Annotated in this window: 44 protein-coding genes, 4 pseudogenes and 1 other annotated feature (2 of these 49 running past the window's edge); of the genes and pseudogenes, 37 read left to right on the forward strand and 11 right to left on the reverse strand. The window is 41.8% G+C overall.

Annotated elements, in window-relative coordinates:
• The 3 genes in view from P253_RS14115 to P253_RS14125 are tightly spaced (at most 47 nt apart) and all read left to right on the forward strand, a layout consistent with a single transcriptional unit that may run on beyond the window.
• Positions 1 to 884 carry the 3' portion of a PDR/VanB family oxidoreductase gene (locus P253_RS14115; protein WP_016658799.1) on the forward strand. Its footprint begins 61 nt before the window's first position, so the window shows 884 of its 945 coding nt (coding positions 62-945); the start codon falls outside the window, past its left edge; it ends in the stop codon at positions 882 to 884.
• A 16-nt stretch (positions 885 to 900) separates the two neighbouring features.
• Entirely contained in the window at positions 901 to 1,920 is a 1,020-nt protein-coding gene (locus tag P253_RS14120; RefSeq protein WP_016658798.1) for a heme-dependent oxidative N-demethylase family protein, read from the forward strand.
• Between the two features lie 47 nt (positions 1,921 to 1,967).
• Complete coding sequence (locus P253_RS14125) at positions 1,968 to 3,098, forward strand: aminomethyl transferase family protein (RefSeq protein ID WP_016658797.1); 1,131 nt, start codon at positions 1,968 to 1,970, stop codon at positions 3,096 to 3,098.
• A 106-nt stretch (positions 3,099 to 3,204) separates the two neighbouring features.
• Here the strand turns inward: P253_RS14125 and P253_RS14130 are convergent, their stop codons facing one another.
• Both P253_RS14130 and purU (P253_RS14135) read right to left on the reverse strand, forming a co-directional pair.
• A complete protein-coding gene (locus P253_RS14130) occupies positions 3,205 to 3,543 on the reverse strand; it encodes a P-II family nitrogen regulator (protein WP_016658796.1) in 339 nt (112 codons plus the stop codon).
• Positions 3,544 to 3,673: 130 nt separating this feature from the next.
• On the reverse strand, positions 3,674 to 4,540 hold the full coding sequence (gene purU / locus P253_RS14135; protein ID WP_016658795.1) for a formyltetrahydrofolate deformylase: 867 nt from the start codon (positions 4,538 to 4,540) through the stop codon (positions 3,674 to 3,676).
• 206 nt (positions 4,541 to 4,746) lie between these two features.
• Between purU (P253_RS14135) and P253_RS14140 the strand changes: the two genes are divergently transcribed.
• The 10 genes from P253_RS14140 to P253_RS14185 all read left to right on the forward strand — a co-directional run bounded on the left by P253_RS14140 (position 4,747) and on the right by P253_RS14185 (position 17,248).
• Complete coding sequence (locus P253_RS14140) at positions 4,747 to 5,064, forward strand: DMT family transporter (protein ID WP_016658794.1); 318 nt, start codon at positions 4,747 to 4,749, stop codon at positions 5,062 to 5,064.
• 150 nt (positions 5,065 to 5,214) lie between these two features.
• Positions 5,215 to 5,448, forward strand: coding sequence for a hypothetical protein (locus P253_RS15930; protein ID WP_016658793.1), 234 nt, complete (start codon positions 5,215 to 5,217; stop codon positions 5,446 to 5,448).
• A 206-nt stretch (positions 5,449 to 5,654) separates the two neighbouring features.
• Positions 5,655 to 6,521, forward strand: coding sequence for a formyltetrahydrofolate deformylase (gene purU, locus P253_RS14150; RefSeq protein ID WP_016658792.1), 867 nt, complete (start codon positions 5,655 to 5,657; stop codon positions 6,519 to 6,521).
• On the forward strand, positions 6,518 to 7,411 hold the full coding sequence (locus tag P253_RS14155) for a bifunctional 5,10-methylenetetrahydrofolate dehydrogenase/5,10-methenyltetrahydrofolate cyclohydrolase (protein ID WP_016658791.1): 894 nt from the start codon (positions 6,518 to 6,520) through the stop codon (positions 7,409 to 7,411). Before purU (P253_RS14150) ends, P253_RS14155 begins: the two co-directional genes overlap by 4 nt.
• A gap of 39 nt (positions 7,412 to 7,450) precedes the next feature.
• Positions 7,451 to 8,689 carry an FAD-dependent oxidoreductase gene (locus P253_RS14160; protein WP_016658790.1) on the forward strand — a complete coding sequence of 413 codons (1,239 nt, stop codon included), beginning with the start codon at positions 7,451 to 7,453 and terminating at the stop codon, positions 8,687 to 8,689.
• An 11-nt stretch (positions 8,690 to 8,700) separates the two neighbouring features.
• On the forward strand, positions 8,701 to 9,027 hold the full coding sequence (locus tag P253_RS14165; protein WP_016658789.1) for a sarcosine oxidase subunit delta: 327 nt from the start codon (positions 8,701 to 8,703) through the stop codon (positions 9,025 to 9,027).
• Complete coding sequence (locus P253_RS14170) at positions 9,024 to 11,933, forward strand: glycine cleavage T C-terminal barrel domain-containing protein (protein WP_016658788.1); 2,910 nt, start codon at positions 9,024 to 9,026, stop codon at positions 11,931 to 11,933. Before P253_RS14165 ends, P253_RS14170 begins: the two co-directional genes overlap by 4 nt.
• Before the next feature lie 3 nt (positions 11,934 to 11,936).
• Entirely contained in the window at positions 11,937 to 12,596 is a 660-nt protein-coding gene (locus P253_RS14175; protein ID WP_016658787.1) for a sarcosine oxidase subunit gamma, read from the forward strand.
• A 1,213-nt stretch (positions 12,597 to 13,809) separates the two neighbouring features.
• Positions 13,810 to 15,465 (forward strand): HNH endonuclease signature motif containing protein, encoded by a 1,656-nt coding sequence (locus P253_RS14180; protein ID WP_016658786.1) that lies wholly within the window; start codon positions 13,810 to 13,812, stop codon positions 15,463 to 15,465.
• A gap of 550 nt (positions 15,466 to 16,015) precedes the next feature.
• The gene (locus P253_RS14185; protein ID WP_001255534.1) at positions 16,016 to 17,248 is read left to right on the forward strand and encodes an ATP-binding protein; all 1,233 of its coding nucleotides are present in this window, start codon (positions 16,016 to 16,018) and stop codon (positions 17,246 to 17,248) included.
• Between the two features lie 271 nt (positions 17,249 to 17,519).
• On the opposite strand, the gene P253_RS14190 is transcribed toward P253_RS14185, so the two are convergent.
• Positions 17,520 to 17,849: a DUF4236 domain-containing protein gene (locus tag P253_RS14190; RefSeq protein ID WP_016658785.1), complete on the reverse strand. Its 330-nt coding sequence runs from the start codon at positions 17,847 to 17,849 to the stop codon at positions 17,520 to 17,522.
• A gap of 208 nt (positions 17,850 to 18,057) precedes the next feature.
• Here P253_RS14190 and P253_RS14195 point away from each other — a divergent pair, with 208 nt between their 5' ends.
• Genes P253_RS14195 through brxL form a run of 7 tightly spaced genes read left to right on the forward strand, consistent with a single transcriptional unit; the run spans position 18,058 to position 32,111 of the window.
• Positions 18,058 to 18,924 (forward strand): BrxR family helix-turn-helix transcriptional regulator, encoded by an 867-nt coding sequence (locus tag P253_RS14195; RefSeq protein WP_004781048.1) that lies wholly within the window; start codon positions 18,058 to 18,060, stop codon positions 18,922 to 18,924.
• Positions 18,925 to 18,934: 10 nt separating this feature from the next.
• Positions 18,935 to 19,546, forward strand: a complete 612-nt coding sequence (locus P253_RS14200; RefSeq protein ID WP_016658784.1) for a DUF1819 family protein — start codon at positions 18,935 to 18,937, stop codon at positions 19,544 to 19,546.
• A gap of 16 nt (positions 19,547 to 19,562) precedes the next feature.
• On the forward strand, positions 19,563 to 20,138 hold the full coding sequence (locus P253_RS14205) for a DUF1788 domain-containing protein (RefSeq protein WP_002010699.1): 576 nt from the start codon (positions 19,563 to 19,565) through the stop codon (positions 20,136 to 20,138).
• Positions 20,139 to 20,179: 41 nt separating this feature from the next.
• Positions 20,180 to 23,860, forward strand: coding sequence for a BREX system P-loop protein BrxC (gene brxC / locus P253_RS14210; protein WP_016658783.1), 3,681 nt, complete (start codon positions 20,180 to 20,182; stop codon positions 23,858 to 23,860).
• A 46-nt stretch (positions 23,861 to 23,906) separates the two neighbouring features.
• On the forward strand, positions 23,907 to 27,374 hold the full coding sequence (gene pglX / locus P253_RS14215) for a BREX-1 system adenine-specific DNA-methyltransferase PglX (RefSeq protein ID WP_016658782.1): 3,468 nt from the start codon (positions 23,907 to 23,909) through the stop codon (positions 27,372 to 27,374).
• Positions 27,375 to 27,417: 43 nt separating this feature from the next.
• Positions 27,418 to 30,042, forward strand: a complete 2,625-nt coding sequence (gene pglZ / locus P253_RS14220) for a BREX-1 system phosphatase PglZ type A (RefSeq protein ID WP_016658781.1) — start codon at positions 27,418 to 27,420, stop codon at positions 30,040 to 30,042.
• Between the two features lie 29 nt (positions 30,043 to 30,071).
• A complete protein-coding gene (brxL, locus tag P253_RS14225) occupies positions 30,072 to 32,111 on the forward strand; it encodes a protease Lon-related BREX system protein BrxL (RefSeq protein ID WP_016658780.1) in 2,040 nt (679 codons plus the stop codon).
• Positions 32,112 to 32,234: 123 nt separating this feature from the next.
• On the opposite strand, the pseudogene P253_RS14230 reads toward brxL, so the two are convergent.
• Positions 32,235 to 32,471, reverse strand: a pseudogene (locus tag P253_RS14230) (hypothetical protein); the annotation flags it as partial.
• Between the two features lie 295 nt (positions 32,472 to 32,766).
• On the opposite strand from P253_RS14230, the gene P253_RS14235 reads away from it, so the two are divergent.
• From P253_RS14235 to P253_RS14260, 6 genes are all read left to right on the forward strand, one after another.
• Positions 32,767 to 33,186 (forward strand): cation efflux protein, CzcI-like, encoded by a 420-nt coding sequence (locus P253_RS14235; RefSeq protein ID WP_212749373.1) that lies wholly within the window; start codon positions 32,767 to 32,769, stop codon positions 33,184 to 33,186.
• Positions 33,187 to 33,234: 48 nt separating this feature from the next.
• Complete coding sequence (locus P253_RS14240) at positions 33,235 to 34,560, forward strand: TolC family protein (protein WP_016658778.1); 1,326 nt, start codon at positions 33,235 to 33,237, stop codon at positions 34,558 to 34,560.
• Position 34,561: 1 nt separating this feature from the next.
• Entirely contained in the window at positions 34,562 to 35,791 is a 1,230-nt protein-coding gene (locus P253_RS14245) for an efflux RND transporter periplasmic adaptor subunit (protein ID WP_016658777.1), read from the forward strand.
• On the forward strand, positions 35,781 to 38,921 hold the full coding sequence (locus P253_RS14250; protein ID WP_016658776.1) for an efflux RND transporter permease subunit: 3,141 nt from the start codon (positions 35,781 to 35,783) through the stop codon (positions 38,919 to 38,921). The genes P253_RS14245 and P253_RS14250 overlap by 11 nt, the downstream gene beginning before the upstream one ends.
• Positions 38,922 to 39,007: 86 nt before the next feature.
• The gene (locus P253_RS14255) at positions 39,008 to 39,907 is read left to right on the forward strand and encodes a cation diffusion facilitator family transporter (protein ID WP_023274435.1); all 900 of its coding nucleotides are present in this window, start codon (positions 39,008 to 39,010) and stop codon (positions 39,905 to 39,907) included.
• A gap of 186 nt (positions 39,908 to 40,093) precedes the next feature.
• Positions 40,094 to 40,660, forward strand: a complete 567-nt coding sequence (locus tag P253_RS14260) for a recombinase family protein (protein ID WP_004897285.1) — start codon at positions 40,094 to 40,096, stop codon at positions 40,658 to 40,660.
• 39 nt (positions 40,661 to 40,699) lie between these two features.
• Here P253_RS14260 and P253_RS15685 read toward each other — a convergent pair.
• Positions 40,700 to 41,933: pseudogene (locus P253_RS15685) on the reverse strand (IS3 family transposase).
• Positions 41,528 to 41,644, reverse strand: a sequence feature (AL1L pseudoknot). Its footprint overlaps the pseudogene before it by 117 nt.
• Before the next feature lie 132 nt (positions 41,934 to 42,065).
• Here P253_RS15685 and P253_RS14280 point away from each other — a divergent pair.
• Positions 42,066 to 42,767 (forward strand): IS1 family transposase, encoded by a 702-nt coding sequence (locus tag P253_RS14280; RefSeq protein ID WP_004282341.1) that lies wholly within the window; start codon positions 42,066 to 42,068, stop codon positions 42,765 to 42,767.
• 410 nt (positions 42,768 to 43,177) lie between these two features.
• Complete coding sequence (locus tag P253_RS14285) at positions 43,178 to 44,341, forward strand: zinc-dependent alcohol dehydrogenase (protein WP_004897278.1); 1,164 nt, start codon at positions 43,178 to 43,180, stop codon at positions 44,339 to 44,341.
• A gap of 133 nt (positions 44,342 to 44,474) precedes the next feature.
• Here P253_RS14285 and P253_RS14290 read toward each other — a convergent pair whose 3' ends face one another.
• From P253_RS14290 to P253_RS14310, 4 genes and pseudogenes are all read right to left on the reverse strand, one after another.
• Positions 44,475 to 45,407, reverse strand: coding sequence for an IS5 family transposase (locus P253_RS14290; protein ID WP_079284451.1), 933 nt, complete (start codon positions 45,405 to 45,407; stop codon positions 44,475 to 44,477).
• Positions 45,408 to 45,574: 167 nt separating this feature from the next.
• Positions 45,575 to 48,241, reverse strand: a complete 2,667-nt coding sequence (locus P253_RS14295) for an excinuclease ABC subunit UvrA (protein ID WP_004979617.1) — start codon at positions 48,239 to 48,241, stop codon at positions 45,575 to 45,577.
• Positions 48,242 to 48,283: 42 nt separating this feature from the next.
• Positions 48,284 to 49,506, reverse strand: a pseudogene (locus P253_RS14300) (IS256 family transposase).
• Between the two features lie 93 nt (positions 49,507 to 49,599).
• Positions 49,600 to 50,082 (reverse strand): annotated as a pseudogene (locus P253_RS14310) (zinc-binding dehydrogenase); the annotation flags it as partial.
• Positions 50,083 to 50,144: 62 nt separating this feature from the next.
• Between P253_RS14310 and P253_RS14315 the strand changes: the two are divergent.
• The 5 genes from P253_RS14315 (at position 50,145) to P253_RS14335 (ending at position 54,532) form a co-directional block, all read left to right on the forward strand.
• Positions 50,145 to 50,849 carry an IS6-like element IS1008 family transposase gene (locus P253_RS14315; RefSeq protein ID WP_001067783.1) on the forward strand — a complete coding sequence of 235 codons (705 nt, stop codon included), beginning with the start codon at positions 50,145 to 50,147 and terminating at the stop codon, positions 50,847 to 50,849.
• 578 nt (positions 50,850 to 51,427) lie between these two features.
• Entirely contained in the window at positions 51,428 to 51,703 is a 276-nt protein-coding gene (locus P253_RS14320) for a metal/formaldehyde-sensitive transcriptional repressor (protein WP_001133624.1), read from the forward strand.
• A gap of 21 nt (positions 51,704 to 51,724) precedes the next feature.
• Positions 51,725 to 52,837, forward strand: a complete 1,113-nt coding sequence (locus P253_RS14325) for an S-(hydroxymethyl)glutathione dehydrogenase/class III alcohol dehydrogenase (protein ID WP_004897268.1) — start codon at positions 51,725 to 51,727, stop codon at positions 52,835 to 52,837.
• Positions 52,838 to 53,065: 228 nt separating this feature from the next.
• Positions 53,066 to 53,896, forward strand: a complete 831-nt coding sequence (gene fghA / locus P253_RS14330; protein ID WP_004897267.1) for an S-formylglutathione hydrolase — start codon at positions 53,066 to 53,068, stop codon at positions 53,894 to 53,896.
• Between the two features lie 333 nt (positions 53,897 to 54,229).
• Entirely contained in the window at positions 54,230 to 54,532 is a 303-nt protein-coding gene (locus P253_RS14335) for a putative quinol monooxygenase (RefSeq protein WP_004897265.1), read from the forward strand.
• A 90-nt stretch (positions 54,533 to 54,622) separates the two neighbouring features.
• On the opposite strand, the gene P253_RS14340 is transcribed toward P253_RS14335, so the two are convergent.
• A complete protein-coding gene (locus tag P253_RS14340; RefSeq protein ID WP_001067783.1) occupies positions 54,623 to 55,327 on the reverse strand; it encodes an IS6-like element IS1008 family transposase in 705 nt (234 codons plus the stop codon).
• Between the two features lie 68 nt (positions 55,328 to 55,395).
• Between P253_RS14340 and P253_RS14345 the strand changes: the two genes are divergently transcribed.
• From P253_RS14345 to P253_RS14360, 4 genes are all read left to right on the forward strand, one after another.
• Entirely contained in the window at positions 55,396 to 55,962 is a 567-nt protein-coding gene (locus P253_RS14345; RefSeq protein ID WP_035363657.1) for a recombinase family protein, read from the forward strand.
• A gap of 219 nt (positions 55,963 to 56,181) precedes the next feature.
• On the forward strand, positions 56,182 to 56,517 hold the full coding sequence (locus P253_RS14350) for a hypothetical protein (protein ID WP_035363642.1): 336 nt from the start codon (positions 56,182 to 56,184) through the stop codon (positions 56,515 to 56,517).
• Positions 56,518 to 56,566: 49 nt separating this feature from the next.
• Complete coding sequence (locus P253_RS14355; protein ID WP_016658770.1) at positions 56,567 to 56,746, forward strand: hypothetical protein; 180 nt, start codon at positions 56,567 to 56,569, stop codon at positions 56,744 to 56,746.
• Entirely contained in the window at positions 56,743 to 57,129 is a 387-nt protein-coding gene (locus tag P253_RS14360) for a type II toxin-antitoxin system death-on-curing family toxin (RefSeq protein ID WP_004769969.1), read from the forward strand. Before P253_RS14355 ends, P253_RS14360 begins: the two co-directional genes overlap by 4 nt.
• 1 nt (position 57,130) lies before the next feature.
• On the opposite strand, the gene P253_RS14365 is transcribed toward P253_RS14360, so the two are convergent.
• On the reverse strand, positions 57,131 to 57,671 hold the 3' portion of the coding sequence (locus P253_RS14365; protein ID WP_016658769.1) for a macro domain-containing protein. 11 nt of this gene lie beyond the right edge of the window; the window shows 541 of its 552 coding nt (coding positions 12-552); the start codon falls outside the window, past its right edge; it ends in the stop codon at positions 57,131 to 57,133.

The raw sequence follows: 57,671 nt of genomic DNA on the forward strand, positions 1-57,671 counted from the left end.
AATTCAGTTTTGAATCAACTGAGCAGGAATTGCTGCCTTTCTCTTCCGGTAGCCATATTGTCGTCCAGTTGCCTTTGGCAGATCGGGTGCTGCGTAACGCCTATTCCCTGATGAATGATCCTTATGATCAATATGAATACAAAATTGCAGTACGTTTGCAGGAACAGTCTCGTGGCGGTTCCAAATATTTGCATGAACGAGTTAAGGTTGGAGACCAGCTCAAGATTTCTGCTCCTCTGAATTTATTCTCATTACATTCTCAGGCCCAGCATCATGTCTTTATTGCTGGTGGTATTGGAATAACTCCATTTATGTCACACATGCGCTATATGCTACATGCTAGAGACAGTTTTGAACTGCATTATGCTTGCCGCGATGGGATCAGTAATGCCTATGAAGAGGACCTGAGATATCTATTTCAGGACCAGGTTCATATTTATTCAGAAAAAACCCAGCAACGCCTGGATATTGAACAACTGCTGAGTCAACAGAATCTGAATAGCCATGTCTATATCTGCGGGCCAGAGCGGTTGATCCAGGCAGTGATCACCACAGCCAAAAAATTAGGCTGGTCACCGAACCGAGTGCATTGGGAAGCCTTTAATTCTCCTACACCAGGACAGGCATTCGAGATTTACTTAAGTAAATCCAACAAAAAGATTCATGTGCCAAGTGATTTCAGCATGCTGGAAGCACTAGAAGCATGTGATATCCAGATTCCAAACCTATGTCGTGGCGGTGTTTGTGGACAGTGTGTCACAGGCTATAGCCAAGGAGAGGTAGAGCATCTCGATCATTATCTGAGTGTACAAGAACAACAACATTCACTCATGCCATGTGTATCTCGTGCCCAAGCTGGGCAGTGTATCCATCTGGATCTATAGAAAAGGGGAAAATGCGATGACCATACAATTTAATCCGAATGAAGACATGCATGAACAGTTTCGCTATTACAACAGTCAGCAGGCAATTCAACGTTTTCCATTTCCTTTTCCTGAAGATTCTTACATGTATTCGGTGAATATCGAGCCAGCAATCTCGAAGCCGGGGACTATTTTCGAGCATTGGTTTGATATAGATGAACATTATGTTACGGAAATGAATGAACGCGGATTAACCCTGGAACAGGATCCGAAACGCTGCATCGTTATGCCGCATATGTTGCAGGCCAGCTGGGATTTCCTGGCGATGGTTATGGAGCATTACTCAAAAGACTATCCTGAATACTTCCAATTAGATAAACAGGGTAATCATTGGCATTGGACCAATCTGCCATTGAATATTGATCAGCAGTTTATTTTTGGTGACACAGCAACCTTGCCAATGCATCCATTTGAATTCATCAGTCGCCAATTTCAGGGAGATGTGGCGATTTTGGATCAACGTGATGGCGACCTGTTTATGGATGCTGGCATGATCACGGGACCTGCAGATTGGTCACTGAATTTCGATGCCGGCATGAGCTTTAAGCAGTGGCATGCCCCAGTGCCGCAGCTCGCACATAATCTAGGGGTTTTTGACCGTGCGCTAAAATTTTTGCTGAATATTCAGGTCGGGCAGCCCTATCGCCGTCTGAACTGGACCATGACGGTCAACCCACGTATGGATACCTCATCTGAAACCTATCATCTTTGGGGACATGAACGTGGTCTGGTTACAGCTGAAAATGCCGGTCATATGCTACATCTGCGTGTCGAATTACAGATGATGCCACGCTTGGCACCGAGCAATGCACTGCTATTTAGTATTCGGACCTATCTGATCAGCCTGAATGATCTGTGTACCAATCCAGCTTGGGCTCAGCGACTGCACCGTGTAATCCGTGATTTGCCAGAGCCGATTGCTGACTATAAAGGCATTAGTGAATACCGAGAGCCTCTCGTGCAATGGCTGAGTCAATTTGATTCAGACAAAAATTAACTTTCATCAACTCAAAAAGAAATCATTTATTTAAGGAATCTAATCGAATGGCAAACTCTTGGCGTATTTCTGCTCTTGCAACACATCACCGTCAGCTGGGTTCCAAACTAGAAGATTGGAATGGGATGGGTACAGCCTGGACTTATGACAGTGATATTACTGATCATTATATGGCGATCCGTACTAAAGCGGGCCTGATGGATGTATCTGGTCTGAAAAAAGTTCACTATGTCGGTCCGCATGCAGAAAGCTTGCTGGAATATGCAACTACACGAGATATATCAAAACTGTATCCAGGTAAATCAGTCTATGCCACCATGCTGAATGAGCAGGGCAAGTTTGTCGATGACTGCGTGATTTATCGCACTGGACCAAATGCATTTATGGTCGTGCATGGGACGGGAATTGGCCATGAAATGCTGGTACGCTCAGCGCTTGGACGTCAGGTCGCAGTACTGTTTGATGATGATTTACATGATCTTTCTCTGCAAGGACCTCTTGCCGTCGATTTTCTGGCTGAGTATATGCCGGGAATTCGTGATCTGCCATATTTCCATCATATTCAGACCAAACTGTTTGGTGCTCCGGTCATGATTTCCCGTACGGGTTATACCGGTGAACGCGGTTATGAGATTTTCTGCAAGGCGGCTGATGCCCCGATGATTTGGGAAACTATTCTGGAGAAAGGCGCTTCGTATGGCATTATTCCTTGTTCATTTACCACATTAGACTGGTTGCGAACCGAAAGTTACTTACTATTCTTCCCATATGATAACTCCGAATATTTCCCATTTGAAAATGACAATTGTGGCGATACACTCTGGGAGCTCGGGCTAGACTTTACGGTTTCTCCTACTAAAGGGGAATTCCGTGGCTGCTATGAACATCGTCGTCTACAGGGCAAAGAACGCTTTAAAATCTTTGGTGTATTGCTAGAAGGTCATCAGGCTTCCCAGATGGGAGATACACTTTGGGATGGGGACAAAAGAATTGGGGTGATTACCTGCGGCATGTATTCACCACTTTCAGGAAAATCGGTTGCGATTGCCCGTGTCGATGTTGATTATGCTGTACAAGGAAAAACGATCCAGGTCAAAGGAAGTTTGGAAGTGGATGCCATCACCCACACCTTACCATTTGATGATCCGCAAAAGCTAAAACGTACAGCAAAAGGCTAGAGATAGAAGTTGATTAAAAAAACCTGCTATTAAGCAGGTTTTTTTTGATCGCTCAAAATAATGTAATAAAAAAGCTGTCCGTCGACAGCTTTACATGACCTAGAAATTAGATCGCTTCATTTCCAGTTTCACCTGTACGGATACGTATAACTTGTTCGAGCGTAGTGATAAAGATTTTTCCATCTCCGATTTTTCCAGTGCTCGCTGCTTTACTGATGGTTTCAATGGCCACATCTAACTGATCTTCTAGCACAGCAATTTCAATTTTCACTTTCGGTAGAAACTCGATGTTATATTCTGCACCACGATACATTTCTGTATGACCTTTTTGTCGACCAGCACCTTTGACCTCGCTGACAGTCATCCCCTGAATTCCAAGCGCAGAGAGTTCATTACGTACATCATCTAGCTTGAAAGGTTTAATGATTGCTGTAATTAATTTCATATTCATCCCCTTAATCACATAATATTGTGTAAAAGTTAAGCAATATTAATGCCTATTTATGTTTTTCTAATCAGGTAAGTATATTAAATAAAAGACATTTTTAAGAAAAAACTAGGTTTATTCGATCAAGTTATTTAAACACCACCGTACGGTCATCATTTAGAAAAACACGATGTTCAACAAAATATTTAACTGCTTTGGACAGCGCGACAGTTTCGGTGTCCCGACCGACTGCCACTAAATCATCCGGTAAGTAGGCATGATCAACACGCTGGACTTCCTGCTCGATGATCGGACCTTCATCCAAGTCAGCCGTCACGAAGTGAGCTGTAGCCCCAATCAGTTTTACGCCTCGTTCAAAAGCTTGGTGGTAAGGTTTAGCCCCTTTAAATCCTGGTAGGAAAGAGTGATGGATATTGATGGCACGGCCAGCAAGCTGCTTGCAGAGGTTGTCGGAAAGGATCTGCATATAACGGGCAAGAATCACCAGTTCGGTCTGGGTTTCATCGACAATTTTGAGCAGTTCTGCTTCCTGCTGTTCTTTCGTATCTTTGGTGACTGGCAGGTAGATAAAGCGAATGCCTTCACGTTCTGCGATTGGGCGCAGATCTAGATGGTTTGACACAATGGCTGTGATTTCAAAATCCAGCTCGCCTTTATGATGACGGTAAAGCAGATTCAATAGACAGTGATCAAACTTGCTGACCATGATGATGACTTTCATCGGCTTGGCACAGTCGTAAAAATTTGCCTGCATATTGAATTGGGCTTTGACTGCTTCGAAACCTTGTTTTAAGTCTTCAATATCTCCATTCCCTTGGTTAAAGCGAAACACAATTCGAGTAAAAAACTGACCTGTGGTTTCATCATCGTATTGTGCCATTTCACTGATATAACACTGTTTTGCTGCCAGATACCCACTAATTGCTGCCACAATGCCGGAAGTAGCAGGGCAGCGGATCTTTAAAACATACTGTTTGGCAGTGTCTTTAGACATGGTGTTTCTCCTCAAGAAAATCTGCGGAAAATAAGAAAACTTTTTTAACTTACAGATTTCACTATAGAAGCTGATTGATAATTGTCGATATCGCTTAGGGATAAGCTGTCCTGATTTTTTGAGGTATGTCTTAAGAGGTATAGGCTTTTTGTTCTGCTGTTTTCAATATAAGACTGAATTATATCGAGTAGAACAGGTGAATCATAATGGCATGGATTGTGTTGCTGTTTGCGGGAATATTGGAAATTGTCTGGGCTTATTCCATGAAACTTTCTGAAGGCTTCACCAAAATTATTCCAACAGTTCTTACCTTATTTTTTGTCATGCTAAGTTTTGCCTTATTGAGCTATTCCATGCGTTCATTGCCTTTGGGCACAGCCTATACCATCTGGGCAGGCATTGGGGTTGTAGGCTCTTTTCTTGTGGGCATCATCATTTTGGGAGAGTCAGCACATCCAGTCCGTATTTTAGCAGCCATCCTGATTTTAAGTGGTTTAATTCTAATGAAGATCACAACAGAATGATCTTGTTTATCTATGGTGCAACTTTTAAAAAGAATGAACCTTTATTAGGCATATTTTATTCCTAAGAGTAAAAAAAGGAGGGCAAATAGCACATTTAAGTTTGGCGCATATATTGCTTATAGAACCATGTATAACCAAGGAGAACACAATATGAGTTATCCAGAACATTTCACAATAAAGAATATCCGTATGGTGAATGAAAATACCTGTGAAATCTACATGCTGAATGATCACAAGAAAACCATGAAGGCATGGACGGTGCAATGTACACAGGGGGTTGTTCATCTATTCCATGAACGTTTGAATCAGTTATTACAGTCGACACAACCATTCCAGAGCTTGTTGCAATTAAAGCAATATTACAAAGTTGATGTTTTATGTTGAATCGTTCTTGAGTGCGGCATGAGGATGCCGCACTCAGCTTCTTAATTTTAAAAAATATTCATAACAAGAAAAAAATATTCATAAAACTATAGACAGCTTAAAAAAAATCCAATATAAATTCCCTTAAAGAAATTTATTTTCCTTTTAGGAAAGTAAGGCTAGACCATTCAGATGACATGATTGAAAAAGTTTTAAGGGAAGTTTCCATGTTAAACACAGATTCAGCGCAATATATTTTAAAAATTACCTGTCCCGCTACTTCCGGCATTGTGGCAGCAATTAGTGGGTATCTGGCAGCAAAACAGTGTTATATCAGTGAAATGGCACAATACGATGATGAAACCACAGGTCAGTTTTTTACTCGAATTGTGTTTCGCTTTAACCAAGGGAATGGAGATATTGAAGACTTAAAACAAGGTTTCGAAGCAGTCAAAGCCCAATTCAATATGCAGGCAAATTTTTACGACTGTGCCAAGCCGATGAAAGTCATCATCATGGTCAGCAAGTTTGATCACTGTCTATTGAATCTGCTTTACCGTCATCATAAAGGCGAGCTGGATTTTGAAATCACAGCCATTGTGTCAAACCATCTAGATCTGCGCCCAATCGCAGAACGTGAAGGCATTCGCTTTATCTACCTGCCAGTCACCAAAGATACGAAAGAACAGCAGGAAGCAGAACTGCTCAAAATTGTCGATGAAACCCAGACCGAACTGGTGATTCTTGCCCGTTATATGCAGATCCTTTCCGACAACCTCTGCAAGCAGCTTGCTGGCCGTGCCATCAATATCCATCACTCTTTCCTACCAGGATTTAAAGGGGCTAAACCTTACCACCAAGCTTTTGAACGAGGCGTAAAACTGATTGGGGCTACAGCTCACTTCGTGACGGCTGACTTGGATGAAGGTCCGATCATCGAGCAGGAAGTCCAGCGTGTTGATCATGCCTACTTACCGGATGATTTAGTGGCAGTCGGTCGGGACACCGAAACTGTCGCGCTGTCCAAAGCAGTTAAATATTTTGTTGAACATCGTGTTTTTTTAAATGATGACCGTACGGTGGTGTTTAAATGAATATCAGTGCAAACCTACAAACTTCTGCCCAAATTGTTGATGGTAAAGCAACTGCAGCAAAGGTACTGGAAGAAGTCAAAGCTGAAGTACAGCAGTTTAAACAAAAGGGCATTGAACCTTGTCTGGCCGTGGTATTGGTCGGTGATGATCCTGCGAGCCACGTTTATGTACGTAATAAAGTTGAGAAAGCTCAGCTGGTCAATATCCGCTCTTTAGAGTTCCGTATGGATGCTGATACGGCGGAAGAGGTATTACTGGAAAAAATTGATGAACTGAATGCAGATGCCAGTGTGCATGGCATTCTGGTACAGCTGCCATTACCCAAACATATCAATGAAACTGCTGTATTAGAACGTATCCATCCGCAAAAAGATGTCGATGGTTTCCATAGTGAAAACGTCGGTGGCTTGAGTCAGGGGCGTGATGTCCTCACTCCATGTACTCCAACGGGATGTATTCGTTTACTGAAAGATACCTTGGGGCCGGATTTAACAGGTCTGAATGCTGTCGTGGTGGGGCGTTCTAATATCGTGGGTAAGCCGATGGCGGCCTTGCTTTTAAAAGAAAGTTGTACAGTCACCATTGTGCATTCTAAAACCAAAAATATTCAGGATATTTGCAAGCAGGCAGACATTCTGGTTGCTGCAGTTGGTCGTCCGCTCATGATTGACGAAAGTTATGTTAATCCGAACATGGTCGTGATCGATGTAGGGATTAACCGTATTCAAGTGGATGGCAAAAACCGTTTGGTAGGCGATGTCCATTATGAGGCAGTCATTGATAAGGTCAAAGCGATTACACCCGTACCTGGAGGTGTAGGACCCATGACGATTGCTTATCTCATGAAAAATACACTCGATGCAGCCAGATTGCAGACAAAAATATTTTAAAAATAAAACAGGTATCAGAGATACCTTGGAGGAAAACCTATGCCACTTGGACTACTTAAATACGGATTAAGCAGTGAATATCCAGTTGAAGTGGATTTACCTCCACCGAAGGAACTGAAATCTCATTATGACGTGGTCATTATTGGGGGGGGGGGACATGGACTGGCAACGGCCTATTACCTAGCTAAATATGAAGGCATTACTAATGTGGCTGTGTTGGAGAAAGGATATTTAGGTGGCGGAAATACTGCCCGTAACACAGCAGTAATCCGTTCAAACTATCTGACTTCAGAAGGGGTTAAATTTTATTCTGAATCGGTCAACATGTTTAAGAATCTCTCGAATGAGTTTGATTTTAACATCATGTATTCCGAGCGTGGTCAGCTGACACTGGCACATACAGATTCTACTGTACGCGCTTTTCGTCAGCGTGCTGAAGTGAATAAACACTTTGGTGGACGCACTGAATTGATTGATCGCCAGCAGATTAAGGAATTGGTACCCTGTTTAAATCTGGACCCGGCACATTTACCAGTATTGGCTGGTCTTTGGCATATTGATGGTGCTACAGCTCGACATGATGCAGTGGCTTGGGGATATGCCAAAGGGGCATCTAAACGTGGTGTAGAGATTCACCAATTAACTGAAGTGCAAGATTTTGTGACTCAAGGCAATCAGGTCACTGCAGTCAAAACCAATCGCGGTACTGTGAAATGTGGCTGTGTGGTACAGGCGATTGCTGGTGCTTCAAGCTTGCTCATGAACAAACTGCATATTCGTTCACCAATTCATACCTTCCCGTTGCAAGCGATGGTTTCTCAGCCATTCAAGCCATTCATTAATCCGTTAGTCAGTTCATCCGCACTGCATTGCTATGTACAGCAAACCAGTCGAGGTGAAATTGTTTTTGGTGGTGGTTCGGATCCATACCCACTTTATAACACGCGTTCAACACTTGATTTAAAAGAAAGTTTGCTCGCACATGCGATTGAAATGTTCCCGTTTATGGCCAATGTCAAATTGATGCGTCAATGGGCGGGTATTACCGACATGACCCCAGATTACAGTCCAATTATGGGTAAGTCACCGTATGACAATTATTACCTAGATGCGGGTTGGGGGACCTGGGGCTTTAAGTCAACACCAATTTGCGGCAAGACCATGGCTGAATTGGTGGCTACTGGTAAGACACCAGAACTGATCAAACCATTTGAACTATCTCGCTTTAGCCGCTTCCAACAAGTCAATGAAATGGGCGCAACCGCAGCGAGCCACTAAGGAGATATGCCATGAAAATAATGATTTGTCCTCTGAATGGTCCGCGTAATATCAGTGAATTTACCTATGGCGGAGAAGTGCGTGAGATGCCCGATCAGAACACTTGTACGGATCAGGAATGGGCTGACTATGTATTTAATAAAGACAATTTAATTGGCGTGGTACGTGAGTGGTGGATGCATACACCAAGTAGCTATTGGTTTATTGCAGAACGGCATACCGCGACAGATGAGATTCTGTGTACCTATGACCCAAAACAAATTTTTAATAAACGTATTGAATTTACAAATGAAGCGCAGGTGACAACATCTGCATTACAACAAGGGGTAGGCGCATGACAAAAATAGGCTTAGACAGACTTCCTGCACCTTATGGGCTACTGATTGACCGTGATCATCAAGTGCAGTTTGAATTTGATCAGCAGCGTTTCAGTGGCTTTGCTGGTGACAGCATTGCCAGTGCTTTAATTGCTAGTGGACGCTGGATCATGTCGCGTTCATTTAAATACCACCGTCCACGTGCACCATTGACAATGGCAGGACAGGATGCAAATACCTTGATCCAGCTACCACAAGAACCAAACGTATTGGCAGATTGTACGGATATTCAAACGATTACGACTTCTTCAGGTCAAAACTATTCAGGTTCTTTATTAAAAGACTCAGATGCATTTTTAGGTAAGTTTTCTAAATTTATGCCAGTGGGTTTTTACTACCGTTCTTTCTATAAACCCAAAGGTGTGTGGAAACTCTGGGAACCGATGATCCGTAAAAAAGCCGGACTAGGTGTGCTAGATCTGAATTTCGAGCCGGAATACTATGATAAGGCATACTTATTTACGGATGTTGCTGTGATTGGTGCAGGTCCTGCAGGGTTGAAAGCAGCGATTACATCAGCCGATGCCGGTTTGAAAGTATTACTGATTGAACAGGAAAAAGTACTCGGTGGCAGTTTGAACTATGCACGTTTTGACATAGCAGGGCAGCGAGCAAACCAATTAAGAGACGAATTGATAAATGTAGCTGAGCAGCATGCCAATATCACAGTACTGAAAGAAGCCGTCTGTAATGCCTGGTTCACGGATCATTATCTGCCCGTGATCCAAGGTAAACGCATGTATAAAGTCCGTGCCAAACAGTGCATCGTGGCGAGTGGCAGTTTTGATCAGCCGGTGGTTTTCAGAAATAATGATTTGCCGGGTGTCATCTTAACCAGTGCTGTACAGCGATTAATCAAGTTATATGCTGTAAAACCGGGTCAGAAAGTTGTCATTCTGACCGGTAATGATGATGGTTATTTTGCTGCACTGGATTTGCTAGACGCCGGTATTGCAGTTCAGGCTCTGGTTGATATGCGTGCAGGTGCCGCCGATGCAGCATTACAGCAGGCTGTATCGGCTAAAATCAAATGTTATTACAGCAGTACAGTGTATGAAGCACAACATGATCGTGCCATGCAGCATCTTACTGGTGTGGAAATTCGGCAGATTACTGCTGAAGGGCAGGTCGCGAAAGACTCAATTTATCTGGAATGTGATGTACTGGTGATGTCATCAGGCTATATGCCTGTGTATCAGCTACTGTGTCAGGCAGGTGCTAAACTAAGCTATGATGACCGCCGTGCCCAGTTTAGTATCACGGGATTGCCAAAAGGTTTACATATCACAGGTTCTGTACACGGTGTACATGCAATTGAGAATGTCCTCAAAGATGCAGAACATACTGCACAGAATGTCATACGGTCTATCCAAGAAAAATCACAATTTGCTCAAGAGCTGAGCTTCATTGAATCGTCTGTCAATTTCCCTTGGCCGATGTTTGCACATCCTAAAGGTAAAGAATTTGTCGACTTTGATGAAGATCTGCAAATCCGCGATATTATTAATGCAACCAAGAGCGGCTACCGTGATGTACAGCTGGTTAAGCGTTTCTCGACTGTTGGTATGGGACCATCACAAGGCCGTCATTCAGCCTTGCCAACTGCACGTTTAGTTGCGAAATACACTGATCGTAGTGTGAGTGAAACAGGCGTGACCACAGCCCGTCCTCCATTTACTGCCGAAAAACTGGCACATATTGCGGGTCGTGGTTTTGATCCATATCGTCAAACTCCAATGCATCAACGTCATTTAGAACTCGGTGCGAAAATGATGCCTGCAGGTAACTGGCAACGTCCGGCATTCTATGGTCCTGCAGAGCAGCGTTTGAAAAATATTGAACGTGAAGCACTGAACGTGCGTCAAAATGTAGGCATCATTGATGTCTCCACCCTGGGTGGTTTAGAAATACGCGGTGCTGACAGTGCTGAGTTCTTGAATCGTCTGTATACCTTTGCTTTTGCAAAATTACCAGTAGGCAAAACCCGTTATGCTGTGATGGCTGCAGAAGATGGTGTAGTGATTGATGATGGGGTCGCTGGTCGCATCAGTGAGCAGCATTTCTATGTCACAGCGACGACCAGCGGTGTCGACCGTATTTACCAGCAGATGCTGAAATGGAATGCACAGTGGCGTCTGAATGTTGATATTACTAATGTGACCACGGCATTTGCTGCGGTGAATGTCGCAGGACCCAAGTCTCGTGCATTGATGCAGAAAGTATGTGCCGATGTGGACTTTAGTAATGAAGCCTTCCCGTATCTGGGCTTAAGACTGGGCACAATTCAAGGCATCCCTGTCCGTCTGCTTCGTGTCGGGTTTGTAGGTGAATTGGGCTATGAAATTCATTATCCAGCGCGTTATGGTGAATTTGTTTGGGATCTGTTGATGGAGGCAGGCAAAGAATGGAATATGCAGCCATTTGGTGTAGAAACTCAACGTCTACTGCGTCTTGAAAAAGGCCATATCATCATTAGCCAGGATACCGATGGCATGACTCATCCGAAGGAATGCGATCTCAGCTGGGCAGTAGCAAAATCAAAACCCTGGTTTGTCGGTAAACGTTCGATCGAAATTCTGGCCTCGCAGCCTTTAAAACGCAAACTGGTTTCTTTTGTACTCGATAAGAATAAGACTCAACCGTTGGAAGGACATATCGTACTAGAAGGTGAAAATATTTCGGGCAATATCACGTCTTGTGAGTACTCACCAAGCTTAGACAAAATTATTGGCATGGCTTATGTGGGAATCAATCAAAGTACAGAAGGTCAGACTTTTCCGATCCGTGTCGAAAAAGGTGAAATAGTGCAGGCAACAGTCGTCAAAGCACCATTTTATGATCCAGAAAACAAACGTCAGGAGGTTTAAACGATGCACAATCTATATCAGGCAGAGCGCAGTTTAATCCAGCGCACGTTTGAAAAATATGATGCTTATGGTTCAGGCAAATATTTTCTAACTACATCTAATCAGCAGGAGCAGCTTAAGCGCTGCGGCCTGATTGATTTAACCCATTTATCTCGTGTGGGATTCCGCGGTGTAGATGCAGCGACCTATTTGCAGGAAAAGGGATATCGTACGCCAGAAATACCCAATACTGTACTTGCTCAGGACGATGGCAGCTTTGTGGGGCGTCTTTCTGCAACTGAATATCTGATTTTAGGGTCATTCAATCATTTTGGTGACAAGGTTACAGCACTTGAAGCTGAGTGGCAGATGGATGAATATCTTAATTATTTACTGCCACGCCAGGATAGTCATGCTTGGATGATGCTTACCGGAGATAATGTCTCTGCCATTATGGCGAAGCTTTGTGCAGTAGACTTAAGCGCAGAAGAATTCAAGCCAGGTCAGATTGTGCAAACTTCAGTCGCAAGAATTAATGCCATTGTGCTGAATGTCAGCGATGAGATTTGTCCGAAATTTAGCATTCTATGTGATCGTTCTGCGTCCTTGTATTTATGGGACGTGCTGATTGATGCGATGGCTGAATTTAATGGCAAAGTAATCGGTGTGAATACACTACTTTAAAGTTTCCTCAACCATAAGCCCCTGTGTATGGCTGCTGATGTCAATCGGCAGCCATATCATTTTTAACTTCCTTAAAAATTAAGTAGCCCATTTTTTGAGAACAGCATCCTATGTATTAAGATGCTGAAATTTGGTTTGTATATATTGATCTAAAACAGACTAAGTTATTGAATTTTATGTTCATAGACACCAATTATATTGAAATGATGTCTATGAATCACACATCTAACTTAGACCAGTGTTGATCAGTCAACATTGTACGTGGCATAGCGAGGAGTAGATTTGGTTTGGCGATTAAATGGCTTTGTTGCATAAATATGTAAGCATCTGATTTAAATAAATTTAATTTTGGATCAAAAAATAATCAAAACTTTTAAAATCATATAGTTATGAAATCTTTGTGCAACAAAGCCAATACAGCGTAGAAAACTGGGTTGTGTTTTTGGTTTGATTTTATAAGCTAATTTTAAATAGCCTAAGCAAATATATTTCAGAAAAATAGCCCAAGCCTTTGCTTTTTAAAACTGCTGTTTTACAAAGCAAAGGCTTGGGAGTCCACCAATATGATTATTTTTAGATTTTAATGAGATACCAAAAAATGGAGAAGATAAATTAATTAGCTTAGGTAAACCTTCTATAAGTATGCAGCATAGATTTTGAGCTAAACACGCATCCTTGTATGTAGGTAAAATACAGGGATTTTTCGGCTAAAATTTTGAAAAAATTAAGCCAGCATTCAATTTTAAAATATCACTAAAAAATGAATAAAAAATTCTAATTTGGTTTGACCAAAGAAAAAGATACCCATATGATAATTACGTTACAGCAAAATCTGTAATCGGGCGTGGAAACCCGCATCTCAACGTACTAAAGAGTCACTTTTAGTGGCTCTTTTGTGTCTGCATGGCAATGCTTTATGGCAGGCCAAGTAGGGCAGTCTATGACTGGCCGTTTCGTTGAGCGGTATTTCCACCCCTATTTGGTTTGCCACCATCTCGTGGAAAAGATGTTGGCAAATTTCACATTGATCAACGAGATTACAATATGAAAAATATCATCTTAAAAGTACCCATTTCTCTTAAGCTTCTTTTGTTAGCGCTGACTGGATATTGACGGTCATTTAGTTCACAGCTTTAACCAAATCGAACTATATACATTTTCAAATTTCGTACTTGAGCGAAAGTAGGAAAGTGTTGCCTGGAGAAAATAAGAAATGGGTTCTACACGACTATTGACCAATATTATTCAGCGTAAAGTCATGTTGCCAGAAGAAATGTCACCTTCAATGCAGCGTGACAATTTTGAAGTGGCACTGACTGATTTTGAAAAGCATCCAATCATCAAATGTTTATTTAAGGCGGATAACCAGCGTTCTACGGAATGTTGGAGCGTGCAAGAAATTGCAAACTTTATTGAGGATTGCACAGAAGATCAAAACATCAATTTATGCATTTTGTATTGGAAAGATATACACGGCAATATTTACATTATTGATGGGGCACATCGTCTTTCCTGTATTTATGCATGGATCAATAGATATTTTGCGGATGAGCAAGTCCCTCAAGCACCTAATTTCAATGATCAACAAAAACAAGATATTCGTTACCTCCGCAATTATTTAGGAGATCTTGCTGATTTTCAAAAAATTTGTACTGATGCCGAATTCGCAGAAAAAAAATCGAAATTAGGCGATATTAAAATCAGTTTCCGGCAGGTACTGGGGACCCCGGAAGATGCGCGACGGGTATTTCAATCGATTAACTCAGATACTAAACGTCTAGATAAATATGAGGAATATCATCTCAGAAGTCGCGGTAGTGACGCGTATTATGCGATCTATGCCTGTTGTTATATCAATGACAATAAATCTAACTTGGAAGAGCTCCAATATACACGTTTAAATGAGCTGATTGAGTTAGGGGAGAGGATCCATCAGCTCCTTTTTTCGACCATTTTATTAGACAATGAAATGAGTCATGGCAAAAAAATTGGCTTGGTCAATGAGTTGATGAATATCATTGCTGGTGATCAGATTCATAATATTATGAGTCTGAATCAGGGGGAACGCGTTGAAAACCTGATGTCGCATCTGTTGACCATTCTTTGCAGAATAGCGACGCCTGTAAAAAATACTGGGGTTCCGAGTTTGGGCTTTCATCCATACTTATATTTTTATAAGGACCAGCGTTTTCAGATTACTTCTTTTCTTGCATGGTTTTCAATTGTGTATGAAATTCATGAAAGCCTCATGCAGATTCATCATCGAACGATTAGTTTCAAGGACTTCACCCGGGTACGCCGTAGTATTGAGTTCTTGATTGCTAATTTCCCCGTGGCGACTACTGAAACGGTCGGCAAGTTCGGCAGTGGTATCAAGGGCTATGATCGGCTACAAATTGTCTATAAAGCCTTTATTTGCTTAAGCTTGGAAATGGAAGTTGATTTTGATGATGAGGAATGCCTGAATACCTTTATTCTGTCCATGTCTAAGGCCTTCAAGTACATAAACTTTAATGAGTTTTATGTCGAAAGATTTTTGGGTGGTTATGATGATGCAGTCGTCAAGCATGTGGTGGGATATGTGGAGTCGATTAGTCCAATTTCTCGGTCAAAGCCCAAGGCCTTTTCGGCATTAACCAAGAGTCTGCTTAAGCACAATTTTCTGGTGGGTAATCATAACTTTTGCCTCATTTGTGATGGATTGATCTATCTTGATTCTACTGAATCGGATCATCGGATTGCCAAAGCCGTAGGTGGGCAAGGTGTTCTAGAGAATGGTCTGCTGGTTCATCCCATCTGTAATAGAATGAAATCAGATCTGAGTCTGGAAGAGATTAGAGCGGATTTGTTTGGTGAATTACTGTATTAATCAACAGAGCGATGAGCTCATTTTTGCAGATGTATCAATCATTAATCACATGATTTAACTTTTGATACATTCAGCCAATGTGGTTATTTTTAATTCAGTCAAGAATCACAACCAGAAACTAGCTGTAGTTTCTGAATGACCGTCAAGGTCCTTAGTTTCGCCCATAGATTCCCTCTGTGGGCTTTTTTTTGATCAAAAATTGTATAGATGCTCTAAAATAAACCTTTTAGCATTTCATAAGCAATTAGGATTAAGGCTGAGACCATCAGCACAACAAAAATGAGTTCCACTCTAGTTAACATATTAATTCCTTTTACTTTTCACTTAATTTATATAGCAGTTAAGTCGCAGCATCAATGACATAACATGACATGGAAAATAATTAAAAAGACAGAATTTGGATTTTTATCAGATCTACTGTTTGCATGCTTCAACAGTAGCTTTGAATGTTTCACTTAAACTTTAAACTTTTTTTAAAATTGAATATTTTTACATCTAGGTTCTAAACTTTGATAGAATTAATTAAAACTTTAGATTTGAAGTGTAAACAATGCGAAGCGCTAATATTCGACGTGATGGCTACTTAAAATTTCTGAATACATGGCAAGACCGTGATGTCATTAAAGTGCTTTCGGGTGTACGTCGCTCTGGAAAATCCACCTTGTTAGCGATGTTTCAACAAGACCTAAAAGCACAGGGTGTACAAGCCGAAAACATCATTGCTATCAATTTCGAATTTATGGAATTTGAAGAACTCACAGATTACCGTAAACTACATGATTATGTACTGTCTAAAGTTGATAAAAGCAAAAAAAACTATGTTTTTTTAGATGAAATACAACATGTTACAAATTTTGAGAAAGTAGTCGACTCTTTATATGTTCGGGATTATATCGATTTATATATTACAGGCTCAAATGCATTCTTTCTAAGTGGAGAACTTGCGACTTTACTTACAGGACGCTATATAGAGCAACACGTTCTACCTCTGTCATTCCAAGAATTTAAACAGTGGCATATTGAAAATAATCCGATCATCCAACAATTATCCAATCGTGATTTGTATGCCATGTATACGCGCAGTAGTTTCCCTTATACGCTTGCCATGACTAGCCAGCAGGAAACTTATGATTACTTGCAAGCGGTCTATGCCAGTGTAATGTTTAAAGATGTTATTCCCCGTTTGAATACGGCCGATATTAACTCTCTCGAGCGTGTCGCAAGATATTTAGCAAGCGTGACAGGCTCACCCATTTCCATCAATAAAATTAAAAATACCTTTGTTTCAAGTGGGGTTAAGATTTCATTTGAAACAGTAAAACGCTATATTCAGGGCTTACAGGACAGTTTGTTATTTTATAGTGCCGCACAATTTAAAGTACGCGGGCGTGAGTTATTACAATCCTCTGAAAAATACTATTTAGTTGATGTCGGATTGCGCCGGATTATGTTGCCTGATGCTAATGCTGATCAAGGTCATATCTTAGAAAATGTGATTTATCTTGAGCTTGTCAGACGAGGTTATACGGTCTATGTAGGGCGGGTTGATGAATATGAAATTGATTTTGTTGCTGTCGATACTTTACAGAATTTAACTTATTATCAGGTGGCATTAGAAACGCTCAATGAGGAGACACTCAGCCGAGAGTTACGTCCATTACAGAAAATTTCTGATTCGTATCCCAAGTATTTGCTTACCTTAGACACGATAGGGACTGAAGCGAATTATAATGGTATTGTAAAAATGAGTGCTCTCGATTGGTTGCTATCTGAAAATAAGTAAAGTTGAGGGTAGACATGGATACTCTTATTTATTAATTAAAACTCAAAGACTTTTCAGCATCATTCAAGAATGTATTCAAGCATAATTTCTGCTCCAATTGTGATGGATCGATTTACCTCGATTCGATTGAGTCAGACTATCATGATTGAGCCAGAGTCGCTTACTGAAAGTAGCGAGAATTGCGCTGGAGTTTCTGAAGGATATTAATTCCTTAGTTTGCCCATTCATCCATCTGGGCATTTTTTTTGATCAAAATACAGTGCTGTTCTTGCTAAAAAATGACGGCACCCACCATAAAACACAATATTCCAAAAATAATCCAAGGCCAGATCTTTGTCCTCGGTTGTTCTAAATTCTGAGGATTATATTCCGTGTGTTCTAGCGATGTCGGTTGTGGAACACGGGTCTTTTTAGAGTAAGGCTGGTGTTTAGAGTAAGATAGTCCCGTACCTGAAATACCGACACTGGTTCGCGTACCTTTTTTTCCAATATTTAGAGAAGCACCAGGTTTGCCAATGCTAGCACTGCTGATGCCTTTATGGGTCAGATTAATTTTAAAACCCGGGAATAATTTAATACTTTTACGAAATCTAAAACCCATATTGCTCTCATTCTAAAACTTAGCTCAATTCACGCGCTATACCAGGATCCATGATCTGCTAGAGATCGTACTTTGACGGCTATCATCAGGATACTAGTATATTTTTTATCTGATGATTGCAATACTACCTTTAAATACCGTCAAAAATGTTTACTGTATATTTGCTGTAGGGTAATCTTAAAGCTGCTATTTATTGACTGATTGGTATATGACGACAGATAAGCATGAAGTCCTGCTACGAATGCGAGCCATCGAGCTGCTTGCTTACTGGGAAGGTCGTTTGGTTACCAATCGTTTGATGAGCTGGTTTGGGCTGAGTCGACAGCAGGCTTCTGCGGATATCAAGCGTTACAATACGCTGTATAACCCCGATGCCTTGATTCATGACCCCTCCGTAAAAGGCTATGTGCCTAAAGCCACGTTTCAACCGGTGCTGACTACCGTACATATCAATGAATATCTCAATATGCTCTCGGGCTTGGTCAGTGAATCGCATGCGCTGATTGCGATGCCAGAACCGAATCTTGCAGCAGTTCAATTACCTGATCGCAGTGTACGTCCTGAAGTGATTCGGGAAGTTTTGCGTGCCTGCCGCAACCAAAGTACTTTAAAAATGATTTATGCCTCGATGCAGAATCCGCAGTGGCATGAACGCATGATTTCCCCACATACCCTGGTGTATACCGGTTTTCGCTGGCATGTCCGTGCCTATTGCCATCAGAGCAAGCAGTTTAAGGACTTTTTACTCTCCAGAATTGATCGCACACCTGTTGTGGTGGCGATTGAGTCAGTAGACCCTGCTCAGGATCAGCAATGGCATGAAGAAATTCTACTGACGCTGATCCCTAATCCAAAATTGAATGAAGCTCAAAAAGCGCTGGTCGAAAAAGACTTCGGCATGCCTGATGGCAGATTACAGATTCCGGTGAAAAAAGCCCTGGCTCACTATACCTTGCAGCGATATCAGGCCGCGATCACGCTGGCTGAGGCGGATGATGCCTTGAAATATCCCTTGGTACTACAACGCTCAGATATCGAAAAGCTGTCGTCTTACCTGTTTGATCAGGCCTCATAGGAGATTGACCATGTTAGAACAATTTCATTATGACAGTGACCTGATTGGTGGCTCCCTGATGGTGCGTGAAAGCCGGCTGATCGCGGATCTGTTATTACGAGAAGCGACTCCAGAACAATGGCATCAGGCAATTCAGATTGACAATATTCTGCAAAAAAGAACGCCTGCTTCAGCCCAACGTAACGCCACTGCCATTCGTAAGCGTCTTGAGCGCTTAGAGCCTGATTTCTGGAAAGCACTACGTGATGGGGATGATGAGCTGGCGACCCAGGTGGCTTTTTGTGGTGCACTGGAACGCAACCTGTTGCTGCTTGAGTTTATGGAAACGGTGATGAGGGATGCCTATATCTCTCAGGCGCAACACTTGGACAGTTATATCTGGTCAGATTTTTTGGATGAACGCTCACAACGTGATCCGGATATCTGTGATTGGAAAGAGTCCAGCAAGAAAAAAATGGGGCAGGTGGTGTTTCGCATGCTGGCAGAAGCCGGTTACTTAAAAAGTACCCGTAAGCTGGTGTTGCAGCGCGTGATCGTCAGAGCAGAGCTGCGTAGCCTGTTGGAAGAACATTATAAACAACGCATTAAAAGATCTATGGAAGTGTCGCTATGGACGCGGTAGTTGTAGAGGGGCAGCAATGAGTCAAACAATACATGAGCGTCTAAATCAGATTCCAGAGCGAATACTTTCAACCGAGTTTCTCACCGGGCAAGGACTGGGTAATGAAATTGGCTTCTGGATTTTTGATTATGCACCTGAAGATGAGTTGAAAGTGCGCGAATATCTGCATTTTCTAGACGGGATGCTGGAGAAAAAACACAGTCAGCTGAAGGTGGTGAATATCAACCTGCTGCAAGCCGTGGTGGATTATCTGGCTGAGCGTAACTTCATCGATAAAGCCATTCAAATGCAAAAAGCCAAAGGCGATGAGGCGCTGCTCAAAGCGCTGAAAGGCCCACTGCATATGGATAAGTTCGCGCCCTATCTGGTGAGTAAATATGCTACCAATGCGCAAGATATTGTGTTGATGACTGGGGTAGGGTCGGTTTGGCCACTGTTACGTGCCCATCACTTATTGAACAGTTTGCATTCGTTACTGGGGCATAAGCCAGTGGTGCTGTTTTACCCAGGTTATTACGACGGTCAAGCGATGAGTTTATTTGGAAAAATTCCAAGCAATAATTACTACAGAGCATTCAGATTAGTGCCTTAAACACGGCAAATAGAAATAAAAATTCGGGGGAATTGATTGAGATGAACATTAAAGAACTTTTTTACAAGCCATTAGATCGTGCGATTAACGGGGTCGTAAAAGCAGACCAGAATGACAATACTACGGTTTATCAGGAACTCGACGAGTATGTGGTCACCAATGAACTGGAAAAGCATTTTCGGGACTTTTTCCAGTCTTATGGCACAGACCTAAGCGATCCTTCGATTGCCAACCGAGTCGGTGTGTGGATTTCGGGATTCTTTGGTTCAGGTAAATCACATTTCCTGAAAACCTTGTCGTATATTCTGGCCAATAAAGTGGTACGCGATGCGGAAGGTAACGAACGCAGTGCTGCAGAATTCTTTGATGAAACTAAAATCCGCGATGCATTTATCCGTGCCGATATTGGCAAGGCCGTTAGCCATCATGCCGATGTCATCCTGTTTAACATCGACAGTAAAGCCAGCTCCAATGATGACGGCAATCCGATCCTGAATGTGTTTTTACGTGTGTTTAACGAGTATCAGGGTTTTAGTGCTGACCATCCACATATTGCCCATATGGAACGTCACCTGAGCCAGAAAGGTGTCTATGAACGCTTTAAACAGGCTTTTGAGGAATCCAGCGGCATGTCCTGGCTAGAGGAGCGTGATGGCTATCAGTTCTATCAGGATGATGTCGAAACCGCAATTTCCCAAGCCCTCAACTTATCTGCTGAAGCTGCGCATAAATGGTTTGAGGATTCTGAGCAGACCTTTAGTGTTTCGGTCGAAAACTTCTGTCAGTGGGTGAAAGAATACCTGGACAGCAAAGGACCCCAGCAACGCATGTTGTTTTTGGTCGATGAAGTGGGGCAGTTTATTGGCAGCGATACCCGCTTGATGCTGACACTGCAAACCATTACTGAAAACCTGGGTACGATCTGTAAAGGCCGCGCTTGGATTATCGTCACCTCACAGGCAGACATCGATGCTGTTTTAGGTGAGATGTCTTCTTCCAAAGCCAATGACTTCTCCAAGATTGCTGGACGTTTTAAAACCCGGTTATCACTGTCCAGTTCCAATACCGATGAAGTCATCCAGAAACGTTTATTACGTAAAACCCCGGAAGCTGAAGCATTGCTCAGATCGGTGTTTGAGCAAAAGGGCGATATCTTAAAAAATCAGATTACCTTTGACCGTTCAGGCCCAACCCTCAAGAACTATGAGGGGCCAGACAGCTTTATTCATAACTATCCTTTTGCGCCGTACCACTTTCAGCTGGTACAAAAAGTATTTGAAGAAATCCGTAAAGTCGGTGCGACCGGTGCACACTTGGCCTATGGTGAACGGTCCATGCTGGATGCGTTCCAGATGGCCGCGAATGCGATTGCTACAGATGAAGTCGGTGCCCTGGTTCCTTTCCACCGCTTCTATACTTCAGTCGAAGGTTTCCTGGATACTGCAGTGAAGCGTACCATCGACCAGGCAGGGCAGAATAAGACCCTGGATGGTTTTGATGTGCAGATGCTGCGTACCCTGTTCATGATCCGCTATGTCGATATCATCAAAGGTACCTTGGATAACCTGGTGACTTTGTCGATTGAGAAAATTGATGAAGATAAGCTGGCATTACGCAAGCGGATTGAAGAAAGCCTACTGCGTCTGGAAAAAGAGAGCCTGATTACGAGGAATGGTGATGAGTTCCTGTTCCTGACCAATGAAGAACGCGATATCACCCGTAAAATTAAAGCCACTGACTTAGCAGCTTCAGAAGAAAATAAAGAGTTAGCTAATCTAATCTTTAAAGATTTACTGAGGGATCAGAACAAATACCGCCATCAAGCCAACAAGATGGACTATCAGATTGGTCGTTTTCTGGATGGTCATAGCCTGGATGGCAAGTATGAGAGCGATTTGAAAGTTGAAATCATTTCTCCACTGGATACGGAATATAACCTCTACACAGAAGCTTTCTGTATTGGTAAGAGCGCCGAGGCCGAAGGGCAGGTACTGTTTAAACTGGCAGACGATAAACAGTTCTTTAATGAACTGCGCACCTGGCTGAAAACCAATAAATTCATCCGCTTAAATGATGATGGTACCCAATCCGATATCAGCCGTATCCTGGCAGACCGTGGCCGTGAGAATCAGGAACGTAAAAAACGCCTGCGTGCCCAGGTCGAAGAAATGCTGCTGGACGCGGAAAGTTATGCCTTGGGTCAACATCTACAACTTTCATCTTCTAGCCCTTCCACCAAGCTGGATGAGGCTTGTCGTTATTTGCTGGAAAACACCTATACCAAACTGAGCTATCTGCAGGTCTATCAGCAGGATGCCTGGCGTGAGCTGAACGCCGTCTTGACTGTGGATGATATGGCGCAACTCGGATTGTCTCTGGATGGCGGTCAGAGCAATCCCAAAGCCCTACAGGAAGTGGAGCAGTACATTGCACTACGCGCCACTGGTACAGAGCGTATTCTAGTCTCAGATGTGATAGATCGTTTTGCCAAACGTCCTTATGGCTGGCCAGATGCCGAGATTTTACTGCTGGTAGGTCAGCTGGCTGCGATGGGGCGCATTTCACTACAGTTGAATGGGGGAACCTTGCAGCTGAAAGAGGCCTTTGAGCCTTTACAGAACAGCCGCCGTCGCCGTGATGTTTCTATCATTAAAAAACGCCAGACTGATGATCAGGTGTTGAAACAGGCACGCCAACTCACCCAAGACCTATTCTCGGCCATGGGACCAGCGACAGAAAAAGAGCTATTTGAATTCTATACCCAACATTTTAAAAACTGGTTAGCCAACTTTAAGTCGTATAAGAGTAAAACTGATGTCGGGCAGTTCCCAGGCAAGAAAGTGATTGAAAAGTCGATTCTGACTTTGGAACGTCTGCTGGCGAATAGCGACAGCTTCGATTTCTTTAAGGCCGTGGTTGAGAACAAGGACGACTATCTTGATCTGGAAGAAGATTATCGTGATATTCATGAGTTCTTCAGTAACCAGATGCCGAGCTGGCAGCAACTGCAACAGGCCTTACGTCATTTTGAGAAGAACAAACAGGCGCTGGGCAGTGATGAGGTAGCTAAAAAAGCCCTCTCTGAATTACATCGCATTGCCACCCTTGAATCGCCCTATGGCCTGTTAAATAAAGTGGCTGATTTGGTTCGCACAGTGGAAGGCGTCAATGAGCAATTGCTGACTGAGAAGCGCAATCAGGCGATAGAACACATTGATGACAAGATCAAGCAGTTAGAAGCCGAGATTAAAAACAGTGGCATCGCTACCGCTGAGCTGAGTAACAAGCTATTACGCCCACTACAACTGCTGAAAACGGATATTGAAGTGGAAACTAGCCTGTCCACCATCTATATGTTGCAAACTCAAACCGCCGTCGAGCGTTTTGATGAAGCCTTGTATGAGCTGGAACGAGAAGTTCAGACTGAAATTCAGCGTCAGGCCAAAGCGGCACAACTGGCTCAGAGCAAAGCAGAGAGTGTAACCAACACTGCAACCACCTCCAGCCCAGCTACATCAGCACCTGCTGTGAGTCCGGTACAGCCTGCGACAGCCGTAGTGCCACCGAAACCAGTGGTAGAAGTTGATGTCGCTAGCATTTACAGCAAAACCTCCAGCAGTGTCTATCTGGAAACAGAAGAGTCAGTGGATCAGTTTGTAGATGCACTCAAAGCTGAATTGAAAAAAATTGTGGGTGACAAAAAGCGTGTGCGTATTCGCTAACTTGGGTTAGGGATATCGGCATCAGTCATTAATTAAAGGTTTAAAGATGAATACCAGTCATATTAAAAAATACGCACCGCAAGCACGCAATGATTTTATCGCAGCCATGCGCAAGCAGGCGGCCAAATATGGCATCACCGCAGACCGCATTTTACCGGCAGAACAGAAAGGCGACTTGCTGCTGATTGGCGATCAGGTTTTTCCGCTATCAGTCCTGAAACCACGTGAGAAGCTGATCAAACGCATTCAAACCAGCAGTTTTGAGCAAACCATTGATTATATCGCTTATAGCTGGTTTAACCGTCTCTGTGCGATTCGCTACATGGAATGCAAAGGCTTACTGGATCATGGTCGCCGTGTACTGAGTAGTGCCGATGGCAGTGCTGGGTTACCGCAGATTCTGGAAGAATGTCTGGATATTGACCTACCGGGTTTAGATGCCAGCCGTGTGGCTGAGTTAAAGCTGGATGGCAATAAAGACGAAGAGCTGTATCGTGAGCTGTTACTGGCTCAGTGTCATGCGTTGAATCAGGTGATGCCACTCCTGTTTGAACAGGTTTCTGATGAGTCTGAACTACTGTTACCGGATAATCTTACCAAAACCGATTCGTTGATCCGTGATTTAGTGAGCAGCATTCCGGAAGAAGACTGGTCGGATGTGCAAATTATTGGCTGGTTGTACCAGTTCTATATTTCTGAAAAGAAAGATCAGGTGATTGGTAAAGTCGTCAAAAGTGAAGACATTCCTGCAGCGACACAGTTATTCACCCCAAACTGGATTGTAAAATATCTGGTACAGAACAGTGTTGGTCGTTTATGGCTGATGGCCCATCCAGAAAGCACGCTAGTCAGTGAGTGGGAATACTATATTCAGCCAGCTGAGCAAAGCGATGAAGTCAATGCACAGCTGAAACAACTGATTGATGTACGCATCAGTGAAGATGGCGATACTTTAAATCCTGAAAGCATTACGGTACTCGATCCTGCCTGTGGTTCGGGGCATATACTCGTTGAAGCTTATGATTGCTTAAAAGCGATTTATTTGGAACGTGGCTACCGCAGCCGTGATATTCCACGTTTGATTTTAGAAAAGAACTTATACGGCATTGATATTGATACCCGTGCTGCACAGCTCGCCAGTTTTGCACTGTTGATGAAAGCGCGTGAGGATGACCGCCGTTTATTTAGCAATCCACCGAAGCTGAATATTATTGCGTTACAAGATAGTCAGCCTGAACGTTTGGATGCATTCAGTCAGGATTTGGTAAGTACTGGTATTGCACAGGCAGATTTAAAAGAACTGTTGGACCTATTTGAACACGCTTCGACCTTTGGTTCTTTGATTCAAATCCCTACAGCATTTGCGAAGAAACTACCTGACTTAGAAACCAAGCTGAATACAGCATTAGAGTCTGGTGATATTTTTGCACAGCAGTCAGCGCAGGAGCTGTTACCTCTAGTACAACAAGCGAAATTACTCGCTAAACAATATGATGCTGTGATTGCGAATCCGCCGTATATGGGTGGCAAAGGCATGAATACAGCCTTAAAAGATTTTGCCAAGAAGAAATTCCAAGACAGCAAGTCAGATCTGTTCGCTATGTTTATTGAACGTGGTTTTGCTTGGTGTAAGAACAGTGGCTTTAATAGCATGGTCACGATGCAAAGCTGGATGTTCTTGTCGTCTTATGAAATGATGCGTGAAAAGTTACTACAGGACCGAACCTTGTCTTGTATGGTGCATATGGGCAATGGGGTTATGGGAATTGCTTTCGGTACTGCAGCAACAGTAATGTTGAATTATAATATTAATAATTATTTAGGAAGTTTTTCTTATTGTGATAACGAAGATATAAAGGAAAATGATATTCCAAAGCAATTTCCTGTTCAAAATGAAAGACTGAAAATAGCAAAATCAGATGATTTTCAAAAGATACCTGGTAGCCCTATTGTTTATTGGGTGAGTGATAAATTACGTGCTCTTTTTTCATTAAAAAAAATCGGCTCACTATTAAAATCTGATGGGCAGTTATTAACTGGTAATAACGAAAAATTTTTACGTAATTTTTGGGAAATAAACTCTAATGAAATAGGACATGATAAAAGCTGGAAACTCCATCACAAAGGAGGTGATTACAGGAAATGGTATGGGAATGTTGAATGGGTAGTAGCGTGGGATAAAAAAACTCGTGAGCATTATCGTAGAGATAAAATCGCTCGTATTCCTAAAGAAGAAGTATGGGATTTAGAGGGTGTAACATGGTCAACTATTACCTCAGCAAATGCATCTTTTAGAAAAGTTTTATGGTTTGAGAGTTTTAATAAAGCTGCACCAACATTGCTTGGTAAAGATTCTAAAGATATAGATTTGTGTTTAGGGATATTAAATTCAAAAATTTCAGAAAAACTTTTAAAAATACTTAATCCTACCGTTAATTGTTTGGTTGAGGATATTGAAGCGATACCCATTTTGAAGATCAATTCACCAGATTTTCTTAAGAACGTGAGAAGGTGTGTACTAATTTCTAAAATAGATTGGGATTCCTATGAAAACTCATGGGAGTTTAATCAAAACCCAATTATTCGTACCAACCAATCAAATCTAGAGCAAGCCTTTAACACATGGCAACAGCAAAATGCTGACGCCGTGGCTGAGATGAAACGTCTGGAAGAAGAAAATAATAAGCTGTTTATTGACGCTTATGGTTTACAGGACGAACTCACCCCAGACGTACCTGATGCGCAAATCACTTTAACTCGTGCCGACCGTGAAAAAGACAGCCAGCGTTTAGTGTCTTATGCTCTTGGCTGTATGATGGGACGTTATAGCTTGGACGAACCAGGTCTGATCTATGCTCATGCAGGCAATCAAGACTTTGATTCAAGTCGTTATCAAAAATTCCCAGCCGATGCGGACGGCATTATTCCATTGACCGAAATGCACTGGTTTGAAGACGATGCAACGCACCGTATCCAAGAATTCCTAACTGCGGTTTGGGGTAAAGACACGCTGGATGCCAATATGCAATGGCTGGCTGAAAGCTTGGATAAAAAAGCCAGTGAAACAGCTGAAGATACCATTCGCCGTTACTTAGCCAGCAAGTTCTATAAAGACCACATGCAGACCTATAAAAAGCGCCCGATCTACTGGCTATTCAGCAGTGGTAAACAGGGCGCTTTCCAGGCGTTGGTGTACTTGCACCGCTATAACGAAAGTACTTTGGCACGTATGCGTACCGAATACGTTATGCCACTGATTTCCAAAATGGCAGCCTATGCTAACTCTCTAGAAACAGCAAAAGAAAGCAGTGACTCTGCGGCTGAAATCAAACGCATCGAGAAAAAACTGCAAGACTTGCATAAGCAACAGGCTGAACTCAGTACTTTTGAAGAAAAGCTGCGTCATTATGCCGATCAGCGTATTTCACTGGATCTGGATGATGGGGTGAAAGTCAATTATGGCAAGTTTGGGGACTTGTTGGCTGAAGTCAAAGCGATTACGGGGGAGAAATGATGAATGCTTTTTCTCCGGTACTAGACCTTGATGAGGTCGTTGCATGAATTTAAGTCAACTACAACAAGGTCTGGAACAAGCCTTTTATATTGAACAGCACCGAATTGTCTTTTGGTATGATGCAGAACAGTCATTTACTGAAGAAATCAAAGCCCTAGAGCTAAATGATGTCCAGATTCTGAATATGGCAGAAGAGTCGAGCCTGGCGATCAAGCTCAAACTGGAACTGCAAGATCAGCAGGGTAAATACTTGCTGTATTTCCCTAGCCCTGAGCCTGAAACCGAAAAAGACTGGTTACTGGACATCAAGCTATATTCTCGCAGCTTCTATGCCGATCGTTTCTCAATTATTTTCAATGAGCTGGGTTTACAGCAGCAGAGTCTAAGAGAACATCTGGCCAAACGTGAAGAATTTCTCAAAGCCAAAGCACGTCTGAGCACCTTAAAACGCTATATCCAGCCTGATGCAGATGCACAGGATCTGGACATGGCCATGATTGCGGTTGTGGTCAAGGCTGACAGTGTCGAACTTATGCATATCGTTCTGGCGCTGGCAGATGAAATGGTACAGCAGAATCTGAGCCTGGAAGTGAATCCAGATTCCTTTGCTGAACTGGAAAAATTCCAACTGGTGCCAGCTTTAGTCACAGCATTACAGGCGGAAATTGGTTATCCGGCATCGGTTGAAGAATTGAATGGGGAAGCACCATTCAAGCTCGGTACGTTCTTTATCCGTTTGATGACTACAGGTTTCTGTGAAAGCTTGGGCGATATACCGCTATGGGCTCAGGAACTGGTGATGTCATCAGTCAGCTCCCGTGCAACAGCCAGAGCCTTTTTGTCGCGCTGGAGAGACAGCTCCAAATACTACCCAACCTTCGATACACTCTCCCAGACCGTGGCCAATGCACTGCGGATCCAGGAGAAGGTCGGGACTTTTGATCTGGAGCAGCTGCTCGATGTCATGACCTTTGAAGTGATTGAACAAAAGATCATTGTTGATCTGGCCAGCCAGATCCCTGCAGCAACCAAAGCTGAACTGGAACATTTCAGAACGATTATTTCTACCCGTCTGGATGGTTATTGGGCTTCCAAACATAAGGATGATGCAACACGCCGTAAATATCGTACTGTCTATACAGCATTGCAGGCAGCCATTGAGCTGTTTAGCCTGCGACAGCAGTTTGATTCTGGGTTTTATTTCGACTCGAGTGAAGCTTTGTATAAAGCCTACGAGCAGGAGTTGTATCGCTTTGATATGGCCTATCGCCACTATAGTGCTGCTTCTCAACGCGCTCATGTCGATATCCTGAAAAAACTCGATGAAGAAGTCGAAAATTGCTATTCCTACTGGTTTATTGACCACTTGGCACGCAACTGGGGCGAGCGTGTAGAAGCTGAGCAACGCTTGAATGTTTGGAAAATGACGGATATCCCAAATCAGCAGAACTTCTACGATACTCACGTCAGACCCTTACTCAGTTCTGCAACGAAACGCCGTATTGTGGTAATTATCAGTGATGCTTTCCGTTATGAAGCTGCGGTAGAGCTGCGTGATCGTATTAATGAAAAGCGTTATTCTGAAGCGACCTTGTCTTCACAGCTGGGCGTTGTCCCAAGTTACACCACACTTGGCATGGCCTCGTTATTGCCGCATCAGACTTTGGAGTACAAAGAGGCCGCAGGGGATGATGTTTTAGTAGATGGGCAGTCCAGCAAAGGGACTGCAGCACGATCCAAAATTCTGGCTGCCTATAATGGATTGGCAGTAACCGCTGAAATGGTAAAAGGCTGGTCGCGTGATGAAGGCCGTGAAGCACTGAAAGACCATGATTTGATTTACGTTTATCACAACGTGATTGATGCACGCGGCGACAGCGCCTCTACAGAATCAGAAACCTTTATGGCGGTGGAACATGCCATTGAAGAGCTGACTGAACTTAGCCGCAAAATCTTGATGCATTTCAATATTTCTACCCTGTTGATCACAGCCGACCATGGCTTCTTGTTCCAGCAAAGTAAACTGGAATCTGCGGATCGTTCAAGCTTGACTGAAAAACCGACCAATGCATTGAAAAGCAAAAAACGCTATGTGATTGGGCATGGTTTACCAGAGAGCAAGGAAGCATGGAAAGGCTCAACCCAAGCTACGGCAGGCACACTATCTGCGACTGATTTCTGGATTCCAAAAGGGGCGAACCGTTTCCATTTTGTGGGAGGCTCACGTTTCGTACATGGCGGCATCATGCCTCAGGAAATCGTAGTGCCTGTACTGACAGTAAAACAGCTGCGTGGTGAAAAGGCTGGACAGCGGACCAAGCGTAAAGTTGAGGTCATTTCTACCAAATCCACGCTGAAGATGGTCAATAACATCCAGAAGTTTGATTTGATGCAAACCGAAGCTGTCAGTGAGCTGGTCATGCCAGTGACTTTATCCATTGCCATTTATGATGGGGATCTTAAAGTTTCCAGTGAAGAAACCTTGACTTTTGATAGCAGTACCGACTCTGTTGCCGATCGGGTCAAACAGGTCAGACTGTCATTATCCGGTACTGATTTTGACCGTAAGAAGGATTACTTCCTAGTGCTGAAGGACAAAGACCTGAATATCGAAATGCAACGCTATAAGGTCACCATTGATCTGGCATTTACCGATGACTTCTCCTGATAACGAATTAACGATAGAGCGTAGCCTACATGGAATCTGCTAACGATAAAGAACTGGATCAGCTGCTGAATGAACACTTTGCTGGGCGGGTGGTACGTAAGGATCTGACTAAACTGATCAAAGAAGGGGCAAATGTCCCTGTCTATGTACTCGAATACCTGCTGGGGATGTACTGTGCCTCGGATGATCCAGAGATCATTGAACAGGGACTACGTAACGTAAAGACCGTACTGGCTGAGAACTACGTCCGACCGGATGAAGCCGAGAAGGTGAAATCCCTGGTCCGTGAACGGGGCAGTTATAAGGTCATTGATCGGGTGACCGTAAAGCTGAATGAGCGTAAGGACAAATACGAAGCATCATTTAGTAATCTGGGCATCAAAGATGCCGAAATCTCGGCAGGTATCGTCAAAGAGTATGAAAAATTACTTGTTGGTGGTATCTGGGTCATTGCTACGCTCAGTTACTATTTTGAAGAAGGACAGACTAGTTCTCCATTTGGGGTGAGTTTACTCAAGCCGATTCAAATGCCGAATATGAATATGGATGAACTCTTCAGTGGCAGAACAGCATTAAGCACGGATCAGTGGCGCGAGAGTTTAATCCGTTCGATCGGCATGGAACCGGCTTCGTTAAAAGAGGACGTGCAATGGCACCTATTAGCGCGTATGGTTCCGTTCGTTGAAAATAACTATAACGTTTGTGAACTGGGACCACGCGGTACCGGGAAAAGCCATATTTACAAAGAGTGTTCACCGAATAGTATTTTAGTCTCTGGTGGGCAAACGACTGTCGCCAACCTGTTCTATAACATGAGTAGCCGCCGTATTGGTCTGGTAGGCTTATGGGATGTGGTAGCTTTTGATGAAGTCGCCGGTATTTCCTTTAAGGACAAAGATGGCGTACAGATCATGAAAGACTACATGGCCTCAGGATCTTTTGCCCGTGGTCGTGAACAGATGGAAGCCTCAGCTTCGATGGTTTTTGTGGGTAATATTAACCAAAGTGTTGAATCCTTGGTGAAGACTAGCCACTTATTGGCTCCTTTTCCTGAAGCCATGATCGATTCAGCATTCTTTGATCGCTTTCATGCCTATATCCCGGGTTGGGAAATTCCGAAAATGCGCCCGGAATTCTTTACCAACCGTTATGGCTTGATCGTTGATTATCTGGCTGAGTTCTTCCGGGAAATGCGTAAGCGTAGTTTTGCGGATGCCATTGAGAAGTACTTTAAGCTAGGGAATAACCTGAATCAGCGTGATGTGATTGCCGTTCGCAAGACGGTTTCTGGATTGATGAAGCTGCTCTACCCACATGGTCAATTTAACAAAGAAGATGTACGGCAATGCCTGGAATATGCGCTGCAGGTGCGCCGTCGGGTCAAAGAACAGCTGAAGAAAATTGGTGGTATGGAATTCTATGACGTTCATTTCAGCTATATCGACAATGACACCTTAGAAGAACATTTTGTCTCAGTCAAAGAGCAGGGTGGTGGCGGACTGATTCCCGAAGGTCCAGCCAAGCCAGGTTTCTTATATACCATCGGGCTCAGTAATAAAGGCATGCCGGGGTTATACCGCTTAGAACTTCAAGTGACCAAAGGTTCTGGAAAATTGGCGACATCAGGCTTATGGAATTCAAGCAGTGCCAAGGAGCAGGTCAAGATCGCATTTGACTACTTCAAGGCCAATGCATCCAGAATATCGGGTGGCAGTAAGGTGCTGGAACATGACTTCCACTTACATGTGGTTGAATTACAGAATACCGGGCCGCTCAGCCATCTTGCTCTGCCAAGTTTAGTGGCTTTCGCTTCTGGCCTCTTAGGACGATCGGTTCAAAGTCAGATGGTGGTACTGGGTGATATGAGCTTGGGTGGTTCAGTGACACCGGTGGAAAGTATTGCCGAATGTCTGCAAGTTGCTTTTGATGCGGGTGCCAAGAAGGTTGCTTTGCCAATGAGTAGTGCGGCAGATATCCCAACGATTCCTGTGGAACTGTTTACCAAGTTCCAGACCAGCTTTTATGCAGATCCGGTAGATGCTGTGTTTAAGGGGCTAGGGGTGGATTAATTTCATATCTGTCTGGAAGAGTTACAGTAGATTGTTTTAAATTCAGTTTCTCAAGTTAAACACCATGTTGTAAAAGCATAATACTGCCTCTTTTAAAGAGCTAGTATTTTAGGGGGGATTACCCTTCATTTTTTCTTGATCAGATATCTGTTGTACTTTGACAGGATTTTGTTGATCTAAATATTTTTGATACCAAACACGCAATGTTTCAGGAGTACAACCGATTTTAGGATCAATAGCTGTGATTGCTGCCGAAGTAGAAGGATAATCTTTTTCAGATTCAATCAATAATTGAACCGCTCTTTCTCTGATTTCAGGGGGCAATTTTACTTTGCCATTTGTAAGGTAAAAGGGGTCAATTTTAGAATGCCGTTGACAATGTATCGCCTTTTGAGTTTGAAGCAATGTACAATGATAAGATTAACCCGTTAGGTCAGGTGGCCTAACTTAAATAAAAAGTCTCCGACAAACCCGGTACGGTTCACTATCTATTGTTATTCTTACCTGAAATTGATGTGAGCTTATAGAGACAAGGTAAATTTGCAAAAGTGCCGGCTATTCAGTGTTCATTGAATGTTTAATTTAATTTATTAAGCTTGACCTTGGAGTGGCTCTAAGCCTTATACTTGGTACAAATTTTTCGATTGTTATGATGATGCGTTCTACTACATGGATTACAGTCTTGGTTGGATTGTTCATGTTCCAAAGCTTTTGGAATGTGGCGGCGGCCTTTTGTGTCCATGAACAACAGCCTCAATCACAGCAGAGTTATCATTTTGGTCATCACCAAAATACCTTGTGTGCCAGCGATAGTCGTCAACACGATCATAATGGACAGTCAGAAAACATAAAAACATTCAGTAGCGATTTAGAAATCGGTGAAGATCATCAAGATCATCAAGATCATCTACCATCGATGATGCATTTGATTGTACAAAATGAAAAAGTAGATGTGTTTCCTCCAAGCTCTGAAGTTAAAGTGAATCCACAATTTCATTGGAAAAACAGCTATCAGGCTCCTGACCTGTTTCAACAAAGCCCACCTCCCAAATTTTCCCCGCTCATGGTGGGGTAGCCTAAAACATTCCCACCACTTTTATTATTTAAATAAGTGGGAAAAATCATGTCTTCACAATCAATTATACTCTTGCGTCATAGCTTGGTTGCTTGTATATGTGCAGCGGCTATGCAATATAGCTATGCTGAAAACGTTACCAGCTTTGAATCCGCTTTAGCAAAAGTACAAAGTTACCAGACTCAAGACAAGCTGTGGCAACAAGTTCAGCAAATATCTGAATTGAATATTCAGCAAAGTCGGTTATGGCAGAATCCAAGTATAAGTTTAGAACAGTCTGGCTTTGGCTCAGGTCAAGAACAGGAATTCAATGTTGGCGTTAGTCAACCTCTAGATCTATTTGGTCAGCGTAAGCTGAACCGGGTGATTGCCAATACCTCGAATCAACAAATCCAATTGCAACAGCAATTATGGAAGGCACAAAGCCAACTGATTGTTAAATTTGCATGGTCGCAATTTGCACTTGCTGAGGTTGAGCAGTCTGCTTATTCAGTACAGTTAAAAACAAGTAAAGCCAATCTGGACAGTGCCCAGAAACGCTATCAGGCAGGCAGTATTGCCCTGGTTGATTTTGAGCGTACCCAAATTGAAGCGCTAGAAATCCAACGACTTTATCAGCAAGCGATGCTGAATAAACAAGCTGCCGGTCGTCAGCTGTCTAATTTGTGGGGGGGAGAAACATCTTCACATCTTCAATTGAATAAAACCGCTATCCCTTGGCCAGAGCAAAGTCTCCAAACTGTGCAACGGTATATTGCTGAAGGGTGGCTAGAAAAACTCTATGCCTTGAACATTCAGCAATCGGATCATCAAATTGAAAATTTAAGAATTCAGGCACGTCCCAATCCGACTTTAAATGTAGGCATGAAACGTAGCAAAACCCCTAATGAAAGCAACGATACGACTTTGGCAATCGGCGTGGCTATTCCACTGAATATTTTCAACCGCCAGCAATATGCGATCCCGATGGTCCAGCAACAGCAAATATTGCTGAACCAACAGCAGCAGCGTGAGCTGAAGCAACAAATACTCAATATTGCCAACAGCATGCATCAGCTCAAAGGTTTACGTAGCCAGTTCGATGCCACAACAGCACAAGTTACTTTGGCGACCAAAGTTCAGAGCCGTACTTTACAAGGGTTTCAGGCAGGGAAACTGTCCATTACCGACGTTCAGCAAGCAACCACCCAACTGCAGAATCTTCGATTGGGTCAATTACAAATTCTACGTCAAGCTTGGCAAACTGCCCTCGCAGCTGAGGCACTCAGTATTGGCACAAGTTATGAAGAAATTAGCCGTTCGGATGCCTATACACAACTGAATAAAAAGGCAGTCGAAGCATCGCAAAATTTAATCAATGGGGGAGCACGATAAAATGAACGCCAAGCAAAACGGAAAAATATCCCAGTCTCTCATGATTGCAATTTTGATTCTGATTACGGTCTTGGTCAGTCTGGTTATTTGGTTAAGTTCAAAAAAAACTGAATCTGAGGGGCATGGTCATGATGAGGGAAATGCCGAACATTCTGATGAAGATAGTTCTGAAGAAGGACATGCTGAAGAAGGCGAAATACAACTGACCAGCCAACAAATGGTTGAACAAGGTTTAAAAGTTGCTGTTGCATCCACAGGATTGGTTGAAAAGCTGACAACCCTGCCAGGTAAATTGGTGGTGAATACCGATCAACAAGCGCATATATCGCCTAATTTTAGTGGTCATGTCGAGCAGGTCAATGTGGCTTTAGGACAGAGCGTGCAAAAAGGACAAACGCTGGCTGTACTAATCGTGCCTGAACTGATCGACCAACAGGCAAATCTGCGTATGGCACAGGTGAATCTGGATTTGGCCCGTAAAGATTACCAGCGCGAACAGCAACTCTGGTCACAGGGGATTTCTGCCAAACAGGATTACCAGCGTGCCGAAAATGCCTACCGTCAAGCGCAGATTACTGTCCAGTCCTCACAAGCACGTTTAAATGCATTAGGTGCAAGTGGCAATAACAATGGGCGTTTTCTGATTAAAGCACCGATCTCTGGGGTGATCAGTCAAAAAGATATTGTGGTCGGTGAAAATGTGCAACTGGCTAATCAGCTCTTTGTCATTGAACAGCTGAAAGATTTATGGCTTGAGTTTAATTTGCCGAATCAATTCTCAGGTCAACTGCAAGCCGGGCAAAAAATTGACTTTAAAGTGAATGATTCAGATCAAATCTATAAAGCTACTGTACAAAGCTTAACCTCTCAGGCAGATGTACAAACAGGGCGTCTGGTGGTGCGCGCAAAACTCGATGCGCAAGCTACTGAGTTGCGTTCTAATGTGTTAGTGAGAGTGTTGATTCCGGAAGCTACAGCAAAATCAGCCCTTCGGATTCAAAAGTCTGCGCTGCAAAGTATTGAAGGTGAAGACAGTATTTTCATCGTAGATTCAGAACAAAAAGGTCAAGTCCACTTAAAAGCACAGAAAGTGCAATTGGGGCAGGCTTCAAGTGATGGACAATGGCTTGAAGTGATTTCTGGGCTGACTGAAGGGCAGAAGTATATCGCTCAAGGCAGTTTCTTGTTGAAATCTGAATTAGAAAAAGACGAGGCAGGCCATGAACATTAATTCTGATCTGCCAAAACCAGAAGGTTTATTCGAACGAATCATTCAGTTTTCCATACAAAATGCGATTTGGGTGTTGCTCTTTGTCTGTACCTGGATTGCGGTCGGGGTGTATAGCTATCAGAAACTCCCGATTGATGCTGTACCCGATATTACCAATACCCAAGTCCAGATTAATACTCAAGCCAAGGGTTTTACTGCGCTTGAAGTCGAACAGCGGATTACCTATCCCATTGAAAATGCCATGGCTGGCATTCCGGATCTGGAGCTTACCCGTTCCATATCCCGTTATGGACTCTCTCAAGTCACCATTGTCTTTAAAGATGGGACTGATATTTATTGGGCCCGTCAGCAGATTAACCAACGGATACAGGAGGCGCAATCTGAGTTGCCTGCACAAATCGCACCGACGATGTCCCCCGTTTCTACGGGTCTCGGTGAGATTTATCAATGGGTACTGAAGGCAGATCCGAATGCGAAAAAGCCGGATGGAACTGCATACACGCCGATGGATTTGCGTGAGATTCAGGACTGGATTGTGCGTCCTCAACTGCAACGTGTTAAGGGAGTTGCAGAGGTCAACAGTATTGGTGGTTTTGAAAAAACCTATGTGGTCTCTCCCGATTTAAACCGGATGCAGCAACTGAATATCTCATTAGAACAACTGCAACAGGCTTTAGCGCAAAATAATGAGAACCGAGGTGCAGGTTATATTGAAGACAATGGTCAGCAACTGACGGTACGTGTACCGGGTGCATTCAATGGGCTTTCTGATATTGAGAACACCATGCTGGGTAGCCCAAATGGCAGCCCAATTCGGGTTGGTGATATTGCGCAAGTCTCTATTGGGCATGATTTAAGAACCGGTGGGGCAACCTATAACGGCAAAGAAACCGTTTTAGGGGTTGCCATGATGGCGATGGGTGGAAATAGCCGGACTGTTTCTAAAGCTGTGGATGCCAAGCTTCAAGATATTCAGAATAGTTTGCCTAAAGGGGTAGTGATTGAAACGGTGTACGACCGTACTACCTTGGTTGAGAAGGCGATTAAAACCGTTCAGAAAAACTTGGTAGAGGGAGCAATCCTGGTCATCATCATTCTGTTCCTGTTTTTAGGGAATATCCGTGCTGCCTTGATTACTGCCTGTGTCATTCCACTCTCTATGCTGTTTACCTTAACCGGGATGGCACAGAAAAATATCAGTGCCAATCTGATGAGTTTAGGTGCACTCGATTTCGGCATCATTGTCGATGGTGCTGTGGTGATTGTCGAAAACTGTATCCGGCGTTTAGCCCATACACAGCAACTGTTAAAACGACCTCTCACACAAAGTGAACGCTTTAAGGAAGTTTTTCTGGCTGCCCGCCAAGCACGTCGTCCTCTTATTTTTGGTCAGCTTATTATTTTGGTGGTGTATTTGCCGATTTTTGCTTTAAGTGGTGTGGAAGCAAAAATGTTCCATCCGATGGCATTGACAGTGGTACTCGCCCTTGTTGCAGCCATTATTTTATCGATCACCTTTGTGCCTGCTGCTGTGGCATTGTGGGTCAAAGGCGATATTCAAGAAAAAGAAAGTCGTTGGATGTTATGGCTAAAAGCTAAATATCAGCAAACTCTTGATATTTCGTATCAATACAAAGCAGTTGTGCTGACTTTTGCACTGTGTGTATTAGTGATTACGGGATTTATCAGTACCAAACTCGGCAGTGAATTTGCACCACAGCTCAGTGAAGGAGACTTTGCGGTACAACAGTTACGTTCACCAAGTACAGGCTTAGAAGAGTCTTTACGTATTCAGGAGAATACTGAAAAACTTCTTTTAAAGAGTTTCCCTGAAATTAAGGCAGTATTTGCCAGAACGGGTACAGCCGAGGTTGCAACAGATGTCATGCCACCCAATATTTCAGATGGCTATATCATGTTAAAGCCTCGTTCAGAATGGCCAAATCCTAAAGAAAGTTTAGATGAATTACGTGGCCGTATGGTGACGTATTTAGCCACGATTCCAGGCAATAATAGTGAATTTTCACAACCGATTGAACTCCGATTTAATGAATTGATCTCAGGTGTGCGTAGTGATGTTGGTGTGAAAATCTTCGGTGATGATATGAATGTCCTCAATACTGAGGCGACTAAAATCTCCAAAATCATTCAGCAAATATCGGGTAGCAGTGCCGTGAAAGTTGAGCAGACCTCAGGTTTGCCATTACTGAATGTCGAGGTAAATAAAACTTTGGCTGCACAATATGGTTTGAGTGTGCGTTCAATTCAAGACCTTGTGGCAACCAGTATTGGTGGACAAAGCGTGGGAGAGATTTTAGAAGGCGATCGTCGTTTTGATTTTGTTATCCGTCTTGGAGAGCAAGACCGTAGTGTCGCATCTGTTTCCCAGTTACCTATTCAGCTTCCAAATGGTGGCAGTATTTTATTGTCGGATGTCGCGCAAGTCTCGACCATTGAAGGAATCAACCAAGTCAGTCGAGAAAATGGTAAACGCCGAGTTGTGGTTACAACGAATGTTGAAGGGCGTGATTTAGGGTCTTTTGTTTCTGATGTACAGACACAGCTCAAAGCATACACTTTGCCAAGTGGTTATTGGATAGAATATGGCGGTCAGTTTGAAAATTTGGCTTCAGCCAAAGCACGGATGCAAATCGTGATTCCACTGGCTTTAATCACTATCTTTATTTTACTGATGGCGGTCTTTCACAATGTCAAAGAAAGTCTATTGGTCTTTACCGGGGTACCCTTTGCCTTGACCGGTGGTGTGCTGTTCCTTTGGCTAAGGGATATTCCATTATCGATGTCAGCTGGAATTGGCTTTATTGCCTTATCTGGTGTTGCAGTCCTCAATGGACTGGTAATGCTGACCTTTATTAAGGAATTAAGGGACAAATATCCAGTGCATAAAGCCGTGTGGCAAGGGGCTATTTTGCGCTTAAGACCAGTGTTGATGACAGCTTGTGTGGCTTCACTGGGTTTTGTACCAATGGCGCTGGCAACCGGAACAGGGGCTGAGGTTCAACGGCCACTGGCAACCGTAGTGATTGGCGGGATTATCTCTTCAACATTACTAACTTTGGTGCTGTTACCCGTGCTTTATCGTTGGATCAATGAAAAGAAAGTTTCTTAATCCAATAGATTAGTCGATTTACAGCAGAGATATTGGCTGTTATCCAATATCTCTGCTCATCATAAATAGAATAAGGAAAATATTTTATGTCAGAACATCATGATCATAGCCATGCGGTTGTTACTGAAGAAAATAGTAAGAAGTTAATGGTTGCCTTAGGTTTAACGACCACTTTTTTAATAGTAGAAGTTGTCGCTGCTTTTATTACCCAAAGTTTGGCTTTGTTATCTGATGCAGCTCATATGTTTACTGATGTAGCCGCTTTAGCTATTGCTCTTGCCGCTATCAAAATTGGTAAAAAAGCCGCAGATGATAAAAGAACTTTTGGCTATCAGCGATTTGAAATTTTAGCGGCTCTGTTTAATGCGGTGATGCTTTTTGTGGTAGCAATATATATTGTATATGAAGCTTATCAACGTTTTACGAACCCTGCTGAAATTCAAAGTGTTGAAATGATGATTGTCGCGGTCATTGGTTTGGTCGTAAATTTGATTTCAATGAAAATCCTTTCTGCTAGTGCTGAAGGAAGTCTAAATATAAAAGGTGCATATTTAGAAGTTCTTAGTGATGCTCTAGGATCGATAGGCGTGATTATCGGAGGAATAGTTATTTATTTTACCCAGTGGATGTGGGTTGATACCGTAATCGCTGTGTTAATTGGCTTCTGGGTCTTACCTCGAACTTGGATTTTATTAAAACAAAGTATTAATATTCTGCTTGAAGGAGTTCCTGATGAGATTGATATTGAGTCGTTAAGAAATGATTTATTGAAGCTAGAGGGCGTTGAAGGGATTCATCAGTTGAAAGTCTGGGCTATATCCTCAAGAAATATTCATTTAACTGCTCATTTGGTTGCTCCGAATAGCAATACAGATCAACTCTATCAAAAGGCCTTAGAAGTTCTAAAACATAATCATAATATTACTGAAATTACGTTACAAATAGAAAATACGAAATGTAATACATTGAACCAACATAAACACTAATTTGGACTTTAGTCTTCATATAGATGTTTTGTGTAACTTTAAAGTATACCCTAAAGTTACAATCTGAAAGTTCATGAAATTATGTATCATTTAAATGATTTTTAATCATAAGTAACATGTAACTTTGATATTAAAGATTTATAATTTACAAAATTGTTCATTTTTATCCAATTGGGGCGAGAAAGAGTGAAAGGCCAAAAAGTAGGTTATGTGCGAGTGAGTTCGGTCGAGCAAAATACTGGGCGTCAACTTGAGGGGATTGAAGTCGACCGGATTTTTGTTGACCGTGCTTCAGGTAAAAATACTGACCGACCTAAATTTCAGGAAATGTTGAACTATGTCCGGGAAGGGGACAGGGTGATTGTACATTCCATGGATCGTTTTGCGCGAAGCCTGAAAGATTTGGTCACTGAAGTAGATAAACTGGTCAAACGAGGGATTGCCATCCAGTTTGTAAAAGAAAATATTACTTTTACGGCCGAATCCACCCCGATGGATAATTTGATGCTGCAATTGATGGGTGCTTTTGCACAGTTCGAACGTGAGATCATTTTAGAGCGGCAAAAGGAAGGAATAAAACTCGCCTCTGCTCAGGGGAAGTACAAAGGTCGGGTGCATAAACTAAAGCCTGACCAAGCTGAAGCTTTACGACAAGCATGGAGGGAAGGGAAGTATCCATCAAAAATGGCATTAGGAAAAGCTTTTGGGATTAGTCGTCAGGCGGTATACCGATATTTACAAGTTAGTGAATAGTGAACCGTACCGGGTTTGTCGGAGACTTTTTTATTTAAGTTAGGCCACCTGACCTAACGGGTTAATCTTATCATAGTATATTGCTTCAAACTCAAAAGGCGATACATAACCCAGTGCACTGTGTACACGCTTTTTATTGAACCAATCTACCCAATTTAGTGTCGCAAGTTGTACATCCGCTAAACCTTGCCAACCTGCTTTTAGATATTCAATCACCTCTGTTTTGTATAAGCCATTCACCGTTTCAGCCAAAGCATTATCGTATGAATCACCAGTCGTACCGACTGATGCTCGTAAATTTGCAGCTTCTAAACGATTGGTATGGCGAATGGAAAGATATTGAACACCTCTATCTGAATGATGAATCACATTCTTTGGCATGCCTCGATCATGCAATGCTTGCTCCAATGCATCGAGCACCATATCTGTATTCATTCGTGTAGATACTTTCCAGCCAACAATTGCTCGTGAGAACACATCAATAATAAAGGCGGTATAGACTCAGCCTGAATTTGTTTGAATATACGTAAAGTCACTCACCCACAGTTGGTCAGGATGATCAGCAGTAAAATTACGTTTCACTAAATCATCTGCTCGTTTTTGGTCATCTCGGCTACGGGTGGTTTGTTTGTTCTTACCTCACCAAACACCTTGTATACCTAGCTTTTTCATTAATCGAGCAACAGTACAGCGTGCGATAACATAACCTTCACGTTTCAGTTTTTGCCAGACTTTACGTACACCATACCGACCTGAACTTTCCTTCCAAATTCGTTTAATTTGTTCAGCATGATGCAAGTCATGTAAATCTCGCTTTGCTCGATGTTCTGGATTTTCGCAGAGATCTAGAGTGCGGTAATAGGTTGAAGGTGCGATTGGTAAAATTCTACAAATCGCCTCGACTCCGTACAGCTCTTTATTATTATGGATAAAATCCACCATTATTTGTGTGGGCAGTCGAGCTCCGCCTGGGCGAAAAAAGCGGCTGCTTTACGTAGAATCTCATTGGCGCGTTGCAGTTCTTTATTTTCGCGTTCGAGTTGTTTGATACGTTCTTGGTCTGAAAGCTGCTGTACTTTAACTGGATTTTGCTGATCTAAATGCTTTTGATGCCAGGCACGTAGTGTTTCAGGAGTACAACCCTTGCGCAGTATACTGCTCAGGGAGCAATAGCGGTGATCGCAGCCCAATTCGATGGATAATCTTTTTCAGATTCAATCAATAATTGAACCGCTCTTTCTCTAATTTCAGGGGTATATTTTAATTTTGTCATCGGGATAGTCTCTCAGAATATTAACTCTCCGACAAACCCGGTACGGTTCAGTCTAGGATCAATTTAAAAAATGGGTGGTGTTTCAAAAAGTATGCTGAAAAAAAGCAGGTTGGATTTTGATAAAATAGAGAAATGCGAATAACTCTAGAAATCAAGTGTCCAGCCTGCCTAAGTGACAGTATAAAGAAAAATGGCACAAAAGTAGATGGTAAGCAAAATTACCAATGTAAAATATGCAGACGTCAATTTATTGGTGATCATGCTCTCAGTTATCAAGGCTGTCACTCAGGTATCAAAACCAAAATATTACACCTCATGGTGCGAGGCAGTGGTGTCAGGGATATAGCAGAAATTGAAAGAGTAAGTATCGGTAAAGTTCTACGGACACTTAGCCAATCAAAATATCAACTTCGAGCACAGCAAAGTCATTATGAAACCCTTGAAGTAGATGAGTTTTGGACTTTTGTTGGTCATAAGCAAAATAAACAATGGCTAATTTATGCCTATCATCGAGAAACAGGTGAAATTGTTGCTTATGTATGGGGTAACCGAGATTTAGCCACTGCAAAACGACTTAAATTAAAATTGAAGCAGTTAGGTGTAAGCTATACATGTATATCAAGTGACCATTGGGATAGCTTTGTTACGACCTTTAAAGAATGCAAACAGTTGATTGGTAAATTTTTCACTGTGGGTATAGAAGGCAATAATTGTCGATTACGGCATCGAATCAGGCGAGGCTTTAGGAGAAGCTGCAACTTCTCCAAAAAGCTTGAAAATCATTTCAAAGCCTTTGATTTAGTGTTCTTTTATATCAATAATGGATTCGTTTAATGCCAGCATACTTTTTGAAACACTACCCATTTTTCACCTATTAACCAATTAGAATTAAGTTTTAAGCAGCTAAGTAATTTTACAAATACTATATCCTCATTCTTTAAAGATCAAAAAAATTGCTTTTTTATCTAACTAAAAGGTGTCTACAAAATTGGTGGCTATTCACTATAAGTTATAGAAATTACTAGATGTTTCTTTAATTCTGTTCTTTTCTATTCATTCGACACATAAGCTCACGAATTACGTAAACCCTATATAAGTTTATTTTTTAAACACTCGGATGTCTTATTTCATACATTAATTTACAGCGATTTCTTGGCGCATAAGGCTCTAATAAAAGTGTTTTTTAATTCTTGGCAGCCTTGCTACGAGTCTGTTTAATGTTGAACTAGAAAGAGGAAATCCGCATGCGTGCTCTTACCTATCATGGTGCTCGGGATGTACGAGTTGAATCTGTTCCAGATCCAGTGATTCAGGAACCAGATGACGTTATTTTAAGGGTGACAGCCACCGCCATCTGTGGCTCAGATCTGCATTTATACCGGGGAAAAATCCCGGCCACTGAAGACGGTGATATTTTCGGCCATGAATTTATGGGAATTGTAGAAGAAGTCGGCCCACAAGTAACCGAAGTCAAAAAAGGTGATCGGGTAATTATTCCCTTTGTGATTGCATGCGGTCACTGTTTTTTCTGTGAACATGAACTAATGGCTGCCTGTGAAAATACCAATACCGGCCGTGGTGCAATTCTCAATAAAAAACAGATTCCACCAGGGGCAGCTTTATTTGGCTTTAGCCATCTGTATGGTGGTATACCGGGTGGTCAAGCTGAATATGTGCGGATCCCCAAGGGCAATGTCGGACCATTTAAAGTGCCAGGCTCCCTGCCTGATGAAAAAGTATTATTCCTGACCGATATTCTACCAACCGCCTGGCAAGCAGTGAACAATGCCCAAGTTGGTCGAGGTTCCAGTGTGGCGATTTATGGTGCTGGCCCAGTCGGTCTGCTGGCTGCTGCCTGTGCGCGGATGCTCGGTGCCGAGCAGATTTTTATGGTCGATCACCATCCTTATCGTCTGCGTTTCGCACATCAAACCTATGGAGTGATTCCGGTCAATTTTGATGAAGTCGATGCCGCTGAATTTATCATTCAAAATACCACGGGTTATCGTGGAGTCGATGCCGTCATTGATGCGGTCGGTTTTGAAGCTAAAGGCAGCATGCTGGAAACCGTAATGACCAACCTGAAATTAGAAGGTTCGAGTGGTTCAGCGTTAAGACAATGTATTGCAGCGGTCCGCCGCGGCGGTGTGGTGAGTGTACCTGGAGTTTATGCCGGTCCAATTCATGGCTTCCTGTTTGGTGATGCCTTTGACAAAGGTTTAACCTTTAAAATGGGACAAACCCATGTGCATAACTACTTGCCGCAGTTGCTAGAACATATTGAAAATGGAGATCTGTCTCCAGATCTGATTATTACCCATCGCATGAAACTGGAAGATGCTGCGGAAGGTTACCGTATTTTTGATAAAAAAGAAGAAGACTGTCGTAAAGTGATTCTGACGCCATAAATATGATTAAAGGAAAGCGCCATCAGGCGCTTTTTTATTTTTTATCATCATTTTATCAATCCTCTTTTTCTTGTTTTTAAGGGCTTTGTTGCACAAAGATTTGAAATGCAAAGCGCCCCTAATTGAGCCAAATTTAAGGCGTAACTTGGGTAAGTGGTCGACCTAATTCCGTAAATCTGTTAAGCACTGCTACACGTGCATGGATCTCATTCACTTGGCTATCAAAACTCCTTGCACTGAGTTTATCTCCTAATAATTTAATGCAGTGCATCTTAGTTTCAACCAAACTTCGCCGATGATAGCCTGACCATTTTTTCCATAGTGTCCTGCCTAAACGTTTAACTGTTCGAAGTAATTCATTTCGCTCTAGCGAGCTACTCTTTGTATCTTTCCATGGTTTCGCATTTTTTCTAGGTGGAATCACCGTATGCGCTTGCCGATCTGCAATGACCTGACGGCATTGCTTGGTGTCATAAGCTCCATCGGTATAAACAGAGTCAATCTGCTCATCTTGTGGAATCTGATCAAGTAAATCACCAAGCACCTGTGAATCACTGACATTATTGGTTGTAAGCTGAACTGCTCGTATTTGCAGGGTTTTGGCATCTATACTAATATGAAATTTACGCCATTGGCGACGATATTCAGGTCCATGTTTCTTGCGTTTCCATTCGCCCTCACCTAGAAACTTCATGCCTGTAGAGTCTATGAGTAGATGCAGCCCATCGCTACTTTTTTGGTAGCTGATTGCAATATCAATATGCTTTTGTCTTCTACAAAGCGTACTGTAATCTGGTGCTGTCCAATTTAATCCGCAAAGTTTAATCAGACTTTGCACAAAGCCAGTGACCATACGTAAAGACAGACGGAATAAGGATTTAATCATTAAGCAGCATTGGATGGCTGCGTCGGAGTAGGTTTGATTTCGCCCTTGTTTGCCTTTTGATGGAGCATACCATTGCGTAGCAGGATCAAACCAAATGGCAATATTTCCGCGACTCATGAGTGCTCGGTTATATGCGGGCCAATTGGTTGTGCGGTAGATTTTCTGTGTAGGCTTCTTCATTTGAAAATTATATCGCTGAAAAAGCCGTTACAGATAGGTTTGTGCAACAAAGCCCTTAGTTGAAAAAAACTTTTAGATTTCATGCTCACACACCACCTAAAACAAAAAAATATCTGATTGATTTTACAGGCTTTTAATTTAAGGTTTTATTCTACCCACTCGCAATATCAACGTTTAGTATCACGACTCACTAACTCATTAACTAAATATGGAGCAGTACGACTATCTTGATTTTCTGTTATTTGTTTTGGTGTTCCTGCCACAACAATATTCCCACCAGCATTTCCAGCACCTGGTCCCACATCAATCACCCAATCTGCTTGTGCAACGGCACGCATATCATGCTCAATCATAACCACGGTATTACCCGCATCGACTAATCGCTGCAATTGAACTAACAATCGATCTACATCTGATGGATGCAAACCTGTAGTTGGCTCATCAAGTATATACAGTGTATTTCCACGCTGATTGCGTTGCAGCTCGGTCGCCAATTTAATACGTTGCGCTTCTCCACCAGATAGTTCAGTCGCTGGTTGCCCTAAACGTAAATAACCAAGGCCAATTTCCTTTAATAATTGTAGTGAACGAGCAATCGAGACCTCTCCATCAAAAAAATCACGTGCTTCATTGACGGTCATTCCTAATACTTCAGCAATATTACGTCCATTCCAGCGAATTTTCAGAGTGTCATCATTATATCGAGCACCATGACATGTCGGACAAGGGGCATATACACTTGGCATAAACAATAATTCTACACTGACAAAGCCTTCACCTTCACAAGTTTCACATCGCCCTTTAGCCACATTAAACGAAAAACGTCCAGCATCATAATGAGCTTGGCGAGCTTCAGGAGTCCCAGCAAATAACTTTCTAACATGATCAAATAAACCCGTATAAGTTGCCAGATTAGAACGTGGAGTACGGCCAATTGGTTTTTGATCAACCTGTACCAGACGCTGTATAGCCTCCACATCACCAGCCAGAGAACCCTGTGTAACCTCGGTAACCAACATTCCTTCATTTAAAGGATTATTTTCATTATTGTTTTCAGTTTCAGATTCATTGCCTAAATATGAAAGTACTAACTCGGGTAAAGCTTGAGAAACGAGACTAGATTTACCTGAACCTGAAATACCTGTAACTGCTGTAAGTACACCAAGAGGTATACGAGCATCAATATTATGCAGGTTATGTCGGTAAATATTGTTAAGTTCAAGCCAACCAGAGGGTGTACGTCCATAACTTTGAGTAACTGGGATTTTATTAAATAAATAACTTGCAGTACGTGAAGCTGAAATCTCACTTAAACCCTGAGGTACTCCACTATATAAAATATTACCACCTTGCTCTCCTGCATCTGGTCCAACATCCACTAACCATTGAGCACGACGCATGAGCTCTAAATCATGCTCTACAACAAATACGGAGTTTCCAGCGTCTCTTAATTTATCGAGAGAATCATATAATGACTGACTATCTGAAGGATGTAATCCAGCAGACGGTTCATCCAGTACATAAACTACACCAAATAGCATAGAACTTAATTGTGTTGCTAAACGCAAACGTTGTAACTCTCCCGCTGAAAGAGTCGGTGTGGCTCTATCTAATGTTAGATAACCAAGACCTAACTGGCGTAATTGATTTAAACGCCCCACCACACCATTTGCTAAACGCTGCGCAGCAATTTTCTTTTCATCTGAAAGTGCTGACGTACGTCTTACATCTGGAGATACAGAATGCACTGCTCTACCTGTTGTTGCTCGTTCGGATCTATCAAGTTGGGTTACTTTATTATTAGTCTTTTCTCCAGCATCATGAGCGTCGAAATTGCCAAGAACAATGGGCTCAAGCAGGCAAGTTAACTTATCCAAAGAAAGTTGCATAAACTCACCAATATCTACTCCAGCAAAGGTAATAGATAAGGCTTCTGGTTTAAGGCGTTTACCATGACAGGAAGGGCATATTTTTCCTTCCATAAAACGTGAAACACGTTTTTTCATCAACGTACTTTGGGTATTAGCAAAAGTATGAAGGACATAGCGACGAGCACCAGTGAAAGTGCCCATATAGCTGGGTTCTAGTTTACGTTTAAGTGCAGATTGAGTCTCAGCGGGGCTTAAACCAGCATAGACAGGAACTGTTGGGGTTTCTTCAGTAAATAAAATCCAGTCTCTATCCGATTGCGGTAAATCTTTCCATGGTCGATCGACATCATACCCTAGGGTTACTAGGATATCGCGTAAGTTTTGCCCGTGCCAAGCAGGTGGCCATGATGCGATAGCTCTCTCACGAATACTGAGTGTTGGGTCAGGAACCATTGTCGATTCTGTAACTTCATAAATGTGACCTAAACCATGACAGGTAGGACAAGCACCTTGAGGAGTGTTCGGTGAAAAGTCCTCGGCATATAACATTGGCTGATCGGCAGGATATGCACCAGCACGCGAATAAATCATTCGCACGAGACTTGATAAAGTTGTTACACTTCCAACAGAAGAACGGGTATTACTTGCACCACGTTGTTGTTGCAATGCTACTGCTGGTGGTAGACCATCAATAGCATCAACATCTGGTACTCCGGCCTGATCTATTAAGCGTCTTGCATAAGGTGCAACAGATTCGAAATATCTTCTTTGTGCTTCAGCAAAAATAGTTCCAAAAGCAAGTGATGATTTTCCTGAACCCGATACACCTGAGAAAACAACAAGTGCATTTCTTGGGATAGAAACATCTACATCCTTAAGGTTATGCTCACGTGCACCTCGAACTTCAATACAATTATTAGATAAAGTAATGTTATTGTGTTCACCAAAAGAATGTATTTTCATGTTTCTACGAGCCTGTAAATTATTTTGTGTAAGTCTCATTTTTTATAAATGATCTTTTAATCGATCATCGAACTGAATCGTAAACCAATTCATTGCTAAACGCCAATTTTGAATTGGCATGGTCCATTTTTTAGCAGCATTTGAAGTTGCTAAATAAATGACCTTTTTCACTGAATCATCAGAAGAGAAGATCTTTCTCTTTTTAGTTGAATGGCGGATCACGCTATTCAATGATTCAATTGCATTTGTTGTATAAATCGCATGACGTATTTCAGCAGGATAGCTAAAGATCGTTCGGATATTTTCCCAATTTGCCCGCCAGGATTCTCCAATTTTTGAATACTGGTGATTCCATTGATCGCAGAAGATATCTAGGGGCTTTAAAGCATTTTCCTCTGTACTTGCCTGATAGATCGCCTTCAATCCTGCTGTTACAGCTTTGTAGTCCTTCCAGCTCACAAATCTCAGGCTATTGCGTACAACATGTACGATACACAGCTGGATATCAGTATGAGGGTAGACAGAGGCTATCGCATCAGGAAAGCCTTTTAGTCCTGAGAAGCGCTGCTTCGCAAGGCAGGCTACAAGAATATCTTGCACTCCTCGATTTTTAAGCTCTGTCATGACTGACAGCCAGAATTTGGAACCTTCTGTTTGAGCAAGCCACATGCCAAGAAGTTCTTTTTGGCCATCCAGGTTAATGCCTAATGCTAAATAAACTGATTTATTGATTACTGTTGAATGCTGACGAACCTTAACAACAATGCAATCTAAATAGACAACAGGATAAAGACTATCGAGTGTTCTATTTTGCCATTCTGTCACTTGTTCAATGACAGCATCCGTCACCTTACTAATAAGGGAGGCAGATACATCGGCATCGTACATTTCTTTAAAAAAGCAACAATTTCTCTATTTGTCATTCCTTTCGCATATAGCGAAAGAATTTGATCATCCATGCTAGTAATGCGTGTTTGATGCTTCTTAATAATCTGTGGTTCAAAAGAGCCATCACGATCACGAGGGATATCTAAAGCAAGCTGCCCATCTTGTGTTAGAACTGTTTTGGAGCTAAAACCATTACGTGCATTAGATCCTTTCTTAGGTTGATGCTTTTCATAGCCTAAATGTTCAGAAAGCTCAGTATTCAGAGCGGTTTCGATCATGAACTTTTTAAATATGGCTGTCATTTGGTTTAAATCTTCAGGAGTTTTTAAACCTTTAGCTAATTCAGCTGCCATACTTTTGATTGTAGCTTCATCCATGTGAAGTACCTCTTTTTATTATCCTCAGTAGGATAAATGAAAATTAAGTACTTACACAAAATTTAGAACAGTCCCACAACTCATTTTGTTGAACTATATCTGTACAACAACTCTACCTCGAATTTTTCCATCTAAAATTTCATTTGAAATATTTAAAGCATCTGTTAACTGAATTTCAGTCGTTACTGTTTCTAATTTTGTTTGATCTAATTCTGTAGCCAAACGTTCCCATGCTTCTTTTCTTAATTCGATTGGTGCCATCACGCTATCAATTCCATATAAGGTAATCCCTCTTAGAATAAATGGAGCAACTGTTGCTGGAAAATCCATTCCGCCTGCCAAACCACACGCAGCAACTGCACCACGATATTTTGTACTAGCACATGCATTGGCTAAAGTATGGCTTCCAACAGTATCAATTACGCCAGCCCAAACTTCTTTGTTTAATGGCTTTCCTGGGGAAGATAATTCAATACGATCAATAATTTCACTCGCCCCTAGATAGGTTAAATATTCTGACTCTTGAGGTCGACCAGTCGAAGCTGTAATCTCATAACCAAGATGATTCAAAATAAGGCACTGTTGCAAATAGGCTGACATGATAAGCTAAATATCTTATTTATTTCGAGATACAGCAGATGAATCCCTTCCACGGTCGGCACTTTCAAGGTGAAATCATTCTTTGGGCTGTTCGTTGGTATTGTAAATATGGCATCAGCTATCGTGAACTTCAAGAAATGCTCGCTGAACGAGGCATAAATGTGGATCACAGTACAATTTATCGTTGGGTTCAGCGTTATGCTCCAGAAATGGAAAAACGGTTACGCTGGTATTGGCGTAATCCTACAGATTTACATTCATGGCATATGGATGAGACTTATATCAAAGTGAAGGGGCGATGGACTTACCTGTATCGTGCAGTTGATCAACGGGGTCATACGATTGACTTTTACCTTTCCGCTAGACGGAACAGTAAATCAGCCTATAGTTTTCTAGGAAAGATCTTCAATACGGTGAAAAAATGGCAAATTCCACGGGTCATCAATACAGATAAAGCAGCGACCTATGGCCATGCTTTATCACGATTAAAGCGAGAAGGAAAATGTCCAGTAGATATTGAGCACAGGCAGATTAAGTATAAAAATAATGTCATTGAATGTGATCATGGTAAGTTAAAGCGAATCATCAGGGCCACATTAGGATTCAAATCTATGAAGACTGCTTATGCCACAATTAAAGGTATTGAAGTCATGCGTGCACTACGTAAAGGACAAGCATCGTCATTTTATTATGGTCAGCCTCAGGGTGAAGTGTGTCTAATCAACAGGGTTTTCGGTCTCTAAGCACTTTTTAAAGGGAACATCATCGACTCAAATCACTATTTGCAACAGTGCCGTTTAAATTCATGATCACCAAAATTTTCTAGGATAAGAGCATTCATCATCTTATTCATAGTTATTCCTTATTCTTAACTGGGGGATGATATGCACAGTACCAAAATAAATTAATCCAATAAATGATATTTATAGGATTTAATAATTCCTAAATAATGAATAATAAATATCATCCGCTCACTAAAAATATTCTAGTACAGTCTGTAAAGGCAGTTTAATCTAAACTGTCGGTAGTATTTTCAAGGCTTGAAACGTTCAAAATATCTACAAAGTGGCTAAAATTTGAAACATAATTCTAAAAGGTCACAGCATCACAAAGAACATGAGCCAAAATAAAAAAATGGGAGCTGAAAGTCCCATTCTTTGTGACTTTAGCATCAGCTCTACGATGTTAATTTAAAAAAAAACTAAAAACAGGGATAGAAAATTTTCGCTAAAGGTCTTTTTGATTTTCGATTTATAAAAAATATTGCTTTTTTTATACTATGGGGTACTATAGTATTAATGCTAGCAAGTAAGGAGGTCTGATGCCTAATCAGGTTGAAGACAAAAAAAAGATTCTTCTACGCGTCAGAAAGATCAAAGGTCAGACGCAAGCGATTGAAAAAGCGTTAGAAGACAATGTGGAATGTGGTGCAATTCTGCAACAAATATGCTCTGTGCGTGGTGCTATTAATGGTTTAATGAATGAAATGTTGGAGGTTCATTTAAAGGACACTTTAGTATCAGGTGAAACTACAGAACAACAACGAAAAGAAGAATTGGCTGAAATCGCCAAGATTCTAAAATCATATTTAAAATAGATCTGTATAAGGAATTATTCCATGAAGTCACGTGCTGCTGTTGCGTTTGGTCCTGGTCAACCTCTTCAAATTGTTGAAGTTGATGTTGCACCACCGAAGAAAGGTGAAGTATTAATCAAGATCTCCCATACCGGTGTGTGTCATACAGACGCATTTACTTTATCTGGCGATGATCCTGAAGGTGTTTTTCCTGCTATTCTCGGGCATGAAGGTGCTGGTGTTGTAGTTGAGGTTGGTGAAGGCGTGACTAGCGTCAAACCAGGTGATCACGTAATTCCACTTTACACTGCTGAATGTGGCGAGTGCGTATTCTGTAAATCTGGAAAATCGAACTTGTGTATTTCCGTTCGCGAAACTCAAGGTAGAGGTGTAATGCCAGATGGTACCACTCGTTTTTCCTACAATGGTCAACCGATTTATCACTATATGGGCTGCTCAACGTTCAGTGAATACACTGTAGTGGCAGAAGTATCATTGGCTAAAATCAATCCTGAAGCCAATCACGAACATGTCTGCTTACTGGGTTGTGGTGTCACAACGGGTATCGGTGCAGTACACAACACGGCTAAAGTACAAGAAGGTGATAGTGTTGCGGTCTTTGGTTTAGGTGGTATTGGTCTGGCAGTCGTACAAGCCGCACGTCAAGCTAAAGCAGGGCGTATTATTGTAGTTGACATGAATCCAGATAAATTTGCGCTGGCAAAAGAGTTTGGTGCAACGGACTTCTTGAACCCTAAAGACTACGACAAACCAATCCAGCAAGTCATTGTCGAAATGACTGGCTGGGGTGTAGATCATTCATTTGAATGTATTGGTAACGTGAATGTAATGCGTGCAGCCCTTGAAAGTGCACACCGTGGCTGGGGACAATCCGTAATTATTGGTGTAGCTGGCGCAGGTCAGGAAATCTCTACCCGTCCATTCCAGCTTGTTACTGGTCGTAAATGGCTAGGTTCTGCCTTTGGTGGCGTAAAAGGTCGTACGCAACTTCCAGGAATGGTTGAAGATGCCATGAACGGTAAAATTCAATTAGAACCATTTGTGACACATACGATGGGCTTGGATCAGATCAATGAAGCCTTTGATCTAATGCATGAAGGTAAGTCAATTCGTACTGTAATTCATTACGAATAATTCCGTCAGACCTTATACTTTTCCATGCATGTGCATCATGAATGACATGCATGGAATTCTCCAAAACGGCACATCATCTGTAAAACAGATCTATCTGTGTAGGCATCGTGTATAGGTTCAATCAACCTGCCTACATTTTAAATCTTTATCACTATTCTCTGTGGAGAATGTCGGACTCTTTGTTTACTCGATTTCTCATGAAGTCTTGCTCAACATAGGTAATTGATTATGGAAATAATTGAGAAACATGCTTCTTTTGGTGGATCGCAAGAAGTGTATCGCCATCAGTCAATAGCATTAAACTGTTCAATGAAATTCTCAATATATCTGCCACCTCATGACAAAGATGAGCGGTTGCCAGTTTTATATTGGTTATCAGGACTGACTTGCAACGAACAGAACTTTATTACTAAAGCCGGAGCACAAAAGTATGCGGCTGAACATAAAGTCATTATTGTTGCACCAGATACCAGCCCACGTGGAGAAGATGTACCAGATCATGCAGATTATGATTTAGGCCAAGGTGCAGGATTCTATGTGAATGCAACACAAGCACCTTGGTCACAGCATTTCAAAATGTATGATTATATTGTGGAAGAGCTCAGAAATCTGATTGACCTAAATTTTCCGACCAATCAAGTCCAAAGTATTATGGGTCATAGCATGGGTGGTCATGGTGCATTAGTAATTGGGTTAAAAAATCCTGAGCTGTATAAAAGTATTTCTGCTTTTGCACCGATTGTTGCACCTAGCCAAGTACCTTGGGGGAAAAAGGCTTTCACACATTACCTAGGTGAAACCGAAACTTTATGGAAAAGCTATGATGCGATTGAATTAATCAAAAACGCTGAAGTTCATATACCTATTTTAGTCGATCAGGGAACAGCTGATGATTTTCTTGAAGAACAGTTAAGGCCTAAGCTTCTTAGTGATATGTGTTTGGAACAAGAATATCCTCTTACACTTAACCTAAGAGAAGGGTATGACCATAGCTATTACTTCATTGCGAGCTTTATAGAGAAACATATAGAGTTTCACAGCAAACTCCTAGCTAAATAACTTTGATAGATATGAGGATGTACATGTTGTTCTTGAATGCTTCTTGAGCAATATAATTTTCAGATGAAGAGGTCAGCTTATAAATCTAAGGTAGAGTCAATTGATCCTTATATAACTAAGATTGAATTTAACCATCTCATATCTTAATTTTTTGATTCAAATGTTAATGATATTAACTTGAATAAATTCATAGCATTATGTCGGAATAAAAAAACAGATTTTGGCTCAGCTATGGGATTTTTTTTTAACTTTTATACAACAAAACTTTCTGACATGCATACATTAGCAATGTCAGAATCAGTTTTAATTCTAGTCAATTGTGGAGTTTTAGTCATGCTTAAAACAGCTTTATATGTCCGCCTTGAAGCTAAACCGGGTAAAGAAGACGAAGTGGAAGCTTTCCTTAAAGCCGGTTTACATATTGTAATGGAAGAACCTGCGACAGTTGCGTGGTTTGGCCTACGTCTTGGACCTACAACATTTGGTATATTTGATGCATTTCCTGATGAGGCGGGTCGCCAAGCACATCTATCTGGCAAGGTTGCAGCTGCTTTGATGGCTCAGGCCGATGAGCTATTTTCAGAGCCACCGTCTATTGAAAAAGTAGATGTTTTGGCGAGTAAACTACCAGCTTAAACCGACGCTTAAATGTATGAGTGTGCTGCCTGAAATTTGGCACTGTTGCAAATAGTGATTTGAGTCGATGATGTTCCCTTTAAAAAGTGCTTAGAGACCGAAAACCCTGTTGATTAGACACACTTCACCCTGAGGCTGACCATAATAAAATGACGATGCTTGTCCTTTACGTAGTGCACGCATGACTTCAATACCTTTAATTGTGGCATAAGCAGTCTTCATAGATTTGAATCCTAATGTGGCCCTGATGATTCGCTTTAACTTACCATGATCACATTCAATGACATTATTTTTATACTTAATCTGCCTGTGCTCAATATCTACTGGACATTTTCCTTCTCGCTTTAATCGTGATAAAGCATGGCCATAGGTCGCTGCTTTATCTGTATTGATGACCCGTGGAATTTGCCATTTTTTCACCGTATTGAAGATCTTTCCTAGAAAACTATAGGCTGATTTACTGTTCCGTCTAGCGGAAAGGTAAAAGTCAATCGTATGACCCCGTTGATCAACTGCACGATACAGGTAAGTCCATCGCCCCTTCACTTTGATATAAGTCTCATCCATATGCCATGAATGTAAATCTGTAGGATTACGCCAATACCAGCGTAACCGTTTTTCCATTTCTGGAGCATAACGCTGAACCCAACGATAAATTGTACTGTGATCCACATTTATGCCTCGTTCAGCGAGCATTTCTTGAAGTTCACGATAGCTGATGCCATATTTACAATACCAACGAACAGCCCAAAGAATGATTTCACCTTGAAAGTGCCGACCGTGGAAGGGATTCATCTGCTGTATCTCGAAATAAATAAGATATTTAGCTTATCATGTCAGCCTATTTGCAACAGTGCCAAAAAGTGAAAGGCCAAAAAGTAGGGTATGTCCGGGTAAGTTCTGTCGAGCAAAACACTGGACGTCAACTTGAAGGAATTGAGGTCGATCGGATTTTTGTTGACCGTGCTTCAGGTAAAAATACTGACCGACCTAAATTTCAGGAAATGTTGAACTATGTCCGGGAAGGGGACAGGGTGATTGTACATTCAATGGATCGTTTTGCGCGAAGCCTAAAAGATTTGGTCACTGAAGTAGATAAACTGGTCAAACGAGGGATCGCCATCCAGTTTGTAAAAGAAAATATTACTTTTACAGCCGAATCCACCCCGATGGATAATTTGATGCTTCAAATGATGGGTGCTTTTGCACAGTTCGAACGTGAGATCATTTTAGAGCGGCAAAAGGAAGGAATAAAACTCGCCTCTGCTCAGGGGAAGTACAAAGGTCGGGTGCATAAACTAAAGCCTGACCAAGCTGAAGCTTTACGACAAGCATGGAGGGAAGGGAAGTATCCATCAAAAATGGCATTAGGAAAAGCTTTTGGGATTAGTCGTCAGGCGGTATACCGATATTTACAAGTTAGTGAATAGCTTATTGGGATTGGCAACTAAATTTAGTTTAACTTATAAAAATTATGAAACATTATTCGAATTTTAAGCGTGGAACATAAATAATCAATAAAAAGCCGCTCTGGTACCCTATGCCCCACAACGGCTTGATCTAATATACTGAAATTTAAAGAGAAATATCAAGCATTACGTATAAGGTGTATTATGTTAATTTTAGGGAAATTAATCAGTTGATGAAAAATGAAAATAGGAATTTTTTGGTTTTTGCAAAAGCAAGTTATCGGCATAGCTCATCCATTCAATTTAAATGATGCAGATTCAATAGGCTTAATTGATAGTCCATATACACATGTCGATTATTGGAAAAATATGCAAAGTGTATACCCAGAACTACGTCATTATGAATATGAACAGATTCCAAGGGGTAGGGTAATTTTCGACGCAAATAAAGGAAAAGCAATCGTGTATATGGACAAAAAATTATTTAACACAGTAACAGCCACTAAAATTTATGATTTCTTTGATATAGATTCAGAAAATGCTATTCCAAGAAAAGATCCTCACTATCGTACTTAATTGTTTAATTTAGGCTAAAATGAAATTCTCTTTTAATAGGGGTATGAAGATGAGAAAGCGTTTAAAAGACTATAGCCTTGATCAAGTTTCAAATCGCCAAAAGGTTTCAGGTCAAGTATTACCAATTCAATTTAGCAATGATGAAGCAACAAAACGTGTTGTGATGCACAGTGCTAAACGAGTTATTAAGCAGCATAAAGCAGAACTTCAAGAGCTTGCTTATAAATGAGTTTGATTAGCTCAACATTCGTGATCGCTGTACATGATGAGATCCTATTACAAACTGGCGTGGGGCGAACAGGCTGTCATATTGAAAAGCTAGAAAGCGTATTAAGCCGTATAGATCAGCAGATGTATTACAGCAATGTAAGCGACATTTTTGAGATCGCAGCATGGTTTGGTATTGCTATCTCAAAAGGTCATGCTTTTGTTGATGGTAATAAAAGAACTGGTTTAGCTGTAATGCTGACTTATCTAGAAATTCAAGGTGTTACCATTCAGGAACAAACAGGTTTAGATGATTTGATGGTCGATATTGTTGAATCACAAGAAGAACATGAATTGTTAGCCAAAATTGTGGCTGAATTCTTATACGAGCTTTCGATAATTTAAACTAAGAAATCAGAATCTGAATATTTGGATCATCGATATTCGATAAAATATTCTTATAAATTAAATAATTTTCATCCTCTCGGCAGATAAAAAATACTTCTGCAACATGATCATATTGAGGCAACATAGAGAGTATGGTGCCAATCGCAATTTCAGCCGCCTTTTGAGGTGGAAAACCATAAACACCTGTACTAATACATGGAAAAGAAACAGTGAGTGCATGAATTTCATTAGCTTTGAATAGTGCATTACTATAAGCATCACAAAGCAATTGTGGCTCATTGTGTTCGCCATCTAACCATCGTGGTCCAACCGCATGAATAAGGTATTTAGCAGGCAGATTACCTGCTGTTGTTACTTCTGCTTGACCTGTAGGGCATCCACCTTTTTCTTGATTTAGACGAACACATTCTTCTTTCATCAATGGTCCAGCTTTTTTATGAATCACATAATCAAGTCCCCCACCACCAAGCAAAGATTTATTTGCTGAGTTAACGATGGCATGTACAGCAAAAGCTGTTATATCTGCTTGGATGAGATGG

The organism is Acinetobacter indicus CIP 110367 (genome assembly GCF_000488255.1).
Classification (GTDB): Bacteria; Pseudomonadota; Gammaproteobacteria; order Pseudomonadales; family Moraxellaceae; genus Acinetobacter; species Acinetobacter indicus.

Excerpts from the sequence above, each read along its gene's own strand:
- P253_RS14120 (WP_016658798.1), top strand. The coding sequence starts at position 901 with ATGACCATACAATTTAATCCGAATGAAGACATGCATGAACAGTTTCGC.
- P253_RS14125 (WP_016658797.1), top strand. The coding sequence starts at position 1,968 with ATGGCAAACTCTTGGCGTATTTCTGCTCTTGCAACACATCACCGTCAG.
- P253_RS14130 (WP_016658796.1), bottom strand. The coding sequence starts at position 3,543 with ATGAAATTAATTACAGCAATCATTAAACCTTTCAAGCTAGATGATGTA.
- purU (WP_016658795.1), bottom strand. The coding sequence starts at position 4,540 with ATGTCTAAAGACACTGCCAAACAGTATGTTTTAAAGATCCGCTGCCCT.
- P253_RS14140 (WP_016658794.1), top strand. The coding sequence starts at position 4,747 with ATGGCATGGATTGTGTTGCTGTTTGCGGGAATATTGGAAATTGTCTGG.
- P253_RS15930 (WP_016658793.1), top strand. The coding sequence starts at position 5,215 with ATGAGTTATCCAGAACATTTCACAATAAAGAATATCCGTATGGTGAAT.
- purU (WP_016658792.1), top strand. The coding sequence starts at position 5,655 with ATGTTAAACACAGATTCAGCGCAATATATTTTAAAAATTACCTGTCCC.
- P253_RS14155 (WP_016658791.1), top strand. The coding sequence starts at position 6,518 with ATGAATATCAGTGCAAACCTACAAACTTCTGCCCAAATTGTTGATGGT.
- P253_RS14160 (WP_016658790.1), top strand. The coding sequence starts at position 7,451 with ATGCCACTTGGACTACTTAAATACGGATTAAGCAGTGAATATCCAGTT.
- P253_RS14165 (WP_016658789.1), top strand. The coding sequence starts at position 8,701 with ATGAAAATAATGATTTGTCCTCTGAATGGTCCGCGTAATATCAGTGAA.
- P253_RS14170 (WP_016658788.1), top strand. The coding sequence starts at position 9,024 with ATGACAAAAATAGGCTTAGACAGACTTCCTGCACCTTATGGGCTACTG.
- P253_RS14175 (WP_016658787.1), top strand. The coding sequence starts at position 11,937 with ATGCACAATCTATATCAGGCAGAGCGCAGTTTAATCCAGCGCACGTTT.
- P253_RS14180 (WP_016658786.1), top strand. The coding sequence starts at position 13,810 with ATGGGTTCTACACGACTATTGACCAATATTATTCAGCGTAAAGTCATG.
- P253_RS14185 (WP_001255534.1), top strand. The coding sequence starts at position 16,016 with ATGCGAAGCGCTAATATTCGACGTGATGGCTACTTAAAATTTCTGAAT.
- P253_RS14190 (WP_016658785.1), bottom strand. The coding sequence starts at position 17,849 with ATGGGTTTTAGATTTCGTAAAAGTATTAAATTATTCCCGGGTTTTAAA.
- P253_RS14195 (WP_004781048.1), top strand. The coding sequence starts at position 18,058 with ATGACGACAGATAAGCATGAAGTCCTGCTACGAATGCGAGCCATCGAG.
- P253_RS14200 (WP_016658784.1), top strand. The coding sequence starts at position 18,935 with ATGTTAGAACAATTTCATTATGACAGTGACCTGATTGGTGGCTCCCTG.
- P253_RS14205 (WP_002010699.1), top strand. The coding sequence starts at position 19,563 with ATGAGTCAAACAATACATGAGCGTCTAAATCAGATTCCAGAGCGAATA.
- brxC (WP_016658783.1), top strand. The coding sequence starts at position 20,180 with ATGAACATTAAAGAACTTTTTTACAAGCCATTAGATCGTGCGATTAAC.
- pglX (WP_016658782.1), top strand. The coding sequence starts at position 23,907 with ATGAATACCAGTCATATTAAAAAATACGCACCGCAAGCACGCAATGAT.
- pglZ (WP_016658781.1), top strand. The coding sequence starts at position 27,418 with ATGAATTTAAGTCAACTACAACAAGGTCTGGAACAAGCCTTTTATATT.
- brxL (WP_016658780.1), top strand. The coding sequence starts at position 30,072 with ATGGAATCTGCTAACGATAAAGAACTGGATCAGCTGCTGAATGAACAC.
- P253_RS14235 (WP_212749373.1), top strand. The coding sequence starts at position 32,767 with ATGCGTTCTACTACATGGATTACAGTCTTGGTTGGATTGTTCATGTTC.
- P253_RS14240 (WP_016658778.1), top strand. The coding sequence starts at position 33,235 with ATGTCTTCACAATCAATTATACTCTTGCGTCATAGCTTGGTTGCTTGT.
- P253_RS14245 (WP_016658777.1), top strand. The coding sequence starts at position 34,562 with ATGAACGCCAAGCAAAACGGAAAAATATCCCAGTCTCTCATGATTGCA.
- P253_RS14250 (WP_016658776.1), top strand. The coding sequence starts at position 35,781 with ATGAACATTAATTCTGATCTGCCAAAACCAGAAGGTTTATTCGAACGA.
- P253_RS14255 (WP_023274435.1), top strand. The coding sequence starts at position 39,008 with ATGTCAGAACATCATGATCATAGCCATGCGGTTGTTACTGAAGAAAAT.
- P253_RS14280 (WP_004282341.1), top strand. The coding sequence starts at position 42,066 with ATGCGAATAACTCTAGAAATCAAGTGTCCAGCCTGCCTAAGTGACAGT.
- P253_RS14285 (WP_004897278.1), top strand. The coding sequence starts at position 43,178 with ATGCGTGCTCTTACCTATCATGGTGCTCGGGATGTACGAGTTGAATCT.
- P253_RS14290 (WP_079284451.1), bottom strand. The coding sequence starts at position 45,407 with ATGAAGAAGCCTACACAGAAAATCTACCGCACAACCAATTGGCCCGCA.
- P253_RS14295 (WP_004979617.1), bottom strand. The coding sequence starts at position 48,241 with ATGAAAATACATTCTTTTGGTGAACACAATAACATTACTTTATCTAAT.
- P253_RS14315 (WP_001067783.1), top strand. The coding sequence starts at position 50,145 with ATGAATCCCTTCCACGGTCGGCACTTTCAAGGTGAAATCATTCTTTGG.
- P253_RS14320 (WP_001133624.1), top strand. The coding sequence starts at position 51,428 with ATGCCTAATCAGGTTGAAGACAAAAAAAAGATTCTTCTACGCGTCAGA.
- P253_RS14325 (WP_004897268.1), top strand. The coding sequence starts at position 51,725 with ATGAAGTCACGTGCTGCTGTTGCGTTTGGTCCTGGTCAACCTCTTCAA.
- fghA (WP_004897267.1), top strand. The coding sequence starts at position 53,066 with ATGGAAATAATTGAGAAACATGCTTCTTTTGGTGGATCGCAAGAAGTG.
- P253_RS14335 (WP_004897265.1), top strand. The coding sequence starts at position 54,230 with ATGCTTAAAACAGCTTTATATGTCCGCCTTGAAGCTAAACCGGGTAAA.
- P253_RS14340 (WP_001067783.1), bottom strand. The coding sequence starts at position 55,327 with ATGAATCCCTTCCACGGTCGGCACTTTCAAGGTGAAATCATTCTTTGG.
- P253_RS14350 (WP_035363642.1), top strand. The coding sequence starts at position 56,182 with ATGAAAATAGGAATTTTTTGGTTTTTGCAAAAGCAAGTTATCGGCATA.
- P253_RS14355 (WP_016658770.1), top strand. The coding sequence starts at position 56,567 with ATGAGAAAGCGTTTAAAAGACTATAGCCTTGATCAAGTTTCAAATCGC.
- P253_RS14360 (WP_004769969.1), top strand. The coding sequence starts at position 56,743 with ATGAGTTTGATTAGCTCAACATTCGTGATCGCTGTACATGATGAGATC.